General features: G+C 66.8%; 51 protein-coding genes and 1 pseudogene (1 of these 52 cut by a window edge). 22 read left to right on the forward strand and 30 right to left on the reverse strand.

The window, feature by feature from the left end; genetic code table 11:
* The 4 genes from J2T21_RS16990 to J2T21_RS17005 all read right to left on the reverse strand — a co-directional run.
* Positions 1-728 carry the 5' portion of a 1,4-dihydroxy-2-naphthoate polyprenyltransferase gene (locus J2T21_RS16990; protein WP_307582973.1) on the reverse strand. Its footprint begins 160 nt before the window's first position, so 728 of the gene's 888 nt are visible here — the first part of the coding sequence; it begins with the start codon at positions 726-728; the stop codon falls past the left edge of the window.
* Between the two features lie 94 nt (positions 729-822).
* The gene (locus tag J2T21_RS16995; protein WP_307582975.1) at positions 823-2,190 is read right to left on the reverse strand and encodes a short-chain fatty acid transporter; all 1,368 of its coding nucleotides are present in this window, start codon (positions 2,188-2,190) and stop codon (positions 823-825) included.
* Between the two features lie 170 nt (positions 2,191-2,360).
* Positions 2,361-3,488 carry an AMP-binding protein gene (locus tag J2T21_RS17000; protein WP_307582977.1) on the reverse strand — a complete coding sequence of 376 codons (1,128 nt, stop codon included), beginning with the start codon at positions 3,486-3,488 and terminating at the stop codon, positions 2,361-2,363.
* 21 nt (positions 3,489-3,509) lie between these two features.
* Positions 3,510-4,475, reverse strand: a complete 966-nt coding sequence (locus J2T21_RS17005) for a 1,4-dihydroxy-2-naphthoyl-CoA synthase (protein WP_307582978.1) — start codon at positions 4,473-4,475, stop codon at positions 3,510-3,512.
* Between the two features lie 401 nt (positions 4,476-4,876).
* Between J2T21_RS17005 and J2T21_RS17010 the strand changes: the two genes are divergently transcribed.
* Positions 4,877-6,328 carry an amino acid permease gene (locus J2T21_RS17010; protein ID WP_307582980.1) on the forward strand — a complete coding sequence of 484 codons (1,452 nt, stop codon included), beginning with the start codon at positions 4,877-4,879 and terminating at the stop codon, positions 6,326-6,328.
* Between the two features lie 127 nt (positions 6,329-6,455).
* On the opposite strand, the gene J2T21_RS17015 is transcribed toward J2T21_RS17010, so the two are convergent.
* Positions 6,456-7,904, reverse strand: a complete 1,449-nt coding sequence (locus J2T21_RS17015) for an MFS transporter (protein WP_307582982.1) — start codon at positions 7,902-7,904, stop codon at positions 6,456-6,458.
* A gap of 345 nt (positions 7,905-8,249) precedes the next feature.
* Here J2T21_RS17015 and J2T21_RS17020 point away from each other — a divergent pair, with 345 nt between their 5' ends.
* The 5 genes from J2T21_RS17020 (at position 8,250) to J2T21_RS17040 (ending at position 12,375) form a co-directional block, all read left to right on the forward strand.
* Positions 8,250-9,473 carry a thiolase family protein gene (locus J2T21_RS17020; protein ID WP_307582984.1) on the forward strand — a complete coding sequence of 408 codons (1,224 nt, stop codon included), beginning with the start codon at positions 8,250-8,252 and terminating at the stop codon, positions 9,471-9,473.
* 2 nt (positions 9,474-9,475) lie between these two features.
* Positions 9,476-10,264 carry an enoyl-CoA hydratase/isomerase family protein gene (locus J2T21_RS17025; RefSeq protein ID WP_307582986.1) on the forward strand — a complete coding sequence of 263 codons (789 nt, stop codon included), beginning with the start codon at positions 9,476-9,478 and terminating at the stop codon, positions 10,262-10,264.
* Positions 10,261-11,133: a 3-hydroxyacyl-CoA dehydrogenase family protein gene (locus J2T21_RS17030; protein ID WP_307582987.1), complete on the forward strand. Its 873-nt coding sequence runs from the start codon at positions 10,261-10,263 to the stop codon at positions 11,131-11,133. The genes J2T21_RS17025 and J2T21_RS17030 overlap by 4 nt, the downstream gene beginning before the upstream one ends.
* Before the next feature lie 172 nt (positions 11,134-11,305).
* Positions 11,306-11,662: an antibiotic biosynthesis monooxygenase family protein gene (locus J2T21_RS17035; RefSeq protein ID WP_307582989.1), complete on the forward strand. Its 357-nt coding sequence runs from the start codon at positions 11,306-11,308 to the stop codon at positions 11,660-11,662.
* Between the two features lie 29 nt (positions 11,663-11,691).
* Entirely contained in the window at positions 11,692-12,375 is a 684-nt protein-coding gene (locus J2T21_RS17040) for a tyrosine-protein phosphatase (RefSeq protein WP_307582991.1), read from the forward strand.
* Positions 12,376-12,416: 41 nt separating this feature from the next.
* Here the strand turns inward: J2T21_RS17040 and J2T21_RS17045 are convergent, their stop codons facing one another.
* The 9 genes from J2T21_RS17045 to J2T21_RS17085 form a co-directional block, all read right to left on the reverse strand.
* Entirely contained in the window at positions 12,417-13,010 is a 594-nt protein-coding gene (locus tag J2T21_RS17045; protein WP_307582992.1) for a hypothetical protein, read from the reverse strand.
* 123 nt (positions 13,011-13,133) lie between these two features.
* A complete protein-coding gene (locus tag J2T21_RS17050; RefSeq protein ID WP_307582994.1) occupies positions 13,134-13,622 on the reverse strand; it encodes a hypothetical protein in 489 nt (162 codons plus the stop codon).
* Between the two features lie 282 nt (positions 13,623-13,904).
* Positions 13,905-14,522, reverse strand: coding sequence for a hypothetical protein (locus J2T21_RS17055; protein WP_307582996.1), 618 nt, complete (start codon positions 14,520-14,522; stop codon positions 13,905-13,907).
* A gap of 9 nt (positions 14,523-14,531) precedes the next feature.
* On the reverse strand, positions 14,532-15,104 hold the full coding sequence (locus J2T21_RS17060) for a hypothetical protein (protein WP_307582998.1): 573 nt from the start codon (positions 15,102-15,104) through the stop codon (positions 14,532-14,534).
* A gap of 167 nt (positions 15,105-15,271) precedes the next feature.
* Positions 15,272-17,686: a GNAT family N-acetyltransferase gene (locus tag J2T21_RS17065; RefSeq protein ID WP_307583000.1), complete on the reverse strand. Its 2,415-nt coding sequence runs from the start codon at positions 17,684-17,686 to the stop codon at positions 15,272-15,274.
* Positions 17,683-19,017 (reverse strand): lysine N(6)-hydroxylase/L-ornithine N(5)-oxygenase family protein, encoded by a 1,335-nt coding sequence (locus tag J2T21_RS17070; protein ID WP_307583002.1) that lies wholly within the window; start codon positions 19,015-19,017, stop codon positions 17,683-17,685. Before J2T21_RS17070 ends, J2T21_RS17065 begins: the two co-directional genes overlap by 4 nt.
* A complete protein-coding gene (locus tag J2T21_RS17075) occupies positions 19,014-20,534 on the reverse strand; it encodes a pyridoxal phosphate-dependent decarboxylase family protein (RefSeq protein ID WP_307583004.1) in 1,521 nt (506 codons plus the stop codon). The genes J2T21_RS17070 and J2T21_RS17075 overlap by 4 nt, the downstream gene beginning before the upstream one ends.
* A 346-nt stretch (positions 20,535-20,880) precedes the next feature.
* The gene (locus tag J2T21_RS17080; RefSeq protein ID WP_307583006.1) at positions 20,881-21,474 is read right to left on the reverse strand and encodes a hypothetical protein; all 594 of its coding nucleotides are present in this window, start codon (positions 21,472-21,474) and stop codon (positions 20,881-20,883) included.
* Between the two features lie 69 nt (positions 21,475-21,543).
* Positions 21,544-22,137, reverse strand: coding sequence for a hypothetical protein (locus J2T21_RS17085; RefSeq protein WP_307583007.1), 594 nt, complete (start codon positions 22,135-22,137; stop codon positions 21,544-21,546).
* 140 nt (positions 22,138-22,277) lie between these two features.
* On the opposite strand from J2T21_RS17085, the gene J2T21_RS17090 reads away from it, so the two are divergent.
* Positions 22,278-23,321: an NAD-dependent epimerase/dehydratase family protein gene (locus J2T21_RS17090; protein WP_307583009.1), complete on the forward strand. Its 1,044-nt coding sequence runs from the start codon at positions 22,278-22,280 to the stop codon at positions 23,319-23,321.
* A 194-nt stretch (positions 23,322-23,515) separates the two neighbouring features.
* On the forward strand, positions 23,516-25,180 hold the full coding sequence (locus J2T21_RS17095) for an ATP-binding cassette domain-containing protein (RefSeq protein WP_307583010.1): 1,665 nt from the start codon (positions 23,516-23,518) through the stop codon (positions 25,178-25,180).
* Here J2T21_RS17095 and J2T21_RS17100 read toward each other — a convergent pair.
* A complete protein-coding gene (locus J2T21_RS17100; RefSeq protein WP_307583011.1) occupies positions 25,161-25,589 on the reverse strand; it encodes a hypothetical protein in 429 nt (142 codons plus the stop codon). The genes J2T21_RS17095 and J2T21_RS17100 overlap by 20 nt on opposite strands.
* 234 nt (positions 25,590-25,823) lie before the next feature.
* Positions 25,824-26,711 (reverse strand): serine protein kinase RIO, encoded by an 888-nt coding sequence (locus J2T21_RS17105; RefSeq protein ID WP_307583012.1) that lies wholly within the window; start codon positions 26,709-26,711, stop codon positions 25,824-25,826.
* 233 nt (positions 26,712-26,944) lie between these two features.
* Between J2T21_RS17105 and J2T21_RS17110 the strand changes: the two genes are divergently transcribed.
* Entirely contained in the window at positions 26,945-27,109 is a 165-nt protein-coding gene (locus J2T21_RS17110) for a hypothetical protein (RefSeq protein ID WP_307583014.1), read from the forward strand.
* A pseudogene (locus tag J2T21_RS17115) lies at positions 27,109-27,309 on the forward strand (helix-turn-helix domain-containing protein); the annotation flags it as partial. The gene J2T21_RS17110 and the pseudogene J2T21_RS17115, both read left to right, overlap by 1 nt.
* 81 nt (positions 27,310-27,390) lie before the next feature.
* Here J2T21_RS17115 and J2T21_RS17120 read toward each other — a convergent pair.
* Complete coding sequence (locus J2T21_RS17120) at positions 27,391-27,831, reverse strand: PaaI family thioesterase (protein ID WP_307583016.1); 441 nt, start codon at positions 27,829-27,831, stop codon at positions 27,391-27,393.
* 113 nt (positions 27,832-27,944) lie between these two features.
* On the opposite strand from J2T21_RS17120, the gene paaZ reads away from it, so the two are divergent.
* The 4 genes from paaZ (at position 27,945) to J2T21_RS17140 (ending at position 32,809) form a co-directional block, all read left to right on the forward strand.
* Positions 27,945-30,074, forward strand: a complete 2,130-nt coding sequence (paaZ, locus tag J2T21_RS17125) for a phenylacetic acid degradation bifunctional protein PaaZ (RefSeq protein WP_307583018.1) — start codon at positions 27,945-27,947, stop codon at positions 30,072-30,074.
* Between the two features lie 223 nt (positions 30,075-30,297).
* The gene (locus J2T21_RS17130) at positions 30,298-31,515 is read left to right on the forward strand and encodes a phosphotransferase (RefSeq protein ID WP_307583019.1); all 1,218 of its coding nucleotides are present in this window, start codon (positions 30,298-30,300) and stop codon (positions 31,513-31,515) included.
* A 114-nt stretch (positions 31,516-31,629) separates the two neighbouring features.
* A complete protein-coding gene (locus J2T21_RS17135) occupies positions 31,630-32,061 on the forward strand; it encodes a hypothetical protein (RefSeq protein WP_307583021.1) in 432 nt (143 codons plus the stop codon).
* A 181-nt stretch (positions 32,062-32,242) separates the two neighbouring features.
* The gene (locus tag J2T21_RS17140) at positions 32,243-32,809 is read left to right on the forward strand and encodes an ASCH domain-containing protein (protein WP_373458065.1); all 567 of its coding nucleotides are present in this window, start codon (positions 32,243-32,245) and stop codon (positions 32,807-32,809) included.
* 219 nt (positions 32,810-33,028) lie between these two features.
* Here J2T21_RS17140 and J2T21_RS17145 read toward each other — a convergent pair whose 3' ends face one another.
* From J2T21_RS17145 to J2T21_RS17155, 3 genes are read right to left on the reverse strand one after another with little or no spacing between them, the layout of a single operon-like run.
* Positions 33,029-33,697 carry a response regulator transcription factor gene (locus tag J2T21_RS17145; protein WP_307583022.1) on the reverse strand — a complete coding sequence of 223 codons (669 nt, stop codon included), beginning with the start codon at positions 33,695-33,697 and terminating at the stop codon, positions 33,029-33,031.
* Positions 33,675-35,189, reverse strand: a complete 1,515-nt coding sequence (locus tag J2T21_RS17150) for a sensor histidine kinase (protein WP_307583024.1) — start codon at positions 35,187-35,189, stop codon at positions 33,675-33,677. The genes J2T21_RS17145 and J2T21_RS17150 overlap by 23 nt, the downstream gene beginning before the upstream one ends.
* Positions 35,182-35,562 (reverse strand): hypothetical protein, encoded by a 381-nt coding sequence (locus tag J2T21_RS17155; RefSeq protein ID WP_307583025.1) that lies wholly within the window; start codon positions 35,560-35,562, stop codon positions 35,182-35,184. Before J2T21_RS17155 ends, J2T21_RS17150 begins: the two co-directional genes overlap by 8 nt.
* A 244-nt stretch (positions 35,563-35,806) precedes the next feature.
* Between J2T21_RS17155 and J2T21_RS17160 the strand changes: the two genes are divergently transcribed.
* Complete coding sequence (locus tag J2T21_RS17160; RefSeq protein ID WP_307583027.1) at positions 35,807-36,571, forward strand: SGNH/GDSL hydrolase family protein; 765 nt, start codon at positions 35,807-35,809, stop codon at positions 36,569-36,571.
* A gap of 92 nt (positions 36,572-36,663) precedes the next feature.
* Here J2T21_RS17160 and J2T21_RS17165 read toward each other — a convergent pair whose 3' ends face one another.
* A complete protein-coding gene (locus tag J2T21_RS17165) occupies positions 36,664-38,340 on the reverse strand; it encodes a thiamine pyrophosphate-dependent enzyme (protein ID WP_307583029.1) in 1,677 nt (558 codons plus the stop codon).
* Positions 38,341-38,622: 282 nt separating this feature from the next.
* Between J2T21_RS17165 and J2T21_RS17170 the strand changes: the two genes are divergently transcribed.
* Positions 38,623-39,213, forward strand: coding sequence for a GNAT family N-acetyltransferase (locus J2T21_RS17170; protein ID WP_307583031.1), 591 nt, complete (start codon positions 38,623-38,625; stop codon positions 39,211-39,213).
* A 90-nt stretch (positions 39,214-39,303) separates the two neighbouring features.
* Here the strand turns inward: J2T21_RS17170 and J2T21_RS17175 are convergent, their stop codons facing one another.
* From J2T21_RS17175 to paaI, 4 genes are all read right to left on the reverse strand, one after another.
* The gene (locus J2T21_RS17175; protein WP_307583034.1) at positions 39,304-40,005 is read right to left on the reverse strand and encodes a nicotinamide mononucleotide transporter; all 702 of its coding nucleotides are present in this window, start codon (positions 40,003-40,005) and stop codon (positions 39,304-39,306) included.
* A gap of 88 nt (positions 40,006-40,093) precedes the next feature.
* Positions 40,094-40,711, reverse strand: a complete 618-nt coding sequence (locus J2T21_RS17180; protein ID WP_307583036.1) for a TetR/AcrR family transcriptional regulator — start codon at positions 40,709-40,711, stop codon at positions 40,094-40,096.
* A gap of 110 nt (positions 40,712-40,821) precedes the next feature.
* The gene (locus tag J2T21_RS17185; RefSeq protein WP_307583038.1) at positions 40,822-42,144 is read right to left on the reverse strand and encodes a phenylacetate--CoA ligase family protein; all 1,323 of its coding nucleotides are present in this window, start codon (positions 42,142-42,144) and stop codon (positions 40,822-40,824) included.
* 47 nt (positions 42,145-42,191) lie between these two features.
* Positions 42,192-42,632: a hydroxyphenylacetyl-CoA thioesterase PaaI gene (paaI, locus tag J2T21_RS17190; RefSeq protein WP_307583040.1), complete on the reverse strand. Its 441-nt coding sequence runs from the start codon at positions 42,630-42,632 to the stop codon at positions 42,192-42,194.
* Positions 42,633-42,889: 257 nt separating this feature from the next.
* Here paaI and J2T21_RS17195 point away from each other — a divergent pair, with 257 nt between their 5' ends.
* Positions 42,890-43,249 carry an SPW repeat domain-containing protein gene (locus J2T21_RS17195; protein WP_307583041.1) on the forward strand — a complete coding sequence of 120 codons (360 nt, stop codon included), beginning with the start codon at positions 42,890-42,892 and terminating at the stop codon, positions 43,247-43,249.
* Positions 43,250-43,310: 61 nt separating this feature from the next.
* On the opposite strand, the gene J2T21_RS17200 is transcribed toward J2T21_RS17195, so the two are convergent.
* On the reverse strand, positions 43,311-43,643 hold the full coding sequence (locus J2T21_RS17200) for a hypothetical protein (RefSeq protein ID WP_307583043.1): 333 nt from the start codon (positions 43,641-43,643) through the stop codon (positions 43,311-43,313).
* On the opposite strand from J2T21_RS17200, the gene J2T21_RS17205 reads away from it, so the two are divergent.
* Positions 43,642-43,872 (forward strand): hypothetical protein, encoded by a 231-nt coding sequence (locus J2T21_RS17205; protein ID WP_307583045.1) that lies wholly within the window; start codon positions 43,642-43,644, stop codon positions 43,870-43,872. The genes J2T21_RS17200 and J2T21_RS17205 overlap by 2 nt on opposite strands.
* A 217-nt stretch (positions 43,873-44,089) precedes the next feature.
* Here the strand turns inward: J2T21_RS17205 and J2T21_RS17210 are convergent, their stop codons facing one another.
* From J2T21_RS17210 to J2T21_RS17220, 3 genes are all read right to left on the reverse strand, one after another.
* Complete coding sequence (locus tag J2T21_RS17210) at positions 44,090-45,136, reverse strand: GNAT family N-acetyltransferase (protein WP_307583046.1); 1,047 nt, start codon at positions 45,134-45,136, stop codon at positions 44,090-44,092.
* Positions 45,133-47,295: a S9 family peptidase gene (locus tag J2T21_RS17215; RefSeq protein WP_307583048.1), complete on the reverse strand. Its 2,163-nt coding sequence runs from the start codon at positions 47,293-47,295 to the stop codon at positions 45,133-45,135. The genes J2T21_RS17210 and J2T21_RS17215 overlap by 4 nt, the downstream gene beginning before the upstream one ends.
* 138 nt (positions 47,296-47,433) lie before the next feature.
* Positions 47,434-49,062 (reverse strand): alkaline phosphatase D family protein, encoded by a 1,629-nt coding sequence (locus tag J2T21_RS17220; protein ID WP_307583049.1) that lies wholly within the window; start codon positions 49,060-49,062, stop codon positions 47,434-47,436.
* 140 nt (positions 49,063-49,202) lie between these two features.
* Here J2T21_RS17220 and J2T21_RS17225 point away from each other — a divergent pair, with 140 nt between their 5' ends.
* The 3 genes from J2T21_RS17225 to J2T21_RS17235 all read left to right on the forward strand — a co-directional run bounded on the left by J2T21_RS17225 (position 49,203) and on the right by J2T21_RS17235 (position 53,032).
* The gene (locus tag J2T21_RS17225; RefSeq protein ID WP_307583050.1) at positions 49,203-50,636 is read left to right on the forward strand and encodes a serine hydrolase domain-containing protein; all 1,434 of its coding nucleotides are present in this window, start codon (positions 49,203-49,205) and stop codon (positions 50,634-50,636) included.
* Between the two features lie 234 nt (positions 50,637-50,870).
* Positions 50,871-52,277, forward strand: a complete 1,407-nt coding sequence (locus tag J2T21_RS17230; protein WP_373458066.1) for an amino acid ABC transporter substrate-binding protein/permease — start codon at positions 50,871-50,873, stop codon at positions 52,275-52,277.
* Positions 52,274-53,032 carry an amino acid ABC transporter ATP-binding protein gene (locus J2T21_RS17235; protein ID WP_307583051.1) on the forward strand — a complete coding sequence of 253 codons (759 nt, stop codon included), beginning with the start codon at positions 52,274-52,276 and terminating at the stop codon, positions 53,030-53,032. The genes J2T21_RS17230 and J2T21_RS17235 overlap by 4 nt, the downstream gene beginning before the upstream one ends.
* 117 nt (positions 53,033-53,149) lie before the next feature.
* Here J2T21_RS17235 and J2T21_RS17240 read toward each other — a convergent pair whose 3' ends face one another.
* The gene (locus J2T21_RS17240) at positions 53,150-53,944 is read right to left on the reverse strand and encodes a polysaccharide deacetylase family protein (RefSeq protein WP_307583053.1); all 795 of its coding nucleotides are present in this window, start codon (positions 53,942-53,944) and stop codon (positions 53,150-53,152) included.
* A 259-nt stretch (positions 53,945-54,203) separates the two neighbouring features.
* Between J2T21_RS17240 and J2T21_RS17245 the strand changes: the two genes are divergently transcribed.
* Positions 54,204-54,632 carry a DoxX family protein gene (locus tag J2T21_RS17245; protein ID WP_307583056.1) on the forward strand — a complete coding sequence of 143 codons (429 nt, stop codon included), beginning with the start codon at positions 54,204-54,206 and terminating at the stop codon, positions 54,630-54,632.
* The last annotated feature ends 159 nt before the right edge of the window (positions 54,633-54,791 follow it).

Below are 54,791 nucleotides of genomic sequence, written 5' to 3' on the forward strand. Positions count from 1 at the left end.
ATCAGCCACATCCACGGATGGGTCGACACCAGCACCAGCGGCAGCAGGATGGCCACGGCCAGCATCATCACGTAGCTGATGCGTGCGGCCTCGTCGCCCAGCCGCACGGCCAGGGTCATCTTGCCGACGTCCTTGTCGGTGGGGATGTCGCGGATGTTGTTGGCCATCAGCAGGGCGGTGGCGATGAGTCCGGTGCCCACGGCACCGATGTAGGCCGGCAGGGTGAGCTGGTGGGCCTGGGTGTAGGTGGTGCCCAAGGTGGCCACGAGGCCGAAGAAGATGAAGACGAACACCTCGCCGAGACCACGGTAGCCGTAGGGGTTCTTGCCGCCGGTGTAGCCCCACGCCGCGATGATGGCCGCGACGCCAACCAGCAGCAGCGGCCAGGATCCGGTGTACACCACGAGGAAGGCGCCGACGATACCGGCCGCACCGAAGCAGGCGAAGGCTGCGTTGCGGACCGTGGCCGGTGCGGCCAGCCCCGAGCCGGTCAGCCGCAGCGGGCCCACACGCACGTCATCGGTGCCGCGGATCCCGTCGGAGTAGTCGTTGGAGTAGTTCACCCCGACCTGCAGCAACAGTCCCACCACCAGGGCCAGGACGGCTTCGAACCAAGCCAGCTTCCCCGTGGTGTCCACGGCGGCCGCGGTTCCGATGACCACCGGGGCAATCACAATGGGCAGGGTACGCAGGCGTGCCCCCGCCACCCACTGGGCAATCGTAGCCACCATCAATCCTCTCGCTGCTTGGACAAGACATGCAGCCCTCATTCTCCCTTGCCCGCGGGCAAGGGAGAAATTCCGGACCCGCCGCCGCGGGTGCCTAGAGCGAAACGATCAGCAGCGTAGCGGCAAAGACAACGCCCGAGGCGATCAGCACGATCGTGGTGTAGCCCAGGATGTCACGCATCTTCAATCCTGCGATCGCCAGCAGCGGCAGGGCCCAGAAGGGCTGGATCATGTTGGTCCACTGGTCGCCGTAGGCAACGGCCATGATCGGGATGGAAGGGTCCACTCCCAGTTCCGCGGCGGCCGTGAGCATGATCGGCGCTTGCACGGCGAACTGCCCGCCGCCGGAGGGGACGAAGAAGTTCACCAGCCCAGCCGAGAGGAATGCCAGCACGCCGAAGGTCTGCGGCGTGGAGATCGACACGAACACGTCCGAGAGCACCTGGATCAGGCCGCTGCCGGTCATGATGCCCAGGATCCCGGCGTAGAGCGGGAACTGCAGCAGGATCTCGCCGACGTTCGACGCCGCGTGCTTGGTCAGCGCCATCAGCTCGAAGGGGCTGCGCACCAGCAAGAGGATCAGGGCCAGGAATGACCAGTTCACGATGTCCAGGGTCAGTGTGCCGCCGGTGGAGAAGTGGATGACCAGATAGGCCAGCAACATCACGCCCAGCAGCAACGTGGGCAGCCGGCTCGCATCCAGGCGGTCGGCGGGGGTGCTGACCTCGTCGTCAACGGCCACGAGTTCCTCGCGGGCGTCCTGGGCCAATTCCACGATCTTGTCGTTCCCGCGCGGGGCCACCAGGTACAGCGAAGCTGCGACCAGGATGATGGTGGCCACCGTGGCGATCATGTTCCAGGAGGAGAAGGTGGTCTCCGAGATCGAGAGCGGCCCGCCGAGCTGCTTGGCGATGAACGAGTCGGGAGTGGCGGCGGTCAGCGGCCCGGAGCCGGAGTAGCCCATGTGCCAGACCACGAACCCGGCGAATCCCGCGGCCACGAGCATCGGGAAGTGGAAGCGGATGCCGCGTTCGCGTCCCTGGGCGGCGACTTCCCTGGCCAGCAGGCCGCCGACCACAAGTCCCAGGCCCCACGTGATCAGGGAGGCCACGGCGGCCACGAGGAACACGAACACGTAGCCCTGGAGCGGGGTCTTGGGGATGCGCCCCAGGAACCGCAGGAGCCTTCGCACGGGGCGGGTGTTGGCCAGGATGAATCCGAGCATCAGCACCAGGGCCATTTGGGTGATGAAGGCCAGCAGCCCGGCCAGCCCGTCGCCCCAGCTTTGCACGATGAGCAGCGGGCTGGACCCGGTGACCAGCAGCGCGAGGATGGCGACGATGAAGGTCAGGACGATGGCGAAGACCAAGGCCGAGGGGATGAATCGTTCAACAAGGTTGTTGATGGGCCGCATGGCCCGTGAGATCGCTGTTCCACCTTGCGGTGTGGCGGTTTTGCTCATGAACTGACACCTCTTTGTGCAGGTCCGACAGGGGGGGGCTTGGCCAGGAAATACGTGCTGACCAGTGATGATGCCCACATTACGCCAGGGGGTGTTGGTTTGGGTGCCGGCAGCCGGCCGGGCGGGGATCGTGTCGTCCGAGCAGAGTCCGGGCAGGGCCCGGGTGGCGGTCAGTCCGAGGAAGCGGCCAGGTCGGAGGCGAGCAGCATCCGGTCGACCTTGCCGTTGGGCAGCAGCGGCAACGCCGGCAGGTTGAGCATCCGCCGGGGCACTGCCGCGGCTCCGAGCGCTTGGCGCACCGCGGAGGCCAAGGATTCCGGGGCGGCGTTGCCCGCGTAGGCGGCACCGATCTGCTGGCCCCACTGGGCATCGGGCACCGGCACCACGGCCACCGCCGAAACGCCGGGCACGGATTCCAGGACGTGCTGGACCTCGGCGGCGGAGACCTTCACCCCGCCGGTGATGATCACGTCGTCCGCGCGTCCGGTCACCGACAGCACGCCGTCGGTGTAGCTGCCCAGGTCTTCAGTCGTGTACCAGCGCACGCCGGAACCATCGACGCTGAAGTGCCTGGCCGTCAATTCCGGGTTCCCGAGGTAGCCGGAGGCAATGGTGGCCCCGCCCAGCCAGATCCGTCCGTCGACGGTCTTCACCTCGACCCCGGGCAGGGCGCGGGCGTCGTAGACGCAGCCGCCGGCGGTCTCGCTGGACCCGTAGGTGAGGTGGAGCTTCAGCGAGTGCTTGGCCGCCGCGTCCAGGACGGCCCGCGGCGCGCGCGCCCCGCCGAGCAGGATCGCGTCGAAGCGCCGCAGCGTAGCCACGGTTTCATCCGTCGGCTCGGTGAGCAGGCGCTGCAGCTGCGTGGGTACCAGGGAAACAAGCCGCCTGGCGTCGGTCAGGGCGGAAGCCGCCTCGTTGAATCCGGCGGCGTCGAAGCTGGTGTCCAGGTCCATGGCCCAGGGGCGGGTTCCGGCGTAGAGGCTGCGGGTGAGCACCGCGAGCCCGGCAACGTAGTGCAGCGGCAGGGCCAGGAGCCACTGGCCCTCGAACCCCAGGTATTCGGCCGTGGCCATGGATGAGGTGGCCAGGGCCTGGACCGACAGCGCGGTGCGCTTCGGTGTTCCGGTGGAACCGGAGGTGCGCACCACCGCCGCGATGTCTTGCAGGCCTTCCAGTTCGGCCTCGTCCACGGGGTTCACCAGGTATTCGTTGTTCGTGGTGCCGGGCAGGATTTCCACCGCGGGACCGTCCTCGTTGAGCGAGGCGGACAAGGCAGCGAGCGCGGAATCTGGATTCATGGGTGGTTGGAGTCCTTGGCCTTAGAAGTAGTACGGGTGGCCGGACCAGTCGGGGTCGCGCTTTTGCAGGAAGGCGTCCCGTCCCTCGACGGCCTCGTCGGTCATATAGGCCATGCGGGTGGCCTCGCCGGCGAAGACCTGCTGGCCGGCCAGCCCGTCGTCGGCCAGGTTGAAGGCGAACTTGAGCATGCGGATCGCTTGCGGGGACTGGCGTGCGATGTCGGCCGCGTATTCCAGGGCGACTTCCTCGAGGCGTTCGTGGTCCACGGCCTCGTTGACCGCTCCCATGGCCACCATGTCCTCCGCGGAGTGCTCGCGGGCCAGGAAGAAGATCGATCGGGCGTTTTTCTGGCCGACCTGGCGGGCCAGCAATGCCGAGCCGTAGCCGGCGTCGAAGGAACCGACGGTGGCGTCGGTCTGCTTGAACTTGCCGTGCTGCCGGGAGGCAATGGTCAGGTCCGAGACGACGTGAAGCGAGTGCCCGCCGCCGGCGGCCCAGCCGTTGACCACGGCGATGACCACCTTGGGCATGGTGCGCATCAGGCGCTGGACCTCGAGGATGTGCAGGCGCCCGGCGCGTGCCGGGTCGATCGAGTCGGCCGTCTCGCCCTCGGCGTAGCGGTAGCCGTCGCGGCCGCGGATGCGCTGGTCGCCGCCGGAGCAGAACGAATGCCCGCCGTCCTTGGGGGAGGGGCCGTTGCCGGTCAGCAGCACCGTTGCCACATCAGAGCTCATGCGGGCGTGGTCCATGATGCGGTAGAGCTCGTCGACCGTGCCGGGGCGGAACGCGTTGCGGACCTCCGGGCGGTTGAAGGCGATGCGCACGGTCGGCAGGTCGCGGACGATGGTGCCCTCGGCGTCGCGTTCGACCTGCCGGTGGTAGGTCATGTCTTCAAGGTCGAAGCCCTCGACAACGCGCCAGCGCACGGGGTCGAAGATGTCGGAAACCTTGGCTGGAAACGGGGGGGTGGATTCAACGGTGCTCACAACCATGAATGCTATCCGCTGGGCAGCCCCGGGGCGAAAGGGCGGTGATGGGCGTGGCTTTGGGGTGTCGGGTGCACCCCGGCAATGCCGTCGCGGCAAGGTACCGGCCGCGGAGGTGCGGCAATACTGTTCAACAATTAATATTGGTGTTTTCCTTGACAGCGCGGCCTTCATCAAAGTGTGCTCCCACTTGCATGCTTGTGTTAATCGGGATGGTGTGCATCACGTTGCGCCGTTGTGCTCCACTCCACATTCGACTTCATGTTGTGATGAAAAATACGGTAAGTTTGCCATTTGCACCCCCGCTTAAGTGTGTGATTGGGCGCCCTGAAACGGGTCTCACCGGGTGTACTCCCCGTGTTGCCCATGCGGGTTGATTGAGTCACCAAAGGAGTTACACGTTGGAACCACACAACGTACGAGAGCACCAGCACCCCGTGTCCACCAAGGTCGCGGAACTGTCTTCCGAAGGCTACAAGAAGACGCTGACCCGTCGCCACGTCCAGATGATCGCCATGGGCGGCGCCATTGGCGTGGGCCTGTTCATGGGTGCCGGTGGCCGTCTGGCCTCGACCGGCCCGGCCCTGATCTTCTCCTACGCGCTGGCCGGCCTGATCGCCTACTTCCTGATGCGTGCCCTGGGCGAGCTGATCATGTACCGCCAGTCCTCGGGTTCCTTCGTTTCCTACGCCGGTGAGCTGTTCGGCGCCAAGGGTGCCTTCCTCGCGGGTTGGATGTACGTGCTGAACTGGGTCATGACCGGCATTGCAGAGCTGATCGCCATTGGCCTGTACTTCACCTACTTCTTCCCCGGCGTCCCGGTGGAAGCCGCGGCGCTGTGCGCCCTTGGCCTGCTGGTGGCCGTGAACCTCTTCAGCGCCAAGGCCTTTGCCGAGTTCGAATTCTGGGCGTCCTTCCTGAAGGTTGCCGCGATCGTGCTCTTCCTGCTGATCGGCATCTACCTGGTGGTCACCAATGCACAGGTCGGCGACGGACACGCAGCGGTGGGCAACCTCTTCGCCTCCGAGGGCGGCATGTTCCCGCGTGGCGTGCTGATCTCCATCCTGGTCCTGAACGCAGTGATCTTTGCCTACAACGGCATCGAGCTGGTGGGCATCACCGCCGGCGAAATGGAGGATCCCGAAAAGGAAGTCCCCGCGGCCATCCGCGCCGTGGTGGTGCGCATCGTGGTCTTCTACGTCGGCTCGGTCACCCTGCTGGCGATGATCCTTCCGTGGAACCACTACAAGGCAGGCGAGAGCCCGTTCGTGACGGTCTTCGACCAGCTGGGCTGGGGCTGGATCGGCAGCGTCATGAACTTCATCGTCATCACCGCCGCGCTGAGCTCCTGCAACTCGGGCATCTACTCGATCGGCCGCGTCTTCCGCGCGATGGCCAACAACGGCCATGCGCCGCAGTGGCTGACCAAGATGAACAAGCGCTATGTTCCCTACGCCGCCATTTGGGCGATTGCCGCTGTCTACTTCGTTGGCGTGATGCTGAACATCTGGCTCGGTGGATCCTACGCGTTCGACCTCGCCTTGAACACCGCCTCGATCGGCGTGCTGTTCACCTGGGCCTCGATCTTTGCCTGCCAGATCATGCTGCGCAGGAAGAAGGGCAAGGTCTCCAAGCTCCCGATGTCCGGTTCCCCGTACACCAGCTGGGCAGGATTGGTGGCGCTTGCCATCATCACGGTGCTGATCGGCTTTGACACCATGGTCGGCAAGGACGGCGAGGTCTTCCACCTGGGCCGCTATACCATCGGCTGCATCCCGCTGATCGCGGTCGGTCTGTGGATCGGTTGGCGCAAGGTGCGCCACAACAAGCCCAAGAGCGAGCTCTATTCGTAGGGAATCGTCCGCGCCGGAGCGCGCAAGCGGCGAAACGGTGGGTGGGTGGTTCCCAGGGAAATCTTGGGAACCACCCACCCACCGTTGTTTCCGGCGCCGTTGCCCCGGGGGAAAGGGCCGGGCCAGGCTAGGACCGGGGAGCGAGGGCCTCCGCGTCCGTGTCGGCCAGGATGCCCGTCTGGTGGGCATCCGGAAGCTCGGTTCCGCGCAGCGAGGCACCGGCGGTCTCGGGCAGGTACCGCGTGGCGACCAGGCCGATGGCGCAGGCCGCCATCATGTAGACGGCCGGGAACAGCAGGAAGTCGGTCTCGTTGATGACTGCCTCGTTGACTATGGCCGCGGTGCCGCCGAAGATCGCGGTTGCCACGTTGTAGGTCACGGCAAAGCCGGCAAACCTGACATGGGACGGGAACATGGCGGGGAAGGTGGCCGTGATGGTGGCCAGTTGCGGGATGTAGAGCAGGCCCAGGATGGCGAAGCCGAGGATCGCGAGCGGAAAACTCCTGCCCATCAGCCAGAACAGCGGCAGGGCCAGCACAAAGAGGCCGATCAGCGACGCAAACCACAGGGGTTTTCGACCCACCTTGTCCGAGAGTGATCCGGCAAAGGGGATGACGGCCATCATTGCAACCTCGCCGACCAGGATCACCATCAGGGACGCCTTCGGATCCAGGCCCAGCTGGCCCTCGAGATAGGTCGGCATGTAGCTCAACAACGTGTAGTTCACGACGTTCAGGGCGATGACCAGGCCGCTCATGATGAGCATCGGGCGCCAGTAGCCGCGGATGAGCGTGCGCAGGGAGCTTGATTCCTGGACCTCGCCGCGCTCCTCGAGTTCCTGGAAGACCGGGGTGTCTTCCAGCTTGTTTCGCAGGTAGAGGCCGATCAGGCCCATGGGCAGGGCCATCATGAACGGTACGCGCCAGCCCCAGTCCATCATGGCCTCGTCGCCCAGCGCGACCTGGAAGCCCAGCATCACGGCCGTACCCAGGGCGAAGCCGCCGAGGGTGCCGAACTCCAGGAACGACCCGAAGAAGCCGCGCTTCTTGTCGGGGGAGTATTCGGCCATGAATGTTGCGGCGCCGCCGTATTCCCCGCCGGTGGAGAAGCCCTGGATCATGCGCAGGAGCACCAGCAGAACCGGTGCCAGGATGCCGACCTGTTCAAAGGTCGGCAGGATGCCGATGAAGAAGGTTGCCAGGGACATCATCAGGATGGTGAGGGCCAGGATGTGCTTGCGGCCCAGCTTGTCGCCCAGCGGTCCCCAGACCAGGCCGCCGAGCGGCCTGACCAGGAAAGAGAGTGCGAAGGTCCCCAACGCCATGAGGGTTCCGCCCTCGGTGGGGAAAAAGTGGAAGGTGATGTAGGTCACTGCCACGGCGTAGACGCCGTAATCGAACCATTCGGTGAGGTTTCCCATGGCCGAGGCGGCAGTTGCCTTGCGGATTTCGCTGCGGCCGGCGGTGGTGGACAGGTCCGGGCCGATGTCTTCGCCGAAATCCACCGGGTTGGTGGCCTGGGATGCCACCGGTGTGGTGTTGTTTAGTTGGTTGGGTTGGCTGTTTTCCGGCTGCATTGCTGCTCCGTTTGCTATTCAGCTTTCCGTCGACCGGATGCCCGCCCAAATCCATGTGCAAGGCCTGGACGGTGACGGTCCACGATCCAGGCAGGGCCCGGAGTCGGTCAAGTGGAAGACGATACGGCAGTGAATTGGAGTGGTCAACCCGAAAAGTTTGTTTGCCGGGAGGTTGACCCCGCTTGTGGCAAGATGGGATTGTATTAGTGAACGAATGGTCGGTTATTCGGTCGTTCCCGCTCAGGGAGCGGCAAGCGGGGCCAAAACACGGTGCACGAACGGTTCCTTCCGCTGGGCAAACCACGGGACGGACCGGGGCATGCACCGAATGACAAAGGAGTTGGTATGACCGAGGCATTCTTGGTGGGCGGAGCCCGCACCCCGGTGGGACGTTACGGCGGGGCGCTGTCCAGCGTGCGCCCCGACGACCTGGCGGCCATCGCCATCAAGGCCGCCGTCGAGCGCGCCGGCATCGACCCGGCCGACGTCGACGAGGTCATCTTCGGCAACGCCAACGGCGCCGGCGAGGAAAACCGCAACGTCGCCCGCATGGCCTGGCTGCTGGCCGGTTTCGAGGATTCCGTCCCGGGCATCACCGTGAACCGCTTGTGCGCTTCCGGCATGAGCGCCATCACCATGGCCAGCCACATGATCAAGGCCGGTGCCGCGGACATCGTCGTCGCCGGCGGCGTCGAGTCCATGTCCCGCGCCCCCTGGGTCATGGAGAAGCCCGACAAGGCCTTCGCCAAGCCGGGCGCCAGCTACGACACCTCCATCGGCTGGCGCTTCCCGAACCCCGAATTCCTCTCCGGCGAGCTGTCCCGCGAGGGTAAGGCCACCTTCTCGATGCCCGAAACGGCCGAGGAAGTCGCCCGCGTCTATGGCACCTCCCGCGAGGATTGCGACGCCTTTGCCGTGCGCTCCCACGAACGCGCGCTTGCCGCCATCGCGGCGGGCCGCTTCAAGGACGAGATCGTCCCGGTGACAGTGAAGACCCGCAAGGGCGAAACGATTGTGGACACCGACGAGGGGCCGCGCCCCGGGACCACCATGGAGGTGCTGGGCAAGCTGCGCCCGGTCGTCAAGGGCGGCACCGTGGTCACCGCCGGCAACGCCTCCACCCTCAACGACGGCGCCTCGGCCATCATCGTTGCGTCCGAGGCCGCCATCAAGAAGTACGGACTTGTCCCGCGCGCACGCATCATCGACGGCGCCTCCGCCGGCCTGGCCCCGGAGATCATGGGTGTCGGCCCGGTCCCGGCCACCCGCAAGATCATGGAACGCTCCGGGCGCAAGATCGAGGACCTGGCGGCGGTGGAACTGAACGAGGCCTTCTCCTCGCAGTCGCTGGCCTCCATGCGCGAACTGGGGCTGGATCCGGAAATCGTGAACCGCGACGGCGGCGCCATTGCGCTGGGCCACCCGCTGGGCTCCTCCGGCTCCCGCATCGTGATCACCCTGCTGGGACGCCTGGAGCGCGAGGCCCGGGAAGGCGGATCCAAGCTGGGCCTGGCCACCATGTGCGTGGGCGTCGGCCAGGGCGCCGCGCTGCTCATTGAGGGGGTCTAGGCATGGCGGAGCGCTTGGAGCCTTCCGGTTTCACGACCCTGAAGCTCACCGAGTTCGACGACCGGCTCTATGTCCGGCTTGACCGCCCGGAGGTCAAAAACGCCATCGACCAGCTGATGGTAGACGAGTTGCACGCGGTGTGCGCCTACCTGGAGGCCACCCAGAAGATCCTGGTGCTCTCCGGAACCCCCGCGGACCCGGACACCGGCACCAAGGGCATCTTCGCTTCCGGCGCCGATATCGCCCAGCTGCGGATGCGCCGGCGCGATGATGCGCTGGCCGGGATCAACTCGGGCATCTTCGACAGGCTCGCCAAGCTGCCGATGCCGGTCATCGCGGCCCTGGACGGGTTCGCGCTGGGCGGCGGGGCGGAACTGGCGTACGCGGCCGACTTCCGCATCGGCACCCCCGAATTGCGCATGGGAAACCCCGAAACCGGGCTCGGCATCATGGCCGCCGCCGGAGCCACCTGGCGGCTGAAGGAACTTGTGGGCGAACCCGTTGCCAAGGAGATCTTGCTGGCCGGGAAGGTGCTCACCGGCGAGGAGTGCCTGCGTGTCGGGCTCATCACCGAACTCGTCGAGGGCAAGGACCTGCTGGAGGCTGCCTCCGCACTGGCCGACCGCATCGGCAAGCAGGACGCGCTGGCCGTGCGCATCACCAAGTCGGTGTTCCATGCCCCGCGCGAGGCGCACCCCGTCATCGACACCCTGGCCCAGGGGATGCTCTTCGAGTCCCAGGCCAAGTTTGACCGCATGCAGGAATTCCTGGACAGGAAGAAGAAGCAATGACAACCCTTCCCAATTCACTCCCCGCCAAGGTCGGTGTGCTCGGCGGCGGACGCATGGGCGCAGGCATCGCCCACGCGTTCCTCATCAACGGGTGCGATGTGCTGGTCGTCGAGCGCGACGAGGCTTCGGCCGTCGCGGCGCGCGAGCGGGTCGAATCGGCCGCGGCGAAGTCAATCGAGCGCGGCGCCACCGATGCGAACCTCGGCGAGATGGCTTCGCGCCTGCGTGTCTCGGTCGACTACGCCGACTTCGCCGACCGCGGCCTCGTGGTCGAGGCGGTCCCGGAAATCTGGGACCTGAAGGTCTCCTCGCTGCAGAGGGTCGAGGAAAACCTCGCGCCCGATGCGATCCTGGCCTCGAACACCTCCTCGCTGTCGATGAGCGGGCTGGCCGCGGAACTGCAGCGCCCGGAAAACTTCCTGGGCCTGCACTTCTTCAACCCGGTGCCGGCCTCCACGCTCATCGAGGTGGTCATCGCCAAGCAAAGCTCCGAGGCACTGATCGAGCGCTCCCGCGGCTGGGTGGCCGGGCTGGGCAAGACCGCGGTCGTGGTCAACGACGCCCCCGGCTTCGCCTCCTCCCGCCTGGGCGTGGCGATCGCGCTGGAGGCCATGCGCATGGTCGAGGAGGGCGTGGCGTCCGCCGAGGACATCGACAACGCCATGGTGCTGGGCTACAAGCACCCGACCGGCCCGCTGAAGACCACCGACATCGTGGGCCTGGACGTGCGCCTGGGGATCGCCGAGTACCTGCACGAGACCCTGGGCGAGCGCTTCGCCCCGCCGCAGATCCTGCGCGACCTGGTTCGTGCAGGGCACCTGGGCCGCAAGACCGGCAAGGGCTTCTACGACTGGAACGATTCCAAGTAGCAGGCCAAGCCACATGCGCCGGTGCCGCGTCGATGGAACTTTCCATCGGCGCGGCACCGGCTTTTTGTTGGTTCACGGGGCGACGGAAACGAATGGGGACGACGCCACGGAAAGTGGGTAGCGTGGGAAGCAGGCGGCCGGGGATGCCGGCACCACCACCGGAAGGACCCCCATGTACGTCGTCACGAACCGCATCACCGTCCCGGCCGAACGCGCGCAGGCCTTTGAGGAGCGCTTCATCGGGAACATGCGCAACAACCTGCCCAACGTGGCGGGCCTCGCGCGGGCCACGCTGGACCGCCCCGTCGACCCGGCGGCCCCGTACAAGGTGACCATGGAGTTCGCCACAGAGGCCAAATTCGAGAGCTGGCGCGATTCGGAGGCGTTCCGCGCCTCGCACGGCAAGCCCGGCGCGGCCGGCGGACCTGCCGCAGAGGCACCCGCGTCGGCACAGCCGGCAAACCCGGTCCAAGCCACCGGGCCGGAACACCACATCCGCATCGAGACCTTCGACGGCGCGCGCGAGTAGGGGACGGGAGGATATCGGTGAAGGATTCGATGCAGACACCGCACTGGGAAGGTGCGGTCAACGCGCGGCTCGTGCTGGGGAAGATCTACCGGATGGGCCGCAGCGAATGGCTCACCGACGCCGGTTGGGCGCAGGCCCATGCCGACGGGGTGCGCACCGTGATCGACCTGCGCAACCCCGACGAGCGCCGGCGCCGGCACACCGACCCGCAGGTGGATGACGCCGCCAGGGCCGGCATCACCATGGTCAATTCCCCCACTGAGGAGCCCGGGCACCCGGAGTTCGAGGCCCTCGCGGTGCCCTACATGAACCACCCGCGGATGTACCCGGAGAACCTGGCGTTCTTCCCCGAACGGATTGCCGAGGTGTTCCACCGGATCGCCGCGGCCGAGGGCAAGATCGTGCTGCATTGCTCGGCGGGGCGGGACCGCACCGGGCTGATCGTCTCGATGCTGCTGGAACTGGTGGGCCGGAACGACCTGCTCGAGCCGCAGTACGAGGCTGCGATGCGCGGGATCAACGACTGGCACAGGATCAGCAGCTACAAGCACCCCCACGAGTCCTACATCGAGGAACCTGACCTCATCGGGCCGCTGCGCGAACGCCTGGCGGCACTGGAGGAATTCGTCGGGGCACTGCGCGTCGAGGACTTCCTGCGCGAGCACGGGCTCAGCGACGCGGAGCTGGACCAGATCCGGGAGAAGCTGGCGTAGGAAACCTCCTGACCCGGGGCAACCGGCCCGGATAGCGCGGATCAGCCGTCGTACGGCACTGCCGTGTAGCTGAACACGACGACTTCCGTCGGCACCTCGGCGGCGGGGTCAAAGTCGAGGTAGATGGATTCCACCCCGTCGGGCAGTCCGCTGCCCCCTCCGGAGGAGCCGCTGGCTTCGCAGGAACTCCCGGAGCTGCTGAAGTCCCGTCCTGTGTTGCCGTCCGAGAGGTCCAAGGAGAACCGCGTTTCCTCGGCGCACCGGACGTAGTATCCGATGCCGGTTTCCTGTCCGCCCGTGGGGATGACGGCTTGCTGCCCGCCAACCGATTTTTCGGCATAGAGCAGGCGCACGGAACCGGGAACCGCGGAGTCGTGGGTGAAGGTGCCGGCAAGGATCTTGCGGGCCGGGGAGTTTTTTGACAGGCCCGACACCCGTTCCTCGATTCCCTTGCTTGAGTAGGGCTTCAGGTCCGGGACCGGGGTGCTTGGCATCGGCTCGAACACCGGGGCCTCGGGCACCGGCGGATCCGCTGCGGGCGGGGAAACGGGGGCCACGTGGTCCAGCGGGACGCACCCGGCCAGCGCCGCAACCAGGAAGGAAGCCGCCAAAGCAGTGGCCAGGTGTCGTTTCATGGTTGGAGTCTAGCCGCCGGGAGTTGCGAAACAGGCGGGGCGCAATATCGTTTGGGTATCGCAAGGGAAACAGCCGCATGGTGCGGAGACTTGGAATCCCGCACCGGTACAGCTGCACCCGGATCATCCCGACCACTGCCGGGCCTCGAGGTCCTTGTAGGTGACCAGGCTGAGCCGGACCTCGGACCCCGGGGCACAGAGAAGCTGGAGCTGGCCCAGCACGGGATACTCCTGCAAGCCGATGTTGAAGTAGCCCGGGACACCGGGCAAGCATTCCGTGGACATGGCACCACCGATCACCATGCCCTTCCCGTCGAAGAGCGTGACCCCGATATCGATGTTTTCCGTGCAGCTCGCCACAATGAGGACCACGTTGGCCGTGCTTTTTCCGGGCAGGGCCAGGCGGCTGCTTCCGGTTAAGCGCTCCGCCAGGAGCACTTCCTCGCCTCCCGGTTCGGCATAGGGGGCGGGGCTCGATCCCTGCAGGGTCCGGTGGGCTGCCATGGAGCCGGGCAACGCGGCGATGCGTTTGTCCAAACCCGCAGCGGAGTATTTCCGCAGCGGCAGGTCGGCGCGCGGGACCACGACGGCTTCAGCGTCCAGGGTGGGCATCGGCCCGAGATGGTGGCCTGCTTCACCCGATTCAGCCACCGACGCGGAGGTAGAGGGGAGTGCGGGGACCTCGTCAAGCGGCACTCAGGCCGTCAGCGCCAGCGCAAGGCCGGCTGCGACGCATAGCGGTCCCGAAAAGCGGTTCATGGCCCGAACCTATCCAATGCGCAAGCCGCGGGGCACGGCCGGCATGCCACCTCTTGTGCCGCCGGCGGATCGGGAGATTGCTGCGTCGAGCGCGAATTGGCCAGGCACCTGGGGTCGGCCAGGTAACGGGCCCTGTCATCGATGGGGACTGTCCTTCTGGGCGCGCATCTCCGAGGAAATAATGGTCAACTCGTACGACACCTGCGGATCGGTCCAGATCTCCACCACGGTGGAGGTGCCGTCCTCGGTCCCTCCGCCGCCCTCGGCGGCACGGCAAGGTTCCAGATCGTAGCGGGCCACCTCGATGCCGCGGAGGTTCAGCGAGCGGATTGTCAGCGGCGCCTCGCTCTGGCACCCCACCAAGATCCACAGCAATGCACCGGATCGTTGGGCCGGCAACTCGATCCAGGCGTCGCCCTTGCCACTGTAGTGCATCAGGACCTTTTCGCTGCCGGGCCGGGCCCCGGGCAAAGGGCTCTTGCCCTTGGCGATGAGCTGGGCATGGGTCGGGCGCTTGTCGCCCACTCCGTGCTCATGCGGGGAAGGGGTGATCGGAAAGACCTGTGTTTCCGGGATGAAGGACGGCCCGGAAGCCGTGGTGGCCGGGCCGGGGAGGGGTGCTGGGTCATCCACGAGCGGGGTGCAGGCGGTGGCCAGGGACACCAGGAAAAGCCGGGCCGCCAAGGTGAGCCACGGATGCCGCACGGGACCGGAATGCCGGGTCGGGCCGGATGCGAGTGGGAAATTTTTCATGGCCGTTCCTCACCGCAGGAATTTTCGTGGCCAGCGGGTGCCGGGGCTGTCGTTCGGAATCGCGGAATCCCCTGCCACCAGCGTGAAGTGCATCCGGACACCGTCCGGGAAAGCCAGGACGCCGCTGGTTTCCGTCGTGTCAAGGGGGCCGGCCACCAGGTCGGTCGCCGGGCATTGGCCCAACGAGTACACCGTGGTGTTGCGGCCCGAGGCATCGAAGGTACGCAGCGACAGCGGAACCGGACGCCTGCAGCGCACCGCGATCCACAGCTTCACGTCCTTGGTCCGGGCCGGGAGCGCAAACGTGAAACCGCGGCTTCGCTCCACGCTGAGCAGCACCTGCTCGGAACCCGGAACCGCCTGCTCGATCGGGTGTTCGCCGGAGGCCAGCCGCTGTTCGATGCCGTGCGGGTCATCGGGTCTTTCCGGGACCATGGCTGGCGTGGCATCAGGTGACAGGAGCGCGGGACGGGAGGACGGCTGGGTGGTGGCCAGTCCCAGATCTTCGACCACCGAGGAGCACCCCGGAAGGTCGGAAGCCATATTGAAGGCGACTATGAGATTAATCGCCCAGTGCTTCATGTCCGAAGGGTAGATGCCTGACATGGATCGCGCCAGATCGGCCCGGCCCAGAAACGGGGAATCAATTGTGTGGGATGGTCCAGTAGCAAGCCGTTCACAAGGTTCGCTGAAAAACGGTGTGCCCCGTGGCCGGCGGGAGACCGCGAACCGGCGGCCTCCCGCAGGTGCTAGATGCCGTGCCCGGCCAGCGGGTTGGCCAGGATTCCGGCGTGGATCAGCCCGCCGGACTGGTCGGTGAGATCCAGCATCTGGCGGTTGTTGCGCAGCTGCAACCGGTTCAGGCAGGAAAGCTCGAAGTCCTCGGCAAAGAGGTCCAGCGCATCGAACACCGCGGCCGTCTCCGGGTTCCGGTTGCGGTAGGCGAGCAACCGGTCCGCGGCGGTCTCCCAGAACTCCTCCTCGCTGCAGATCCCCTCGCGCGCCAGCAACGGCGCCAGGAAGCGCAGGAAGCAGTCGACGATGTCGGTGAAGACCACCAGCCGGCGCTCGGCGTCCGGGACCGCGGCACGGATCCGCTCGACCTCGGGCGGCAACGCCAGCCGGTCCCCGAGCACCGCGATCTCCTCGGCCAGGTCCTTGTGCAGCACCTTCACCGGGACCGAATCCTGAAGCACCAGGATGACGTTTTCCCCGTGCGGCATGAACGCCAGGTCGTATCGGCACAGGACATGCACCAGCGGAACCAGGTACGCGTCGAAGTAGCGGGCCAGCCAGTCGGTGGCCGCGAGCCCCGAGCGGCGGATGTGCGCGGCGGCCAGCGAGGCGCCGGCTGAATCCACGTGCAGCAGCGAGGCCATGGTGGCCAGCTGCTGCCCGGGCGCGATCGACCCGGCGGGGGACTCGCGCCAGAGCGCGGCCAGCATCTTGCGCTGCGGGGCATCGGGACCGGCGGCCTCGTAGAGCGGGTTGGCGTAGCCGACCGCGGCGATCTCGCGCAGCAGCCCTACATTGCTCCGCTGCAGCTCCTCGTCGTCCTCGAAGATCGAGGTGAGCCACGCGTTGATGGCCGGGGTGCCTTCCATGTAGGCCGCCGAGAGCCCGCGCATGAAGCCCATGTTCAGCACCGACAGAGCGGTCTTCACGTAGTGGCGGGTCGGTGCACTGCGGTTGAAGAAGGTGCGGATCGACTGCTGCGGCTGGTAGAGGTCCGCCCCGGCGCCCAGGTGCACCAGGTGCCCGCTGGCGACATCCCCGGCGAAACCGACGGAGAGCTTGTGCTCCCACTGCCAGGGATGGACCGGGATGAGCACGAAGTCCTCCGGATCCAGGCCGCTTGATGCGCAGGCCTCGGCGATCCGTGCCCGGAAGCACGCCAGCTGCCGGGGACCGAGCTCGCCCTGCAGCAGGGTCTCGATATCCAGCCCGGGCAGCGTGCTGTAGCGGGCGCGGGAGCCGTGCGCGGCAAGCCATTGCAGGGCCAGGGCCGCCCCGGTCTCCGGGGCGTGGTCGAGGTAGTCGGTGGCGCCCAGGCCCAGGTGGCCGTTGTTGGCCACGAAGCACGGGTGCCCCTCGGTCATCGCGGCCTCGGTGCGCTGGAAGTCGGCGACGGCGTCCCCGGTCCCGGCGGCCAGCTCTGCCGCGCTCGCCGTGGAGTGCAGCTGCTTGTAGCAGTGCCCGGCCAGGGTGCTGGTGATTTCCTCGAGGTACACCGGCAGCTGGGCGTCGGGCATCCCCAGGGTGTCGCGGAAGGCCAGCACGAAGCCGGCGGCGTCGGGGGCCGCCGCTTCCCCGTTGACGGTGGCTTCCAGCGAATCCGGGTCGATGACCCAGTGCTCCAGGGCATGAACGGTCGCGGAAAAGCGGTATTCGTGGGTTCCGGTGCCCACCGACCAGCCGCCTTCCACGGGCACGGGGGCCAGCAGCCGCTCGTGGGTGAACTCGGCGATCGCCTTGGCCAGCAGGTGGCGGTTGGCGTTCTCCCAGCGGCCGGGGGACAGGTGCACGGCGGCGCTCGCGGGGCGGCCAGTCGCCGCGGCGAAGTCCGCCCGGGTGCAGATCGAGAGCAGCGCGGTCTTGGCCGGGGTGTCGTCCCCGGCCGGCAGTTCGATCCGGCCGGCGGGGCGGAAACCCAGCCGGGAGTTCAGCGAGTGGATCGCGGTGTTCGCGGCGTCGGGCTCGACCACGATCCGCAGCACCGCCGGATCCGCGAAGAGGTGGGCGAGCGCGGCCTCCATGGCCGCGGCGCTGAAGCCCGGCAGGGCCCTGCCGTCCCCGGGACCGGCGAGCAGCAGGTGCATGCCGGTGTCGCCGTGCCGGTGGGCGTAGCGGCCGGCCAGCGCCGAGTGCTCCGGGGCGTAGTGCTCGAGCAGGAACATCGGTTCCGGGTCGGCCGCACCGCGCGGGGCGGGCAGCAGGCCCAGCAGCACGTGGTGGTGCGCCGAGGCATCGAGCTGCCCATAGGCGGCGCGGACCTCGGGGACGGTCGTGCCGATCATGTCCCAGTAGCGGGCCCGCTCGGTGTTCACCCATCCGTGCAGCAGCCCGGCGTCGGTTCCCGGGTCGAAGCGGCGGAAGGTGAAGTCGGCGGCGGCCGGCGCGGTGCGGCGGGCCGGGGGAAGGACGATGGCGGGCGTGAAAATCATGCGTGGGCTCCTTCGAGCGTGGGGGATGGCGATGTGGGGGCGGCGGCGGGGCTGCCGAAGGACTGGAACCCGATGCGTTTTTCCACCGCGTAGTGCTCGTACCCCAGGATCCGGTTGATGATCACGGAGTTGCGGTACGCGCCCATGCCCAGGTCGGGCGCGGTGAAGCCGTGGGTGTGCAGTTCGGCGTTCTGCACCAGCACGTCGCCGTCGTTGCTGACCGCGTAGCTCCGGTCAACATCCAGCCGGCCGTCGGCCAATCGGTTGATGCGTTCCCCGAGCCCGGCCAGGAACCCCGGCTCGCGGTAGGCGTAGCCGGTGGCCAGCACCAGGGTGTCGGCCACCGCGGAGAACTCCCCGCCGTCGTCCTGGTTGCGCAGGCGCAGCTCCAGGGCTCCCTCGCGGTGCTCGATGCCCTGCAGGGCGGTGGCCGCGCGCAGGGTGACCGGGGCGTGCCCGGAGACCTGGCGCCGGTAGAGCAGCTCGTGGATCTCGTCGATCAAATCGGCGTTGATGCCCTTGTACAGGCCCTTCTGGCTGGCCGAGAGCGCGTCGCGGGTGCCCTGCGGCAACCCGTGGAAGTGGTCGATGTATTCCGGTGAGGTCATCTCCAGGGTCAGCTTCGTGTATTCGAGCGGGAAGAAGCGCGCTGAGCGGGTCACCCATTCAAGGTGTTGGTCGGGGCGCAGCGAAGCGAGCAGGTCGGCGAAGACTTCCGCGGCGCTCTGTCCGCTGCCCACCACCGCGATGCGGGAGCCCGCGGCGATCGCTGCGCGGGCGGGGCGGTAGCCGCTGCTGTGCACCGCGGCCCCGGTTCCCAGCACGCATTCGGGGACGGAATCGGGCACGTGCGGGGTGGTGCCGGTGCCGAGCACCAGGCGGCGGGTGCGCACGGTGGACACGCCGTCGCCTGTGTGCACGGCGAGCTCGTACAGGCCGTTCACGTGGCGCGCCGCGGCAACGTGCGCACCGAAGCGGACCGAGTCCAGCCGCTTGGCCGCCCAGCGCAGGTAGTTGTTGTACTCCTCGCGCAGCGGGTAGAAGTTCTCGCGGATGTAGAACGGGTAGAGGCGTCCGGTGTCCTTGAGGTGGTTCAGGAACGAGAGCGGGTGGGCGGGATCGGCCATGGTGACCAGGTCGGCCATGAAGGGAACCTGCAGGTGGGTGCCCTCGAGCATCATCCCCGGGTGCCAGGCGAATTCCTCTGCGCGCTCAAGCACCAGCACCTCGAGTCCCGGCGCGGTCTCCGCCAGCGCGGCGAAGCCGAGGTTGAACGGGCCGGCGCCGATGCCCACGGCATCCCAGATGCGATCGTGAAGCGGCGCACTCACGCTGCAGCCATCCCGGTGCGCATCTGGCAGATCGCCCGGCCGTGGGACACCACGGCATCGAGGATTCCCGCGACGTCCCCGTGCGTGGTGTTCGGGTTCAGAAGTGTCAGTTTCAGGTGGCGCACCCCGTCGACGGTGGTGGCGGCGACCATGGCCGCCCCGGAGTCGTAGAGCGCGGTGCGGATGGCGTTGGCCAGTGGCTCGGTCGCGGTGTCCGTGGCGGGTTCGGGGCCCGGCGGCACATAGCGGAAGACCACTGTGCTCAATTGCACCTCGGCGGTGAGCTCGAGCTCGGGGTGCGCATGGACCATCGCGGCGGCGGCGGCCGCGAGGTCCATGACCGAGTCAAACATCTGCCCGATCGCCTCGGTGCCTAGCGCGCGCAGCGTCACCCAGAGCTTGAGGGCGTCGAAGCGGCGGGTGGTGGCCAGGGACTTGTCGACCTGGTTGGGGGTGCGCCCGACCTCGGCGGCGGGGTTCAGGTACTCGGCGTGGTGCGAAACCAGCGCGAGGGCGGCCCGGTTGCGGACCAGGATTGCGCTGGAGCCGATGGGCTGGAAGAAGGACTTGTGGAAGTCGACTGTCACCGAATCGGCTGCCTCGATCCCGGCGAGCATCCCGCGGTGGCGCGCCGAGGCCAGCAGCCCGCAACCGTAGGCGGCGTCGACGTGGAACCAGGCCCCGTGCTCGGAGGCCAGGGAGCCGACGGACCCCAGTGGGTCGATGGAGCCGAAGTCGGTGGTCCCCGCGGTGGCCACGATGGCCATGGCGCGCAGCCCGGCCGCACGGTCCTTCTCCAGCGAGTGCCGCAGGGCGGAGACATCCATCCGGTGGAGCGCGTCGCACTCGATGGCAACGACGGCCTCGGCGCCCAGCCCCAGCAGGGACGCGGAGGTGGAGATGCTGAAGTGGCTGTCGGCGGAGGCGTAGATGCGCAGACCCGCCAGGCGTTCGGGCAGCGAGCCGGTGGCCCCTGCCACCGCGGTGTTGCGGGCCAGCAGCAGGGCCTGGAGGTTCGAGGCGGTGCCGCCGCTGGTGAACACGCCGTCGGCTTCCGGACCCAGCCCGGCCATGCCGGCGGCCCAATCGATGAGCCGTTGTTCGATGAGCGTGGCGCCGGCGCTCTGGTCCCAGGTGTCCATCGAGGTGTTGACCGTGGTGACCAGGGCCTCGGCGGCAATTGCGGGCAGGGCGACCGGGCAGTTCAGGTGGGCGGCGTAGCGCGGATGGTGGAAGTAGACCGCATCTCGCAGGTACAGCTCGGTGGCCTCCGCCAGGGCGGCGGCCGTGCTGCCCAGCGGTGTGCGCAGGTCCACGGCGTCGAGCCGGGCGCGCAGGGCTTCCGGGCGGGGCCCGGTGGTGGGGCCCGTCGCGGCGGCAATCGATCGGGCAGCGAGCCGGGCTGCGGAGGCGAATTCCTCGGCCATTCTTTCGGCGGTTTCGCTGGTGAGCAATTGCCCGGCAGCAAGGTCGGCAGGGGAGGACAGTGGTTGCGCCAGTTGACGTTGGGGCGTCATGAGGCTCCTTCAATATTGGGGACTGCCACGATGCGAGATGGAAAGGTTATGCTTACCTAACTCGTGACCAGATATTAAAGACACAGGCGCGGGGGCTAATACAACTTAAGTTCAACGAACAACCAAAAAGCCCATGTCGGACGGCGCAAAGTGGCCGCCGTGTTTTTGCGTGCCCGGAAATGACCGGAGGACGCCGATTGCCGGGTGTAACAATTCGCAAGGATCCATGGAAGATGCCGGGTGTGGACAGCGCGGGCGGCGTCGGGCAGCGGCCCCTTCAAGGGTTGCGCGTGTCCACCATGGTTGGAAGGCGCGCCCGGAGATCGGATGCGGTCTTGGGGGTTCTTCAGTCCTCGTGCGTTCCGGTGTAGGCAACCACGCTGAGCACCATGTCGGATTCACCCTCGAAGCGGACCTGTATCTGCCCGGCTTCCTGGGTTTCCCGCAGGCCGGTACGCATGCCGCTGGGACCCCCGGAACCGCATGAGCCCATGCTGCTGCCGCCTGTTTCCCGCCCATTGCCGTCGATGACCGAGAAAGCGTGCGGTACGGACCTTGAACAGGTCAATTCAACGCTTATGCGGTCGCTGGTGAGATTGCGGGGCAGTTCAAAGTCCATGCTGGATGAGAAGCGTTCGGCCAGCACCACGTGCTCGCTGCCCGGTTCGCCATCGTCGAGCGGGTGCAGGCCCTGCTGGATCTGGTGGGCGGCCATGGAAGGCGGCAGCTGCGAGATTCGCTTTTTCAGTCCGTCCGCGGAATACGGCTGCAGGGGCACTGGTGTTTCGGTCAGTTGGATGGGCAGCGGGTGGGCATCGTGGCTTCCTCCGCTCGAGGAGGAAGGTTCCGGGGCATCGTTGTTCCCGTCAATCGGCACGCAGGCCGTCAACAGCAGCGCCAGCCCGGCCAGAGTCGCAACCACCACCGAAAAACGGTTCATGACCTGACCCTATACGCATGCCTCGGCGTGCGGACGGTTTATCGGGTTCGATCCCGCATCATTCGGGGTTCACTGCCCTTCAATGCGCGTGAAGGTCACGACGCTGAGTTCCATCCCGGATTCCCGGTCAAAGGCGAGTTGCACCTGGCCCAGCTGGGGGTTGCCCCTGATGCCGAACCCAAAGCCGTTGGGCCCGCCGGGCGAACATTCCGATGACGAGCCGCCGCCCAGCGGGGCCCCGTCGATGTCGAAGAGCATGACCTCGAAGCCGATGCCCTTTGAGCAGGCCACCTCGATGAGGACCATGTCGCCCGAGTTTTCCCGGGGCAGTGCAAAACGGCTGCTTGCGGTCAATTGCTCCGCCAGGAGCACCAGTTCGCTGCCCGGCACTCCATGGTCGATGGGGTGCGAGCCCTGTTGGATCTGGGGTGCGGCCATCGAGTGCGGCAGCTTGGAGATCCGCTGGTCGAGGTCGATGGTGCTGTATTCCTGCAGCGGCAGATCCCCACGCGGCGCTTCAACGGACGGCACATGGGTGTCGCCGGTGGAGCGCGTGGATTCGTCGGGTGTCGGGACGGAGGTGTTCCCATCAATCGGCACGCAGGCCGCCAGCAAGAGGCCAAGGCCGGCCAATGCTGCGATCAATCCCGAAAAACGCTTCATGGCCTCACCTTATCTGCGCCGCCCGGTACCCGCTCGTTTCGGCAACCGAAGCTTGCAATGTGTCGGATTCCGTCGGGGCGTTCCTACGCCAAGAACGAAGTGGCCTTGCCGCTGGACCGGGCACGATGTTGGCTCGAGGCATGAAACAAATACTGTTGCTGGGCGGGACCGGGTGGCTGGGACAAACGCTTTCCCGCCAAGTGCTGGATCGCGGACATGCGGTGACCGCGCTGGCCCGCGGCACCAAGCCTTTTGCCCCTGGTGTCAGCACCGTGATCGCCGATCGCCAAGCACCTGACGCCTACGGACAGGTGGCGGGCCGGGACTGGGACCTGGTCATCGAGCTCACCGACAGGCCGCGTTTCGCCCGGGAGGCGGTGCAGCGCCTGGGCGGCGTCGCCGGGAACTGGGTCTTCGTATCCTCGTGTTCGGCCTATGCCCTGCAGTCCGAGCCCGGCGCCGACGAAACGGCGGCGATCCTGGAACCGCTTCCCGAGTCCGAGGACGGGGTGAGCGCGGATTTCGGGCGGGCCAAGGCGGCCTGCGAGCTGGTGACCATTCAATCGCGCCAGGGGAAGGCGCTGGTGGTACGTCCGGGGCTGATCGGCGGTCCGGGGGACCCGAGCGGCCGCAGCAGCTACTGGCCGCTGCGCTTTGCCGATCCCCGGGAACCGGTTTTGGTTCCGTGGGCCCCCGAGGGGCAGGCCCATGTGCAGGTCATCGATGTGAGAGACCTTGCCGCATTCATCATGGAGGCGGGAATCGCCGGTGAACACGGCCCCGTCAATGCCGTGGGGCGGGTGCACGAGCTGGGGGAAGCCTTGCATCTCGCGCAATGGGCGGCACAACGGGTCGATCTTTCGCGAGCGGCACCCGTGCGGGAGGCCACTTGCGTGCGCTACGGGGTGGAGCACATGGGCCTGGACGGCGTGAATCCCTGGGCCGGCCCCAAATCGCTTCCGCTGGTCCTTCCCGAGGGCAGCGGGTACGCGGGTTTCGCCCGGCGCTCCGACGCCCGTGCAACGGCTGCCGGGTTGCACCGCAGGAGCCTGGGCGAGACTTTCGAAGACATCGTGCGGCACGCTGGCGTCAGCGGAACCGGGATGCTGCCCTCCGGGCTCAGCGCCGCGGAGGAAACCGCCGTGCTGGAGGCCGTGCGGAAGCGCGGCGGTGCCTCCGGTTGACATCCGGCATCCGCGGCCCGCAGGATTGAAGGGTCCCATTGCCTACGAACGGACCTGACGTGCTCCTGGTTCTCGCCTTCGCCTAATCCGCGCCAAGGGAAACCCGCCTGCCCGCTCCGCCCCCGCATTCCGGGGAAGCCTGGAGCCGCCAGTGCGGAAGTTTCGGCGCACCCTTCGTCGAAACGAGCACCACCATGCAGCACCAAACACCCATCGTCATTGACCGCCTCGGCTTTTCCTGGCCCGATGGCGGCACGGTTTTCGACGGCCTTTCCACCGTATTCTCCCGCGGCACCACCGGCCTGATCGGGCCCAACGGGTCGGGAAAATCCACGCTGTTGCGGCTCATCGCCGGGGAACTGGCCCCCGTGCACGGAACCATCCACGTGGACTCCCGGCCCGCCTACCTGGCCCAAAACATCGTCCTGGACTCCCACCTCAGCGTGGCGGAGCTGATGGGGATATCCCGTGCACGTGCGGCGCTGCACCGTGTCCTGGGCAACAGTTCCGAGGACCTGGAGCTCGACCTGGAGACCATCGGGGACGATTGGGACCTGGAGGAACGTTCCGCGGCCCTGCTGAACGGCTACCTCGAAGCGGACATCAGCCCTCAATTCCTTGGACGGACCGTGGGCACGCTCTCGGGCGGCGAGACCATGGCCGTGGGGCTGGCCGGCCTTGAGATCCGTGGCGACGCGATCATGCTGCTGGACGAGCCAACGAACAACCTCGACCGGGCGGCCCGGCACCGCCTGTACGAGATGGTGCAGCGCCACCCCGGGACCCTGGTCGTCTCCACGCATGACAAGACGCTGCTGGGCCTGGTTGGTTCGCTGGCCGAGCTGCGCCCGGTGAACGTGCGTGCACTGCGGGCCGAGAAGATCGAGGTGGTGCGCTTTGGGGACTGGGAATCCAGGGCCGAAGCCATGGGCCATGAGGGGGACAGTGCCGAGCGCCGTCTGAGCGATGCCCGCCGAAAACTGGCCATCGAGAAGCGCCAGGCCCGGGAGGCCGAAACCAAGATCGCCAGGCGCTCCAAGCAGGGGCAGAAGGCTGCCGAGTCCATGCCCAAGATCCTGGCCAACACGTTGCGCAACAAGGCCGAGGTCTCCGCGGCCAGGAGCCGCGGCATCATGAAAACGCACGCGGCGGATGCCGCTGCGGAGCTGGCAGCAGCACGCGACGCCTTGCCGGTGAACCTGCGCATATCCATCGAGCTGCCCGGCACCCGGGTGCCGGCCGGGCGCAGCATCGTCGAGCTGCCAGGCGGGTCAATCGCCCGTGGGGTCTTGCACGAGGACTCGGAACCCATCGACCAGGAAGCGGTGCTCGGGATCATGGGGCCCGAGCGCATCGGGCTGGTGGGCGGGAACGGGGTCGGCAAGTCCACGCTCCTGGACCAGATCAACGATCAGGCCAAGGTACCCACGGGTTTCCTGCGCCAGCGCCTTGACGCCGGGGAACCCGGAAGCTGGGCCGGACTCCGGGATGAAGTGAGCATGCTGGAGAACCTGCGCCTTGCCGCGCCGGGCGTGGCTCCGGGGGTGCTGAGGGACCAGTTGGCGGCGTTCCATTTCCGGGCGGGTCGGGTTGATGAACCGGTGTCTCAGCTTTCCGGTGGCGAGCGGTTCAGGGTGGCGTTGGCGATGATCCTGTTGGCAGACCCGGCCCCGCAATTGCTGCTGCTCGACGAGCCGACGAACAACTTGGACATGGCCACCGTTGAACAACTGCTCTCGGCGCTCGAGTCCTTTGGGGGTGCCATGGTGGTGGCCAGCCACGACGAGGAATTCCTCGCCGCGCTGGCCACCGACCGCGAATGGGAAATGCGGCGCCCGGCTAAACTGCCGGTCGCATGACGTGTTTGGTGCCCGGCACGTGTTCGGGTGCATGGGCAACCGCCCGGACCCCGAGCTCGGCCAACGCAATGATGGTGAACGCGTTGAGGCCGTGCAGGGCGCCAACCCAGGCGGTTTCGAACGCCGCGAAGGCCAGCGAGATCTGTACCAGCACGGCCAGCAGGAGCCACAGGGCCCATCTCAGGCCGGCATGGGCGAAGATCGATATGACCAGCAATGCCAGCACGAGCACCGGGATCGCGAACATCCCGACCTCGCCGTGCATGATGGCTGTCAGGGGCGGTTCTGATGGGAGAACCCCGGATTCGAAGGACGGGATCAGCCCGAACATCGTCCAGGCAATGAGGGCCGCCTGAACGACAACGGCGGCAGCGATGATGTGGGCAACAACCTTGTATGCGGTACGCACCTTGGATGGCCTTTCTTGCGAGTGCGGAGGTGCTTCTCAAGGATGGCCAACAGTGGCCCCGTGGCCGCGAAGTCATCTCAATGAGGTGCGAGTAATTCGGTTGTGTTTGGGCGGCCCAAGCAGATTGATGGGCCTACGGTAGTCCCCGTCCTGCGCCATTACCAGCACAGCGGAGGTATCAATTTGCACAGGATTCGCGGGGCCCTCCGCCGAGCCCTCCGCCGAGCCCAGCGCTTACCACGCCTCGGCAATGATTTCCGCCAACAAGGCATCGCCGTCGACCGCCAGACCCCGCGTAGAGAACCACGCGCACACGTTGTGGCAGTCGCGCTGCAGCAACCCGACCCCGCGTTCGTTGCCCGCCAAATCGACGAACTGGGGCAGGTCGATGACCACGAGGCGCTCGCCGGCGGCCAGGACGTTGTAGGGCGAAAGGTCCCCGTGGGCAAAGCCCAGCCGGGCAAAGGTCTTCATGGCCTCGACAAGCTGTATCCAGTAGCTCTCCAGCCGCTCCGGGCCGGGACGCACATGCTGCAGCCGCGGCGCCGCGGCGCCCGGGGCTTCAGGATCCTCGATGAACTCCATCAGGATTTCCGTGCCCATGATCTGTACCGGATAGGGAACCGGGGCGCCCGCCTCGAAACAGAGCCTGAGGTATTGCCACTCGGAATTGGCCCAACGTGAGGCCTCGACGATTCGCCCGTAGGTGCTGCCGTTTTTCAGGGCTCGGGCATCGCGTGAACGCTTGACGTTGCGCCCCTCGGTGTAGGTCGAGGACCGGGTGAAGGACCTCTGCTCCGGTGACCGATAGCGCTTGGCAGCCAACAGCACGTGCTGGTCCGAGGTGGCCCGCTCGATCAAGAAGACGTCGGCTTCCTTGCCGGTCTTGAGCACACCGAGCTCGGTGTCGATTGCACCGGCATCCTCGATGACGAACTCGGGGTACGGCAAGGGCCCCCGCATGAGCTTCTCGGTGGCCGGCCAGGTAGACCAGCGCTGGGATTCCGAGAGCTGGTCGTCAAGATAATTCCAGTCATCCGCACGATCGGTGTGCCTGGAGTCGGCGCCGGCGGCTCGCCGTTCAAAGGTGTCTGGAAAGTTGTTTTCTACGTAATTCTGCATTGCTGGAGTAACTCCTGTGGGAAGGAAAACATGGATCCGGGGTCACGGCTGGGACACTCATTGGTTTCCTCCTCAGGTAGTTACTGTCGCTGGTGCTTCAAGGACACCACAACTCATTGATGTATGTCAATCACTTGAGGCTGTGGGTTTGTGGCGGGGGTGGGTGCCATGGTCGGGCATCGCGATAAGCATCATGGTTGCATCAGGATGGGGGGCACCGGGATACGGCCAACATGGGCCGTGAAAGCCTGAGCGACATCATTGGCCGGTTGGAGCCAGGCGGGTTCGAGCTTGAGGTGAATTTCTGGCCGCCCTGGGCCGGTCTTGGCCTGTTCACCACTGTGCAGATATTCAAGCGCGGACTCGAAATGCAAAAAGACACGGCAGGACTGATTTAGTGGCTCGCGGAGAGCCCGGGAACCACACCGAGATCAGCTGCCACTTGGGGGAGTTGCCGGAAGCGAGGTCGATGACGCTGGTGGAACTGAGTGAGCGAGTGGACCTCAGCGTGGCGAATCTGTTGATACTCAAGAACAACCGTGCCCAGGCAATGCGGTTCTCCACGCTGCAGGCGATCTGCAAGGCCCTGGACTGCGACGTCGGGGAACTGCCCAGCTGCGCTCCGGTGCGGTGGCAAGCCAACGGTCGCCTGCCGACTTTGAGCCGGTGGCGTTGCGCGCTACTTCTTGATGTCGATGATCAGATTGGTGATCCGCAGGGTGCACAGGCGCTCGCCGGCCTCGTTCTCTATGAGGACCTGGTGGCTGGCCATGCGGCGTCCCAGGCTGATCGGTGTGGCGGTGATCGTGATGATCCCCTCGCGGGCGCCCTTGTGGTGGGTGGCCGAGACGTCCACTCCCACCGCGGACTTTCCCATGGTCGAGGCGTGCTTCACCGCGGCCCAGGAGCCAACCGCCTCGCCAACGGCCAGCGAGGCGCCGCCGTGCAGCAGCCCGAAGGACTGGCGGTTTCCCTCCACCGGCATGGTCGCCACGACCCGCTGCACCGATTCCTCGATGATCTTGACGCCCATCTTGATATCAAGCTCGCCCAGGGCAATCTGCCATACTCCGTCGACGGAGGTTTCCGGGGTGGGCGCGGTGGGGCGCTCTGCGCTCATGCTGCATTTCTCCTGAATTTCGAGTCTGTGTGACGCCGGGGGCTCGAGGCGTTCTTCCCCATACTGTACTGTGGTTGCTAATACTGACCGATCGTTCAGGAAGGATTTCGTCGATGACGACAACTCCCATGGCTCCACTTGTTCCCAGCTTCGTCCAAAACTCCTGGTGGATCCCCTCCGATCCGGACGGCGGCACCCCCGTGCTGGATGCCAACACCGGTGAGCCCCTGGCCACGGTCAACAGTGACGGCCTGGACCTGGCTGCCGTCGTCGAGTACGGCCGTACCGTCGGCCAGCGCGAACTGGGCAAGCTGTCCCTGCACGAACGCGCCCTCAAGCTCAAGGAACTTGCCACATTCCTCAACGAACGCCGTGAGGAACTCTACGAGATCTCCTACCGCACCGGCGCCACCAAGATCGACTCGATGGTGGACATCGACGGCGGCATCGGCGTGCTGTTCACCTTCTCCTCCAAGGGCCGGCGCGAACTGCCCAACTCCAACGTCATCCTTGACGGTCCCATGGAGGTGCTCTCGCGCGACGGTTCCTTCGCCGGCGAGCACATCTACACCCGCATCCCGGGTGTTGCCGCGCAGATCAACGCCTTCAACTTCCCGGTCTGGGGCATGCTCGAAAAGTTTGCACCCGCCTTCATCGCCGGGGTGCCGACCATTGCCAAGCCAGCCACCCCCACCGGCTACGTCGCCGAGGCGATGGTGCGCCTGATGGTCGAATCCGGCATCCTGCCGGCCGGTTCCATCCAGCTGATCTCCGGCTCCGCACGGACCCTGCTGGATGTGCTGGACTACCGCGACATGCTTTCCTTCACCGGATCCGCCTCCACCGCCTCGGCGCTGAAGTCCCACACGAACGTCATCGACGGCGGCGTGCGCTTCACCGCGGAGACCGACTCGCTCAACGCGGCCATCCTGGGCCCGGACGCGGTGACCGGCACCCCGGAATTCGAGGCCTTCGTCAAGGCCGTCACCACGGAGATGACCTCCAAGGCCGGGCAGAAGTGCACCGCCATCCGCCGCAACATCGTCCCGGCCGCGCTGGTCGACGATGTGGTCAAGGCCGTGGGCGAGCGCCTCGATGCGCGCGTGGTCATTGGCGATCCGCGTGCCGAGGGCGTCACCATGGGTGCCTTGGCCTCCCTGGAACAGCTGCGCGATGTGCGAGGCGCCGTCGAGGACATGATCGCCGCCGGCGGCGAGATCGCCTACGGCACCCTTGACGCACCGGTGGTCCGCACCACCGGCGGTGAGGAAAAGATCGTCGATGCCGGGGCCTTCATGTCCCCGCTGATCCTCACCTGGGATGACGTGGAAAACCAGGCCGTGCACAGCCGCGAGGCCTTCGGCCCGGTCTCCTCGGTGATCGGCTACACCGACCTGGACGATGCCATTCGCCTGGCGGCCATGGGCTCGGGCTCGCTGGTGGCCACGGTCTGCACCAACGACGCGGACACGGCACGGGTACTGACCACCGGCATCGCCTCGCACCACGGTCGCGTGCACATGCTCAACCGCGAAACCGCACGGTCGTCCACCGGCCACGGTTCCCCCGTTCCGCACCTGGTCCACGGCGGCCCGGGCCGCGCCGGCGGCGGCGAGGAACTCGGTGGCATCCGCTCGGTCAAGCACCACATGCAGCGCACCGCCATCCAGGGCTCGCCCAACATGCTCACCGCGGTCACCGGCGTCTGGCACACCGGTGCCGACCGCGTGATTGCCGGGGATCCGGAATTCGGTGCCGTCGCCGGTGCCATCCACCCGTTCCGCAAGTCGCTGGCCGAGTTGGAGATCGGCGACGCCTTCGCCTCGCCGCTGCGCAAGGTGTCCCTGGAGGAGATCACCGCGTTCGCCAACGAAACCGGCGACACCTTCTACGCGCACACCGACCGCGCCGCGGCCGAGGCCAACCCGTTCTTCCCCGGCATCGTCGCCCACGGGTACCTGTTGGTCTCCTGGGCCGCGGGACTCTTCGTCCAGCCCGCCCCGGGACCGGTGCTGGCCAACTATGGCCTGGAGAACCTGCGCTTCATCACCCCGGTGCCGGACGGGGACTCGATCCGGGTCACGCTGACCGCCAAGAAGATCACCCCGCGCGTCACCGACGAGTACGGCGAGGTCGCCTGGGATGCGGTCATCAACAACCAGGACGGCGAGATCGTGGCCACCTACGATGTGCTGACCCTGGTGGAGAAGGAAGACACCACCTACGCCAGCTGGGGCAAGTAGCCCCGGGCCGCGCACCGGCGCGGACACTTTCATTGGCCGGACGCCTGGCTCCCTTCGCGGGTGCAGGCGGCCGGCCATTGCCGTTGGCCGGGAATGCGGGCGGGGCGCGTGGCCGGCCGCGCCCGGGATGTGAGAAGGTAGCGGGCAGGGGAAGGAACCCCCCACTTCCGCATGGCCCCGGCGCCGGGTTGCCCCCCGAGCGCACACGAGGAACGAGGATTCGATGAATGCACCGGTCATCCAGGATGCCAACGCCTGGACCGAACGCGAACAACTTGAATTCTTTGGGTCGCCGCAGTTCGCCGGGATCCTGGCCGATGTCGTTCGGCCCATGGGGCTGGCAGATGCCAGGATCACCGTGGCCGAGTTGCACCACCGGCCCGGCGCCGGGGTCTCCGGGGTCTTCGAGGCCACCGATGGATCCTCCACGCTGTACCTGGGAGCCACGGCCGAAAAGCTCGAGACGGTTCCCGAGGGGACCGTGCAGCTGGACAGCGGACAGGGAAGCGTTGTCGTCTGGCTTCACCCTGCCGACCCGCTGCTGCCCGGACTTCCGCTGGCAACCACCCCGGCGCTGGTCGAGGAACACTGGGGCGGGGGCCGGGCGATCGAGGAACTGCGCACCCTGGCCTATCGACCGTTGCGCCGGGCAGTGATGCTGGCGAGATTCGGCGACGGGCAGCAATTGTTTCTCAAGGTGCTGCGCAAGGACGCCGAGCTGCTTCACGAGAAGCACCTGGCGCTGTTGTCCGCCGGAATCCCGGCACCGATACCGGCGGGGCCGCCGATCGACGGGGTCCTGGCCTTTCACCGCGCCCACGGGGTGCCCCTGGCCGAGGACCTCATGCACGCCCCGGAACTGCCGCTGGCACCGCAACACATCATCGGGTTGCTCGACGCGTTGCCGCAAGCACTTCTGGAGGTCCCGGCGCGGCCGGCTTGGTCCGACCGCCTGGGCTGGTATGGGCATGCCGCGCAAACCGCCATCCCCGACCAGGCCGGAACTATCGGTGAGCTGCTCACACGCTTGGCCCGCATCCTGGAAACCGCGCAACGCGGTGAGCTGGTGCCCAGTCACGGGGACTTCTACGAGGCGAACATCTTCGTCGAGAACGGGAGCATCACCGGGCTGCTCGACATTGATTCGGCCGGCCCAGGGTACCTGGTCGACGACCTGGCTTGCTTCCTGGGGCACCTGGCGGTCCTGCCGGACCTGGACGCGCGCTACGGGCGCGTCAACGGCTACTTCGAGGATTATGCCGCCGCATTCGAGACCGAACTCGGGAACCGCGGGGTCTGCGCCAAGGGACTGTATGCCCGGGCGGCGTGCGTGGTCCTGTCGCTCGTGGCAGGAGCCCGCGACGAGGCGAATCCCGACTGGCATGCCGTGGCCCTGGCCCGGTTGGCGTTGGTGGAACAGTTGTTGGCCCGCGCCGAATAGGCCCAGGGCGGCGAAGATGAGAGCTTTCTCATCCGGCTCTCCTCTTCGGCTCACATTCATTGGCCATGCTTGAAGCAGATCAAGAGCAAGACAATGAACGAGAGGTTAGCAGCCATGAAGAAGTCACGTACGTTTTGGTCCATCACCGGTGCGCTGGGCGTAGTCGCCATCGGCGCGGGCGTTGCGGTCGCCCAGCCAATCGTCCCGGTCAACGAGACCGTGGTCGTGCAGGAAAGCGCGGCGCAGCAAGGATTCTCCTCCGTGGAGCGGGTCGCCGAAAAGGCCGATGCCTCGGCCGCGGTGGCCGACTCGGCACAGTCCGCAGTCTCTGCCGTGTCGGCGAAGTCGGCTGTCTCCCCGGTATCCGCGAAGTCGGCCGTCTCCCCGGTGTCGGCGAAGTCCGCTGTCTCGCCGGTTTCCGCGAAGTCCGCCGTCTCCCCGGTCTCGGCGAAGTCCGCTGTCTCGCCGGTCTCGGCGAAGTCCGCTGTCTCGACGGTGTCCCCGATGTCGCCGCAGTCCGCTCCCTCGGCTGCCAGCGCCATCTAACGGACAGAAGCCAAAACATGCGGCGGGTGCCGGATCCGTTTCAGGAACCGGCACCCGCCGCATTCATGCGACCATCGGCGCAAGGCCCGTCTTCGCGCCCACTCGCTGTCATGCCTGATCAGTGCGGGATCAGCGTGGCATACTGTGGTTTGTGAAACCGGAAGATGCCAAGGCAAGCCGCTTGGACATTGAAGCCGCCGCACGGATGTGGGACGCGTACGCATCAGCCCAGCCGGATGCCGTGCGCCTGTGCCCGGAGTATTCGGTCGAACGCTTTGGTGATTCGGCCGAGCTGGCCGATGCCCTGCTGCATGAAGTGATCCAGGGCAGCAAGCGCGCCACCTCGACCCTGGCCCGGGAATTCCTTGACGACGGGGCGTCCCTGCCCCGCGTGGGCTCGCACTGGATTGCCTGCGACGGCGCGGGCACCCCGAGGGTCATTTTGCGCAGCATTGAACTGAGATTGGGAACCTTCAACGACGCCGACGCCGATTTTGCCAGGGACGAGGGCGAGGATGACCTGTCCCTGGAAAGCTGGCGGCGTGAACACCGCAAGTACTGGCAGCGCACCGAGGCCGCCCGCGGACGGAGCTGGAGCGAGGACGACTCGATCGTTTTCGAACGTTTCCGGATTGCCTGGCCGCCGGGCAGACAGGAACCTGATTCCGTGGGGCATTGGTTCCCGATGGGGGCTTGCGGTGGTCGCGGCTACCGGGATCCAACATGGATGCCCGTGCCAGGGAGCTGAAGGCCCGAAATGGCGCGCCAGGCAGGGTGAATTGAGCCCGAGCGGGGTGCACTACCACGGGCATTTGGCGGGTGCCCCTGGCCTCGCCCCCGTACCGCCGGCGCGGCCTTCGTCCAGCTGGAACGCAGCCGCGGCCCGGTGCCGTGGCACGGAACACCTGTGGAGCTTGTACGTGCCGGAAATGCCAGCGACCTGCTGCCGGCCGGGTGCGGTTTTGGGTCAGCCCGGTTCCTCAAAGCGGTAACCCATGCCGCGGACCGTGGTGAACCATTCGGCGCCCAGCTTGTTGCGCAGGTAGCGCACGTACACGTCCACGACGTTGGAACCCGGGTCGAAGTCATAGCCCCAGACCCGGGAGAGCAGCTGCTCGCGGCTGAGGACCTGCCCGGGGTTGCGCATGAAGGCCTCGGCCAACCCGAATTCCCTGGCCGAGAGGTCGATCTCGCGCCCGTGCAGGCGGGTGCGGCGGCTGCCGACGTCAAGCTCCAACGGCCCCACGCGGATCACCTGGTCCTCGGGAACCGCGGCCTGCGGACGCAGCCGCAGGCGCACCCGGGCCAGCAACTCCTCGAAGCGGAAGGGCTTGGCCATGTAGTCGTCCGCACCGCCCTCGAGCCCGGCAACGGTGTCGTCGATGCTTGAGCGCGCGGTCAGGATGATGACCGGGGTGTCGACATTCGTGGAGCGGATCCGCGACAGCACCGAGAACCCGTCCTCGTCGGGCAACCCGAGGTCAAGGATGATCAGCTCGAAGTCCCCGGTCTGGGCCAGGTAGCCGCCCTCCTTGCCGGTGTCGGCGACGGTCGGCTGGAAGCCGGAGGACTTCAGTCCCTTGGCAACGAAGGAGCTGATGCGCTCCTCGTCCTCAATGATCAGTATCCGGCTCATCTTCTTCCCTTTCCAGGCTTGTGGGGATCTCAATGACGAAGGTGGACCCGACGCCCACGTCGGAGCTGACCCCGACGGACCCGTGGTGCGCCTCGGCGATGGCCGAGACGATGTTCAGCCCCAGGCCCGATCCCTCCGTGCGCTTGGAGTTGCGGCCACGCCCGAAACGCTCGAAGATCCGCGATTGGTCCTCGTCCCCGATGCCGACCCCCTCGTCGCGCACCCAGAGGCGCAGCACCGATTCCTCGTTGGTGCCACGGGTGACATTGGTTCCCATGGTAATCGTGGACCCGTCGGCGGAGAACTTCACCGCGTTGGAACACAGCTGCAGCATGGCCTGGGTGATCCGCTGGGGATCGACGTTGGCGACGGCCTCCACGCGGTGCCCGATCCGCCAGGACCTTTCGCCCAGCGGGCGGGCCCGGTCCAGCAAATCGTCCAGCAGCGTGCCGATGTTCGTGGGCACGGGTTGGACGAAATCGACGCTGTTGGAGGTGGCCAGGGTGACCAGGTCGTTGATCAGCAGGGACACCCGGTCCAGTTCGGCCAGGGCGATGTCCCGCGACTGGTCCACGTCCACCGGATCGTTGACGTCCATGAGTTCGAGGTGCCCCTGGATGATGGTCACCGGGGTGCGCAGTTCGTGGCCCACGTCATCCAGCAGCTGCCGCTGGGAGACCATGGCGTTTTCCACGCGGTCCAGCATGGCGTTGACGGTGATCGTCAACTCGGCCAGGTCGTCGCGCCCGACGACCTCGATGCGCTGGGACAAGTCGGATTCGGAGATCTTCCGGGCCGTGTCGCGCAGCAACGCCACCGGGCGCAGGAACCTGCCCACCAGCAGCCATCCGGCGGTTCCCGCGGCCAGCAGGATGGCCATCCCGACCACCATGTACATCAGGAAGCCGCGGTTCAGTGCCTGCTTCTCGGCGGTGTAGTCGTAGGCGAACACCAGGTGGGCCGGGGTCCGGGGCTGGGTGACGGTCAGCGGGATGCTCACCGCGCGGTAGGTGGACTGGCTGGTCGGCACGGTCTGCAGCATGATCTTCTCGTCCGGTGCGTCGTGCACCGCCCAGGCGACGAATCCCGGGTCGTTTTCCAGCCGGGTCTGCACGACCTCGGGGGCGGTCCAACGCACCTTCTGGTTGACCAGGCTCAACATCCCCTCGTGCCGTGCCGGCAGGGTTTGCTGCATCGCGGCGTACAGCAGCACCTCGGCCGTGAGCGGTTCGGCGGCGGTCGCCAGCTCGGAACTGCGCGCGGTGAGCACCTGGAACTCCTGGACGCTGCGCTTGAGCGAGTCGTCGATGCGGGCGTCCATGGTCTTGACCTGCAAGAGGTAGACCACGGTTCCGGTGACGGCGAAGGCCAGCGTCATCAGCCCGAGCATCCCGGCCAGCACCCGGGTGCGAACGGAGAACCCACGGCGGGCAAAACGGGTGCCTTCGGGCGCGGAGGCAAGTTGTTGGGCGAGCTCGGGGATCCTAATCATCGTCGTCGTCCCCGTCGTCCCCGTCGTCGTCATCATCATCGTCGTCGTCGTAGGCCTTGGAGGGCGGCAGCGGCTTGACCGGTGCCGACTTGCTGGGCAGGACGGTGGGCTTCTTGGACGGGGGGCTGGTCGTGGGCCTGGGCATGGTCGACTTCGTGGGCTTGGGCGTTGGCGTGGGCACGGCCGAGGGGCTGGGCGTCGCCGGTGTCGGTGACTCAGTGGCCGGTGCGGTGCCTTGCTCGATCGTGATTCCCGGGCCCAGATTCACCGCCGGCGGAGCCGAAAGTTCCAGGGCAACCACGTAGGCGCCGAAACCCAGTGCCAAGAGCGCCACCAGCGCGGCCACGATCTTGCCGATCTTTCCCAATCCCATGACCCCAAGTATGGCCGAGATTGATGAGACCCAAATGAGAAGGAGCCCATGTCGGCGTTGGTTCCCGCAGCAAGTCCCCGGCAACCGGCCAGCCCGGGCAACGAGGGGGATGCGGATTCCCCGCATCCGGCACATTGACAGGGGACCGGGGAAGGTCGACCCTGAGGACTGGGACGGCACGGGAAACCGTGGCGGCGGGGAGCGTTGGCTGGTTCAGGGGAAGGGCTATGCGAAGGGAACCACGATGAGCGGCTTCGTCGGTATCGAACGAATCCGGCGTGTTTGGCTGGATGCCGTCCAGGCAGGGCCTTCCCTGCTGCAGGGACACCGGATCGCCAGGAACATCCCGAGGCTCGAGGAAGCGGCCGGACCCAACCTGGGCCTGGTCGATGCGGCCGGAAGCGGCGGGGTGCCGCTGCGGTTGCTGGTCATCGGGGATTCCAACGTTGCCGGGGCCGGGGCTCCCACGCACTCCGTGGCGTTGACCGGCCAGTTGGCGGTGCGCCTTTCGGCGCGGCGGCACCGCCCGGTGGCGTGGGAAGCCGATGGGGCCAACGGCGCCACCATGGAACGCATCCGGCACGAAGTGCTCGGACTCATCCAGGAACACGACCCGGACATCGTCGTGCTGGTCGCCGGGGCCAACGACGCGATGTCCGGACGGAGCCCCGTGCATTGGGGCAGTGACCTGCGGGCGGTGCTGGGGGCCTTCCTGGATCCGGGCAGGGACCGGGAAATCGTGGTGGCAGGGGTCCCGCCGTTTCGGTACTTCCCGGCACTTCCGGCACCGCTGAACGAGTTCCTGGAACGCCGGGCCAGCCGCCTGGATGCGGTTTCGGCGGGAGTGTGCGCGGAATTGGGACTGGACTTCGTCTCCTTTGCCGATGGTCCGCCGCTGGGGGAGGCCTTCTTTGCCACCGACCGCTTTCATGCCTCGGTGGCCGGTTACGGGTATTGGGCAGGGTTCCTGCTAGAGGTCTTGCAGGATCGCCGTTCGAGCGACGGCTGAAGTGGCCGGTCCTGCAGCAAAAGGCAGGTGCCTGTCGCTTCCCCGCAGGCGGGAATGCGACAGGCACCGGTGGTTTTCGATGTGGGGCCGGGTTAGTAGGCCTTGACGCGCTGCTCCACGATCAGGTGGACGAGGGCGAACTGGCCCTTTCCGTCGATGGCCTCCAGCGCGGCTTCGAGGGCGGCGGGAACATCGGCGTCCTTCTCCACGCGGATGCCGAAGCCGCCGAAGGCCCGGGCCATCAGTGCGAAGTCCGGGTTCTTCAGCTGGGTGCCCGAGATCCGCTGCGGGTAGTGGCGTTCCTGGTGGGTGCGGATGGTTCCGTACTCCTGGTTGTCCATCACGATGACCAGCGGGGTGGCACCGTACTGCGCCGCGGTGGCCAGTTCCTGGCCGTTCATCAGGAACTCGCCGTCGCCGGCGATGGTCACCACGCGGCGGCCCGGGAAGTTCAGCGAGGCCGCGATGGCGGAGGGCACCGAATACCCCATGGACCCGTTGCGGGCCGAAATCATCGAGGCGTATTCCTCGGTCGGGAAGTAGCGGTGCGCCCAGTTGGTGTGCTCGCCGGCGCCCAGGGTGATGATGGCGTCCTGGGGCAGGGACGGGACCAGGTTGGCCATGAGCGTGTCCATGCGTGCGGGACCCGCCGAGGGCGTGGCCGGGGGCAGGGCCGCGAACTTTTCCTGTTCGCCGCGCATGCGTTCGGTGAAGGACTTCCACTCGGGCTTGCCGGAGAAGTCCATCATGACCAGGTCGCGCACGAAGACATCGGGCTTGGAGACGATCTGGTGGGAGACCGGGCCTGAGCGTCCACGCAGCGACGGGTCGATGGTGACCAGGAAGTTCTTCTTGGACCAGTCCTGGCGCACCAGGAAGCCGTCGGTGATGACGTCGCCCGGGACGGTGCCGACGAAGATCAGCAGGTCGGTTTCCTCGAGCAGGTCGTAGGTGGGCTTCGGGCGGCCGTAGCCGATGGGACCCACATAGGACGGGGAGCTGAAGGGGATGTTGCCCTCGCAGCGCCATTCGACGGCTGCCGGCAGGTGGTGTTCCTCGAGCCAGGAGGTCAGCTGGGTGGTCCCTTCCTGGGTCCAGTCGTTGCCGCCCAGGACGAACAGGGGCTTGGAGGATTGCTCGAGTGCGTTCTTGAGTTCCTTCCAGTCGGTCACCGTCATGCCGCCGGTGGCCACCGGGATGACCGGGTGCAGGGAGGGGTCGACCATTTCCCGGATGACGTCCTCGGGCAGTCCGACGACCACGGGGCCGGGGCGACCGCTCATGGCGGCGAACATGGCTTCGGCCACGATTTCCGAGGCCCGCTCCGCGTGGTCCAGGACCATCACGCGTTTGGCGCCGGTGTCGAACCATCCCTTGATGTCGAATTCCTGGAAGGCCTCGCGGTCGCGGTGGGCAAAGGGGATCAGGCCGACGAAGAGCACCATCGGGGTGGAATCCTGCCATGCGGTGTGCAGCCCGACGTGCGCGTTGGCGGCACCCGGTCCGCGGGTCACCATGGCAATGCCCGGGCGCTGGTGCATCTTGCCGTCGGCCTCGGCCAGGTAGGCGGCGCCGCCTTCGTGCCGGCAGACGACGGTCTCGATGGGGGAGTGGTGCAGCCCGTCCAGGACGTCCAGGTAGCTTTCCCCGGGAATCACGTAGGTGCGCTCGACACCGTGGGCCACCAGGGTGTCAACGATGACGTGTCCGGCCGACTTCATGGTTGGCACCTGGACCTCGGCGGGTTCTTGCAGTACTTGGGTGCTCATGCGTCATTGCTCCTTGCTGTCACCGCGGCGAACGGGGACATCTGTTGCCCGGCGGTCACGTCATTGTGCCGCGTCGGGTCGAACTAATTCTGAAGTTCCAGCAAATGTACATGATGTCGGCAACTTGCCCGCAGTATGCATCGAAACGCTTCTGTAATATTGGGTCGTTGATCACAATGTCTTGTTTTTCGCGCAAACACCGGCAGCGACCATCGCCACCCAACCCTGGGGTGGAGATGCCGGGCGGGCGGGGGTGGACACCTTCGGACCTAGGGTGGGATCATGACTCTCGGCAAAAATTCCGCTCCCGGACCATATCTGCGCCCCTGGAGTGACTCCGTCACTGACATCGCTGCCATCCTCGATGCCTTCGACAGCGATGACATGGCGGCACAATCCGGGGAACCGATCGGCACCGAGGCAGCCGCACGGCGTTGGGTGGCACAGTGGATCGACCCCCGGAACGATGGGGCCGCGGCCTTCGCCATCGACGTGGCGGGCAGGGCCGTCGGGCACGTGATGGCCGGCGCCATCGACCGCCGCCACGACACGGCATGGGTGTCGTACTGGGTCGCACCCGAAGCCCGCGGTGCGGGGCTGGCGTCGCGGGCGACCGCCGCCCTGGCCAAGCACTGCTTCGGGGCCCTGGGACTCTTCCGCCTCGAACTGGCCTACCGGGTGAACAATCCAGGCTCCGCGGGCGTGGCCAGGAACGCCGGGTTCCGCATCGAGGGCCTGGAACGCGCAAAGCTGCGCTACCTGGACGAACGCGGGAACGCGGTGCGGTACGACGTGCAAACCTGCGCCCGGCTGCGCAACGACGGCCCCGCACCGGTTTCTCCGCTGCCGCTCGCCCCTGCGGGAGCCGCATAAACCGGGAATCGACATTGGACGGCAATGGCCCGGAACCACAAGGTTCCGGGCCATTGCCGTGACGGATAAACGCGTCTGTGCCGATGCGGCCTATGCGCTGTACGGGCTTGGCGGGTACTTCGCGCCGGGTGCCGCATCGGCTTCCATCGAGGCCCGGGTGGGCAGGTTGCGCCAGGCGAACCATCCGTAGATTCCGGCCAGTGCCTGGAAGACCGTGACGCCGAGCAGGGCCAGGGCGGGGTTGGTGTCAAAGAGCAGGGCGACATAGACGATGGCCGATGCGGTGCTGGCCAGCCAGGCCCAGCGGTAACCGCACGCGATGCCGACCAGGGATACGATCAGTGCGGCCTCGGCCGCAAAGGAGATCCACAAGGATGCGGTCCCCTCGGTGAAGATGAACCCGGACGTCAGCATGCGGCCCATGCGCAGGGCCGTGAACACCAGCACCAGCAGCACGCCGACCAGCAGGGACTTGACGCTGAACCCGCGCTGGATGACCTTGCGTCCGAACTTCCCGGAGATCTCGAACTTGGAGAAGCGCCACAGGCCGAAGGCCGCCGCCAGCAGGGCCGGCACGGCATAGGCGAGCAGTGATGCCTCGAATTGCAGGGCGATGACCAACGGGCCGGCAAAGACGGCCAGGATCTGTGCCCACCAGCCCAGGTCGTTGCGCCGGGCGAGCACCACCATGGCGATGCAGCTGAGCAGTGCCGAAAGGGCAAAGAGTGCCACCTGGGTTCCGGAATCGGTTCCGGGGGCCTGGGTGAAGAGATTGTAGAAAAGTTCGTCCACGAAGAATGCTGCCTATTCACAAAGAAAATCGGTGGGGGCGGTGCGGTGCCTCAGCTATTGATCGTAGCGCGACTTGACGTGGTGAACCCTATTGGCCGTTCCGGTGTAATCCATCGAACATCATGGTGATGGCGTGCTCCTCGACCTGTTCGGCCGTGACGTTTCCATCTTCCCTGAACCATTCGACCAGGGAGTTGATGGTGCCGAAAAGCAACCGGGTGGTGGTTCGCGGGTCGATGTCGCTGCGCAGCGAGCCTTCCCGCTGGGCCTCGACCACCAGGTCAGAGACCTTGCGGTCCACGGCGCGGCGGCGCTGGAGCGCGTCGCGCTCGATCTCGGTGTTGCCGCGCAGCCGCAGCAGCAGCGTCACGTATTGCTGGCGCTTGACCAGGACCCGGATCGTGGAGCGGAGGAAGAACTTCAGGCGTTCCTCGGCGGTGCCCACGCTGGCACGCTCGTCCTCGGCGATGGCCTCGAGTGGCACCAACGCCTCGTCAAGGGCCAGGCGCAGCAAGTCGCCCTTGGAGGGAACATGGTGGTAGATCGCGGACTTGCTGATGCCCAGGTTCTCGGCGAGCTTGCCCATGGAAGTGGCGTCGTAGCCGTGCTTGTTGAAGACCCCCACGGCAATCGAGAGGACGGATTCCTGGTCGTATCCGGGGCGACCGCGCTTGGTCGGTGAGGAGTTCGTAACGCTGGCAGTCATAATTCCTCATTCTCTCACGAACGGTTTGTCCGTGGATTCGGGCCGGGATGCCGCCTTGGGGGCGGGCGGTGGCGTGTCCACCGCCCACCCCTTCAATCGGCGGGTGCTACCTACTTCTTCTCGCGCAGGTCGTGGATGCGGCGCAGCTTGCCCGAGGAACGTTCCAGTGATCCCGGGTCAACGATTTCGATGGCGCAGGAGGACCCCACATGGATCTTGATCTGCTTGGCGAGTTCCTTGGCGGCGGCGTCGGCGCGGTCAGAGGTGCAGTCCTCGCGGCGCTCGATGCGCACCGCCAGCTGGTCCATGCGCCCGGGGCGGGTGATCTCCAGCTGGAAGTGCGGTGAGAGCCCGTCGACGCGCAGGGCGATCTCCTCGATCTGGGAGGGGAAGAGATTGACTCCGCGCAGGATGATCATGTCGTCGCTGCGCCCGGTGATCCGGCCCATGCGGCGGTGGCCGGGGCGTGCGGTGCCCGGGAGCAGGCGGGTGAGGTCGTGGGTGCGGTAGCGGATGATCGGCAGGGCCTGCTTGGTCAGCGAGGTGAACACCAGCTCGCCGTGCTGTCCGTCGCCGAGGACCCGGGTTTCGTCGAAGGCGTCGATGATCTCCGGGCGGAAGTGGTCCTCCCAGATGTGGCTGCCGTCCTTGGTCTGGTTGGACTCGCCGGCCACGCCCGGGCCCATGACCTCGGACAGTCCGTAGATGTCGCAGGCGTCCAGGTCGAACATGACCTCGAGCTCGTGGCGCATTTCCTCGGTCCACGGCTCGGCACCCAGCACCGCGGTCTTCAGCGAGGTCTTGCGCGGGTCCAGGCCCGCGCGCTGCATGGCGTCGCCGATGGTCAACAGGTAGGTGGGCGTGCACAGGATGGCGTCGGGCTCGAAGTCCTGGATCAGCGTGATCTGCTTTTCGGTCTGGCCGCCGGACATCGGGATGACGGTGGTGCCCAGGCGCTCGGCCGCGGCGTGGGCTCCCAGGCCGCCGGTGAACAGGCCGTAGCCGTAGGCGTTGTGGACCTTCCAGCCGGGCTTGACGCCCGAGAGGCGCAGGCAGCGCGCGCCCAGCTTGGCCCAGTCGTCCAGGTCCTGCTGGGTGTAGCCGACCACGGTGGCCCGGCCTGTGGTGCCGGAGGAGGCGTGGATGCGGGCGACCTCGTGCTGCGGGACTGCGAACATCCCGAACGGGTAGGTCTTGCGCAGGTCCTCTTTTTCGGTGAAGGGGAACTTGGCAAGGTCTGCCAGTTCCTTCATGTCGCTGGGGTGGACCCCGGCGGCGTCGTACTTTTCCTTGTACAGCGGAACCCTGTCGTACGCGTAGGCCAGGGTGTCCTGCAGCCGCGTGAGCTGGATCGATTCGATCTGGTCCCGGCTCATGCTTTCTTCCGGATCCAGCGGGTTGGGCAGTTCGATCCGGGTGGAGGTCTGGGTCATGATGTGGCCTTACGTGCGTTGTTGGGGGAGGTGGGGGAATGGTGGTGTCAGGGACGCTTGGGAATGGTGCGGGAACGGCCGCGGAATTCGGCCAACACCTCGTCGTCGGCACCCGGGACGCTCTGCAGGACCTGGATGTCGTAGATCCCGCTGCGCCCGGATTGCTGGCGGCGGTTGGCCACGGCGGTGAGGGTCCGGCCGGGGATGCCGGGCTTGAGGAAGTTGATGTCGACGCCGGAGGCCACCGTGATGGTGTCGGCCGAGCCGGTGTGCGGGTTGCAGGACATGGCGAACGCGGTGTCGGCGAGGGCGAAGACCATCCCGCCGTGGGCGATGCCGAAGCCGTTGAGCATTTCCCGGCGCAGCTCCATGGAAATGGTTGCGTGCCCGTCTGCCACCTTCAGCACCTCGATGCCCAACCACTTGGCAGCATAGTCGTTTTCCAGGATGGGATGCATCAGCGGTGCATCGACGCCAGTGTCGCTCATGGGAGCCTCTCAGTTATTTACCGAACGATCATTAGGTAATCCTGAAATGTGAGATAAGTCAAGACGGGAGGCGCCGAAGCCCGGGTTTTCGGGCGACATCCATTCGTCATCAAGGACCCAACCGAGCCGGATGCCCAAGGTGCCCGCCGGGTCGGGTCCCCATGCAGCGGTGGGACGAAAGCCCCTACCCGCCACGGCACACCCGGCCCAGACTGAAGGCAGGATCAAGTGCGTGACAGCAAAGGAGTTGAAGTCCAATGCGCAGATTCAGGCGTTGGGAAGATTGGGTCGTCGTGGTCGTCGGGCTCGTGATGGTGCTGACTCCCATCTGGTCGGAAGGCATGGGCAACTCGGTGTCGATGCTGATCATCTCCGGGGTGCTGTTGCTGGCCGTAGGGCTGGTCAACCTGGCCGGGCCGAACCTGTACGGGATCGAGATCGGGCAGGTCCTGGCATCCATCCTGGCCATCATCCTGCCATGGCTGGGCCACTTCAACGGGACAAATGTCCCGGCGCTCACCGCATGGATCGGTGGGGGATTGGCTCTGCTGGCAACCTTCCTGGCCATGAAGCCCAGCATCGACGTCTCGGAAAAACTGCACCACCAGGAGGGGTAGGCGCGGCCTTGGCCGCCTGTGCAACCGCCGGCGCAAGCGTGCGTCGGCGGATGCCTGCATCTTAGGCGTTGGTTCCACGCGGTTCGGGGCCCAGGTGCCAGTTGCGCAGCGGGGAGAAAAGGACAGGCACGGCAGATAGCCCTGCCAGCAGCGCCCAAGCCCACAGCACCGGTTGGATCCCGAAGGCGGACGCCGCAATGCCTCCGGCGATGCTGGCCATCGGCATGACCCCCAGCGTGAAGAAGCGGTTGCCGGCCATGACGGTGCCAAGCCGGGATTCCTCGCACAGTTGCGGGATGACCCCGGCGCCGGCCACGGTCGCCAGCACCAGCATGAATGCCCACAAAAACGACTGTGCGGCCGGCGGGGTCGCCTCCGAACCGTGGCTTGACATGACCCAGGAGCAGGTGCTGGAACTGCTGTCCCAGATTTCCGCGGTGGCCGCGCAGGTCGAGCAACGCCTGGCCGCGTGGGTGGGCGTCGCCCGGGACAAGGGTGCCAGTTGGGCGCGCGTGGGCGATGCCCTGGCCATGACCCGGCAATCGGCCTGGGAACGGTTCAAGCAGCCAGGCAGCAACCGGGCCAAGGTCCATGAACCGTCGGAGGCGGATGCCGGGGGCTGATCGCCGGCGATCCACCGCGGCCGAGCCAGTGGTTTCAGTGGGTATCTGGCCGTGGGCGCAGGCATGCTCCCGGCCGCTGTCTTTCCACCGTGTTCGCGCCGGGGCCGTCGTGGGCTCCGTGCTTCGCCATCCGCGCCGCGGTGCGCAACGGCATGCCGCTGGCCCGCGCCAAGGAAACCGCCCCGGATCGGTCCCGGACGCCGGGCGAAGACGCCGGCTAGCCTTCCTCCGGCCCCTGGGAACCTTGCAGGATCCGTGCGTAGAGATCCTGGATGAACGGTTCCTTGGCCCGGTTGTAGTCCATCACCAGCCCGGCACCGGCGCCGCGTTCGTTGATCCGCTGGGCGGACGCCCGCTTGATGCGCGCATAGGCATCGAGGTCCGCCGGATGCGTGCGCAGCCACTGGCGGAGCGCGAGCATGCGAGCGGTCTCGGGACAGCCCGGCGCAAAGACATGGACGTTGGCTGCCGGCAGCCCGGAGCCCGGGCCGGAAACCAGCAGCCGGTGGCCATACCAGTCGCGCTCGCGCAGGCGGAAGACGAATCCCGCCTCCTCAAGTAGGGGCACGTAGTGATCCTCAAGGCCTGGATCCTCGACCGTCAACACCACGTCAATGATCGGCTTGGCCCAAAGTCCCGGCACCGAGGTGGATCCCAGGTGCTCGAGGGCCAGGGCGCGGGAACCCAGCGCGTCGCGCAGGGCCCCGGCGAGTGCGTCGAAGTCGCCGGTCCAGTGCGGCGAGGCGGGCACCACGTTCACGGGAGCCGGGACCGGTTCCCCATGGATCCACTCGACACCACCGTCGTCGGACTGCGGGTCGCGCAGCAGCGGCAGGTGGGGCAGCACGCAGAGGTAGCGGCGGCGACCGGGCCAGCGGGAATCGGGCGGGGAATCGCCGGCGTGGAACCCTGCGGCCCGGTAGAAGCCGATGGCGTCGTCATCGGTGCGGGCGACAACCATGGCGGCTTCGTCTGCCTGGATCCGGCGCACCAGCGCGGTGGCAAGCCCCTGGTTTTGCAGTTCCGGGGCCACGGCGAGGTATTCGATCTCGACCGCGAAACCGTCGATGCGCCGGTACGCGGCCAGCGCCGCAGGTTCCCCGCCCGCATCGGGTGCCAGCAGCAGCTCCAGGTCCTTGATTTCCCCAACCAGGGCGTCGAGGTCGGCGCCGGTGGCTCCGGAAGCCGCGGTGAGCAGCGCCCGGAACGCGGGGTTCGTGGCGAACCCCGCGCCGGACGTGCCGGTTGTTTCCGGTGTGCTCATGCGCCTTCGGGGTTCAGGCCCAGGGTGTCCAGGGCGAAGGCGTAGTCCCAGGCGCGGGTCTTCCAGCCCTCGTAGCGCCCCGAGGCCCCGCCGTGCCCGCCGTCCATCTCGATCTTCATCACGATCGGGGCACTCCCGGTGGTTTTCTCGCGCAGCTTCGCCACCCACTTGGCCGGCTCCACGTACAGCACGCGGGTGTCGTTCAGCGAGGTGACCGCCGCGATCCTCGGGTAGGGCAGGGCCGCGACGTTTTCGTACGGACTGTAGGACTTCATGTAGTCGTACACGTCCCGGTCCTCGATGGGGTTGCCCCATTCCTCCCATTCCAGGGCCGAGAGCGGCAGGTCCGGGTCCAGGATGGAGGTCAGCGCGTCCACGAAGGGGACCTGGGCGATGATGCCGGTGTAGAGCTGCGGGGCGAGGTTGGCCACCGCGCCCATGAGCAGCCCGCCGGCCGATCCGCCCAGGGCCACGATGCGGGACGGGTCGGCCCAGCCGGACTCCAACAGGTGCCTGGTGGCATCCACGAAGTCGGTGAAGGTGTTCTTCTTGTTCAGCTTCTTGCCGTCCAGGTACCACGCCCGGCCCAGCTCGCCGCCGCCGCGCACGTGGGCGATGACGAACACGACTCCGCGGTCCAGCAGCGAGAGCCGCGGGATGCCGAAGCCCGGGTCCATGGACATCTCATAGCTGCCGTATCCGTACACGAGCACCGGGTGGGGGGACGAGTTGGTGATGTCCGCCCGGCGCAGGATGGTCAGCGGGATCCTGGTGCCGTCGGCAGCGGTGGCCCATTCGCGGGTGGCGCGGTAGTTGGCCGGGTCGTAGTTGTTGACCTGGGTCTGCTTGCGCAGGGTCAGGGTGCCGTCGGCCAGCGTGTAGTCGTAGACGCGGGCCGGGGTGAAGTCCGAGGTGTAGGACAGCCGGATCATCGGCGCCTCGAGTTCCGCGTTGGCCAGCGAGCAGGTGTAGAGCTCCTCGTCGAACGCCGGTTCCACGGCCGGGAGCTGGGCTGCTGTGCCCAGGCCATCAAGCGGGAGCACCTGGATGCGTTCGGTGGTGTCCTGGCGCACGGAGATGACCAGGTGGGTGGCCGTGGCGGCGGTGCCCTCGACCTTGACGGTGTCGCGGTGCTCGATCACCGTGTCCCAGCGCTGCTGCGCGTAGGGCAGGGCAAGCTGGTCGGCGCGCAGCAGCGAGACCATGTTGTTCAGCGCCCGGCGGTCGTGGGTGATGACGTAGGCGCGCTGCCCCTCCAGGGTGACGGGGTCCGCGGTGTGCAGGATGCGGTGCTCGCGGGAGACCAGCATGGCCGGGACCGCCCGCTCGTCGAGCAGGTCCAGGGTGCGGGTCTCGGAGTATTCGGAGTTGCCGATGGAGATCAGCAGCTCGGTGCGGTCCGCGGAGAGGTCGAAGCCCAGCCACATGCCCGGGTCGTCCTCCTGGAAGACCACGACGTCGTCGGCGGGGTCGGTGCCCAGGGTGTGTGCCTTGATCTGGTGCGGGCGCCAGGACTCGTCGACCATCGTGTAGAAGACCCGTCGCCCGTCGGGGGAGAACACCAGCCCGTAGAACACGTTTTCGATGGTGTCCGGGAGCAGCTGCCCGGTGGACAGGTCCTTGAGGCGCAGGGTGAAGCGTTCGTCCCCGGCATTGTCCTGGGCGTAGGCCAGCAGCGTGCCGTCCTCGCTGACGGCCATCCCGCCCAGCGAGAAGAAGGGCTTGCCCTCGGCCTCCTTGTTGCCGTCCAGCAGCACCTGTTCGCCGGCGATCGCCACGCCCGCCTCGATGGCCGGCGGCGTCCAGTCCGCGGCCAGGTCCCCGGAGTCGGTGGCTGCCACGCGGCAGTGGATGGCGTACTGGGAGCCTTCGGCGGTGCGGGTGAAGTACCACCAGCCGCGCTTGCGGGCGGGAACCGAGAGGTCGGTTTCCACGGTGCGCGCCTTGATCTCGTTGAAGATCGCCTCGCGCAGCGGCGCCTGGTTGGCGGTGACCGCCTCGGCGTAGGCGTTCTCATCCTGAAGGTGGGCCCGGACCGCGGGGCTGTCCTTGTCCCGCAACCATTCGTAGTCGTCGGTGAAGGCATCCCCGTGGTGGGTGCGAACGGTGGGGACCTTGGGGGTCTGCGGGGGGAGGGGTGCGTGCTCGGCGTGGCTCATGCTTCCATTCAATCCGACTTGCCGCCCATTGGGCCCATGGCTTCGCCCAACGCGGACAAATCCGCCTGCCCGGGCGGCAACGGCACGGGGAGCGGACCCGAGCCCCGTGCGGCCTCCGGACCGTGCGACGGCCATGGCTCAGCGTTCCCGGGTCAGCATCTTGGTGTACTGCACCTTCCCGTTGGCGTTGACCAGCTTCACCGTGAAGGCGGAGCCGTCGCCGGGAATCTCCACGTGGCCGAAGTACTGGTGCTCGCCCGAGCGCGGGGAGGCCATGGTGGGCCCCGCCTGCTGGAAGTCGACCCGCGGGCCGAAGGTTCCATCCAGCGCGTTGGGTCCGAAGGACCCGGCGTTGATGGGCCCGGCCACGAATTCCCAGAACCCGTTGAAGTCCGAGAAGGCGGCGCGTTCGGGGGAGTAGTGGTGGGCCGCGCAATAGTGCACGTCCCCGGTCAGGAACACCACGTTCTTGATGTCGTGCTTCTTGATCTCCGACAGCAGGCGCGCCAGTTCCAGCTCACGGCCCAGCGGGGCGCCGTGCTCGGCGTTGGAGATCGACTCCTGTCCCTTCCCGTCGGGGACGATGAGCCCCAGCGGCAGGTCGTTGCCGATGACCTTCCACGTCGCGTCCGAGTCGCGCAGCGAACGGATCAGCCACTGCAGCTGTTCCTCGCCCAGCAACGCGGTCTGCCGGGTTTCCAGCCCAGCGGTGTTGGGGCCCTTGTGCGAGCGCATGTCCAGTGCGAATACGTCCAGGTGCGGCCCTCGGCGGACCTGCCGGTAGATGCGGGCAGCCTCGAACCCGGTGCCCGGGCGCAGCGCACGGACATCGGCGATCGGCATGTATTCCTGCCAGGCCCGGCGTCCGCGGGCCGCCAGGGTGTCCACCTCGCGCACGGTGTAGCGCGGGTCCTCGAAGATCTCGCCGGGGTACCAGTTGTTCACCGTCTCGTGGTCGTCCCATTGGGCGATCACCGGGACCTGGGCGTACATGGCCCGCAGGTTGGCATCCATCATGTTGTAGCGGTGGCGGCCGCGGTACTCGTTGAGCGTCTCGGCAACCTTGGAGACCTCCTCCGTGAGCATGTTGCGCCAAATGTTCCCGTCCGGCTCCGTCATTTCCGCCGACATCGGCCCGTCCGCGTAGATGGTGTCGCCCGAGTGCAGGAAGAAGTCGGGCTTCGTCGCGGCCATGGCAGCGTAGCCGCGCATCCCGCCGATCTCCTCGTTGATGCCGTAGCCCTGTCCGGCGGTGTCGGCGGTCCAGACGAAGCTCTGCGCCGCAGACTCTCGGTTGCGCCCCTTGCCGGGGGCCGGGGCGGTGCTGAAGGACCCGGTGCCGGTTTCACTGCGCCGGCCGGACTCGTCCTCGAAGTACAGTTCCATGTTGAAGCGCGTGCCCGCGGGCAGCCCGCGCGCATTGATCTTGGCCGTGAAGTCGGTACCGGCGTGCGCCTGCGATCCGGAAAGCGTCACCGTGCGGGCGAAGCGCCCCGTGAGCCGATCGCCCTGCTCGTCGGCGGCGCGCAGGGTGGCGTGCAGGCGCCCCGGTCCGGAGGCGCGTGACCACAGGACAGCGGAATTCGTGGAGACATCCCCGGTGGAGATGCCCGAGGGCAGGGTCAGCCGGCGGACCCCCAGCGGCACTGCGGAGGGGCGCTGCGCCGCGAGGGCGGAAGGAGCAGCGAGGGAGGTTGCAGCGAGGGCGGAGAGCGCCGCGGCGCCCTTGAGCAGCGAGCGGCGATTCGGGAGCGGGGAGATATCCATGGATCCCAGCCAACAGCACCCCGGAAACCGGACCCTTGCGCCGCGGTTAACGACCGCCGAACCTTTGCCGGAACGGCCCACTGCCGTGCCGTGCGGAGCCAATACGTCGGCCACCTGCCACCCGGTGGCAGGATGGCTTCATGAGCACAGCGCACGGGCCCGTCGGGCAGCAATCCACCAAGGACCTCTGGAAGTCGGTGCTGGCCTATGCCCCTTCCAACCTCGAATACGACCGTGCGCTTTCGCGCCACCCCGGGCACCAGGCGGCAGTGGCCCTGGACGGGGAGATCCTCGGGGCCTTCAGCGGCGGGTACGCGCGGATCGACCCCGAAGAGGCCATGACCGACGGGCACCTGTTCCGGGTCGCCTCGCACTCCAAGACCTTCACCGCCACCGCCGTGATGCTGTTGCGCGAGGAAGGCCGGCTGAGCCTCGAGGACACCCTGGGCCACTGGCTGGCACCGCTGGCCGGCAGCCCGGTTCAGCACGTGAGCGTGCGCGAACTGCTCTCCCACTCCGCGGGGATCACCCGCGACGGGGCCGAGGCCGACTTCTGGGCCCTGGGCCGGGCGTTCCCCGGTGCCGGGGAACTGCTGGAGTGCGCGGCGGGCGGGAAGGTGATCGAACGCAACGAACACTTTAAATACTCGAACATCGGCTACGGGCTGCTCGGCCTGCTCGTCGAGGCCGCAGGAGGACTTCCCTTCGCCGAGTTCGTGGATGCGCGCATCCTGGCACCCCTGCAGCTGCGCGACACCGGCGTGGACCTCGACGAACGTGAGGGGGAGCTCGCCGCCGGGTACGGGACGCTCGCGCTCGCCGGAGACCACGGTGCCCTGACGGGACGCACCCGGATCGAACACATCCACACCCGGTCGCTGGGAGCAGCCACGGGCTTCTACTCCACAGCCTCGGACATGGCCAGGTTCTTCTCCTGCCACTTCGTGGGATCCGGCACCGGTGTTCTGGGCGATGACTCCAAGCGCCTGATGCAGCGCAAAGCCGAGGACTCCGGGGCGCCGGGGCGCGGCTACGGGCTGGGACTGATCATCCAGGACGTCGCGGGCCACAGGAGTTTCGGCCACAGCGGCGGCTACCCCGGGCACATCACCCGCACCTGGGCGGTGCCCAAGACCAAGGTGGTGCTCAGCGTGTTGACCAACGCCATCGACGGGCCGGCCACCGAATACGGCGAACGGCTCTTTGCCCTCGCGGCGCTCGCCGGGAAACCCACGCCCGATTCCTGCGCCGGGGTGGATGAAGAGGTCTTGCGGCGCTTCACGGGCCGGTTTGCCGCCCTGTGGGGCGTGGTGGACATCGCGGAGCTCGGCGGGAAGCTGTACTGGATCAATCCGGCGGCCCCCGTGGCCGTCGAGACCACCGTACCGCTGGAATTCGTGGACGAGTCCACCCTCAGGTCCGTCGATCCCAACGGATTCTCCGGGTACGGGGAAGTGATCCGCTTCGAGTTCGACGCGGCGGGCGCAGTGGCGATGCGCGGACCCGGCGGCATGCTCTTTGAACGCGCCTCGGACTTCCACGCCCCCGCGGTGCTGCGGGCCCCGGTCGGCTGAATCGGGCATGGAACCCGGCGCGGTGTCACGGTCGGGCAACAATGCCGGAGCAAACCGGCGCTCGTTCCGCGTGGATGGTGCCATGGGCCACCATCAGCATCTAGGCTATGACCCGTGTTAGCGCCCTCGCACCACGGAGGCGGAACCTGCAACCAAGGAGATGAACGACTTTTGAAGACGTCCAGAACGACTCGAGGTCCCAGGACCTGGCCCAGGGCGGTGATTGCCGCCATCATGGGCATGTTCCTGGTGTTCGGCGGTGCCGGCGCCGCCATGGCGGCCCCTGCCGACAACGGTGTCGAAGGCAAGACCTTTGTCATCGGCACAGACACCACCTTCGCCCCCTTTGAGTTCCGCGAGAACGGGGAACTGACCGGAATCGACATGGACCTGGTCCGCGCCATTGCCGAGGCGGGAGGCTTCAAGGTCGAGATCCGTTCCCTGGGATTCAACGCGGCACTGCAGGCACTGACCTCCAACCAGGTCGACGGCGTGATCGCCGGCATGTCGATCACCGACGAACGCAAGCAGGTCTACGACTTCTCGGAACCCTATTTCGAGTCAGGCATCCAGATGGCGGTCGCCAAGAACGACGACACCATCAAGGGCTATGAGGACCTCAAGGGCAAGACCGTGGTCGCCAAGACCGGATCCGAGGGCGAGGCATACGCCAAGTCGATTGCCGGGCAGTACGGTTTCACCGTCAAGTCCCTGGACCAGTCGGCAACCATGTACGAGTCCGTCAAGTCCGGTTCCGCCGTGGCCGTCTTCGACGACTACCCGGTGCTCGCCTACGGCGTGGCCCAGAACAACGGGCTGAAGACCGTCACCGACAAGGTCCCCGGCGGCTCCTACGGATTCGCCGTGAACAAGGGCAAGAACACCGCCCTGCTGGCCGCCTTCAACGACGGGCTGGCCAAGCTGAAGGCCGACGGCGACTACCAGAAGATCCTGGACAAGTACCTGGCCAATCCGACCGCCGCGCAACCCACCACCTTCCTGGACCTGCTGGGCAAGTCCTTCCCGGCCCTGATGAGCGGCCTGAAGAACACGCTGCTGGTGACGATCATTTCCTTCGCCGTGGCCATGGCGATCGGCCTGTTGGCCGGATTCATGAAGATCTCCCACAACATCGTGTTGCGCGGCATCGCCACAACCTTCGTCAACATCTTCCGCGGCACCCCGCTGCTGCTGTGGGCCTTCATGTTCTACTTCGGCCTCCCGCAGCTGACCGGGCAGCCGATCAACATCTGGGTTGCCGGCGTGCTGACGCTGTCGCTGAACTCCGGCGCCTACGTCGCGGAGATCGTGCGCGGCGGCATCCAGTCGGTGGACCCCGGGCAGCTTGAGGCCTCGCGTTCGCTGGGCCTGGGCTACGGCAAATCCATGCAGAAGGTCGTGGTCCCGCAGGCGTTCAAGATGATGACCCCGTCACTGATCAACCAGCTGATCATCATGCTCAAGGATTCCTCGCTGCTGTTGGCCATCGGCTTTGCCGAGCTCCTGTACCAGGGCCAGCAGATCTACGCGGCGAACTTCCGCGTCACCGAGACCCTGCTGATCGTGGGCGTCATCTACTTCGTGGCCGTCATGGCCCTGACCAAACTGGCAAACTACGCCGATCGGAGGTTCAACAAGTGAGTGCATCACCGGTTGAAACACAAAAGCCAGCCAAAATCACCGTCAAGGGACTGCGCAAGTCCTTCGGCGCCAACGAGGTGCTCAAGGGCATCGACGTGGAAATCGCCGAGGGCGAGGTGGTGTGCGTGATCGGTCCCTCGGGCTCGGGCAAGTCAACGCTGCTGCGCTGCCTGAACAAGCTGGAGGAGATCTCCGCCGGCCATGTCGTCGTCGACGGATTCGATGTCACCGACCCGAAGGTCGACATCAACGAGGTCCGCCGCCACGTGGGCATGGTCTTCCAGCACTTCAACCTCTTTCCGCACATGTCGGTGGCCGAGAACATCATGCTCGCCCCGGTGGAACTGAAGAAGGCAACCAAGGTCGAGGCCCGCGCCCAGGCCATGAAGCTGCTTGACCGCGTGGGCCTGAAGGAGAAGGCGGACGCCCGCCCGGCATCGCTTTCCGGCGGCCAGAAGCAGCGTGTGGCCATCGCCCGCGCACTGGCCATGAACCCCGGCATCATGCTCTTTGACGAGGCCACCAGCGCCCTGGACCCGGAAATGGTCGGCGAGGTGCTCCAGGTCATCCGCGACCTGGCTACCGAGGGCATGACCATGGTCCTGGTGACCCACGAAATGGGCTTCGCGAAGGAAATCGGGGACCGGGTGATCTTCATGGACGCGGGCGTGGTCTGCGAGTCGGGCCGGCCGGACGAACTGTTCGGCAACCCGCAGCAGGAGCGCACCAAGGAGTTCCTCTCCAAGGTCCTCTAAGGGCGGAAGCTTCCCCCGACAACAGCGAAAGCCCGTGTTACCCCAGCAGTTCCCTTTACGGAATCCTGCGAGGCGACGCGGGCTTTCGTGTATTCACCGGCGGTTGGCCGGACGGGATCAATCCTTTGTCGGCGGATGCTGGCCGGTCTTGTAGCCGACCCCAGGCTTGGGCTCGCCGATCAGCTGGCTGACGGTGACGAAATGGTAGCCCTGGGCCCCCAGGTCCTCGAGGATCTTCGGTACGGCAGCGATCGTGGACTTGTGGATGTCGTGCATCAAGACAATGGAGCCGGGTTTGATGTCCTCGGCCGCCTTGACGGTCTTCTTGGCATTACGTGTCTTCCAGTCCAGGGTATCGTCGCTCCACATCACCACGGGTACGGGCTGGGCCTTCGTCAGGCTTTCCGTGATCGTGCCGTAGGGGGGCCGCATCAACGTCGGGGCTGTGCCGGTCGCCTTCTTGATGGCCTCGTCCGCCTTGCTGAGTTCGCGTTCGGCGGCGGCCGGGGACAGTTTGGCGAGGTCCTGGTGCGACCAGGTGTGGTTTCCGATTTCATGCCCGCTGGCCAATTCCTCCCGCACGATGTCGGGATATTTGGCGACGTCCTTGCCGATGAGGAAGAACGATGCCTTGGCGTTGTGCTTGTCCAGGACATCGAGCAGCGACTCGGTGTAGGGACCAGGCCCATCGTCAAAAGTCAGTGCCACACACTTGACCTCGGCGCAGTCTGGCCCTTCCTGGGCGCCGGGCGCGTCTTGGGATTCCGCGGCTGCACCCGGTTCTGACGGCGCTTTCGCCGGAAGTCCTTGCCAGTGCGCGCTCAGCGGAACGCCGCAGCCTGCCAGGGGGAGGGCGAGTGCCGGGACAACAAGGAAGCGAAGAACCGTGGAGCGGGAAACCATGCTGGCCATCGTCTCAAGCCAACCTGCGAGAATCCTCAATGGCCGTAGCATCGGGCCGCAGTACATCGGCTTCCTGTGGGGGGGTCTGCGGCACCGGGAAAGTGGGGGGATGTTCCCTTCCATAACACGAGGCAAGGTTCACGGCGCTTGAAAACTCAACTAAATATGTGTCATGGCTAAAGGGAACTTGCGAAACGGATGCACCGGCCCGCCACGACACCGGCCCCAGCGGATGGGACATCGTGACGAAACGACCAAAGGATTTTTCATGGACAACGCAATTAAGAACCCGGCATTGGCAACAGCCGCACAGACCACGGTGCGCGTCGTCATCGGCTTCCTCTTCGCCGCCCACGGCTGGCAGAAGTTCCTCCAGTTCACGCTCGATGGCACCGCGCCAGCATTCGCCCAGATGGGCGTTCCGGCGGCTGGGCTGATGGCCCCCGTGATTGCAACGCTGGAAGTCGTTGGCGGCATCGCCTTGATCCTCGGTGTACTCACCCGAATCTTCGCCGTCCTGCTGACCGCAAACATGCTCGGCGCAAACTTCCTGGTGCACATCTCGGCCGGCGTCTTCGTTGAAGCCGGTGGCTTCGAGCTGGTGCTGGCACTGGCCGCAGGTGCCGCAGTCATTGCACTGCTCGGTGCCGGACGCATCTCCGTGGACCGCTTTATCCCGGCCCGTTTTGCCGCCTAGTCTCCAAGGCACAAGCGAAGCCCCCCGTGGGCACCGGTTGAAGCCGGTATCCACGGGGGGGGGGGGGGGGGGGGGTTGGGTTGGCCCGAAAGGCACGCAGGGCCACGGGGGTGCTCGCTGTTTCGGTGTGCGCGGGCGGGGTGGCACGGGTAATTGGTC

The sequence above is a fragment of the Paeniglutamicibacter psychrophenolicus genome, from assembly GCF_030812255.1.
Taxonomy (GTDB): Bacteria; Actinomycetota; Actinomycetes; order Actinomycetales; family Micrococcaceae; genus Paeniglutamicibacter; species Paeniglutamicibacter psychrophenolicus_A.

Bases quoted from the DNA above. Each gene is read 5' to 3' on its own strand.
- J2T21_RS16995 (WP_307582975.1), bottom strand. From the start codon at position 2,190: ATGAGCAAAACCGCCACACCGCAAGGTGGAACAGCGATCTCACGGGCC.
- J2T21_RS17000 (WP_307582977.1), bottom strand. From the start codon at position 3,488: ATGAATCCAGATTCCGCGCTCGCTGCCTTGTCCGCCTCGCTCAACGAG.
- J2T21_RS17015 (WP_307582982.1), bottom strand. From the start codon at position 7,904: ATGCAGCCGGAAAACAGCCAACCCAACCAACTAAACAACACCACACCG.
- J2T21_RS17020 (WP_307582984.1), top strand. From the start codon at position 8,250: ATGACCGAGGCATTCTTGGTGGGCGGAGCCCGCACCCCGGTGGGACGT.
- J2T21_RS17025 (WP_307582986.1), top strand. From the start codon at position 9,476: ATGGCGGAGCGCTTGGAGCCTTCCGGTTTCACGACCCTGAAGCTCACC.
- J2T21_RS17030 (WP_307582987.1), top strand. From the start codon at position 10,261: ATGACAACCCTTCCCAATTCACTCCCCGCCAAGGTCGGTGTGCTCGGC.
- J2T21_RS17035 (WP_307582989.1), top strand. From the start codon at position 11,306: ATGTACGTCGTCACGAACCGCATCACCGTCCCGGCCGAACGCGCGCAG.
- J2T21_RS17040 (WP_307582991.1), top strand. From the start codon at position 11,692: ATGCAGACACCGCACTGGGAAGGTGCGGTCAACGCGCGGCTCGTGCTG.
- J2T21_RS17045 (WP_307582992.1), bottom strand. From the start codon at position 13,010: ATGAAACGACACCTGGCCACTGCTTTGGCGGCTTCCTTCCTGGTTGCG.
- J2T21_RS17050 (WP_307582994.1), bottom strand. From the start codon at position 13,622: ATGCCCACCCTGGACGCTGAAGCCGTCGTGGTCCCGCGCGCCGACCTG.
- J2T21_RS17055 (WP_307582996.1), bottom strand. From the start codon at position 14,522: ATGAAAAATTTCCCACTCGCATCCGGCCCGACCCGGCATTCCGGTCCC.
- J2T21_RS17060 (WP_307582998.1), bottom strand. From the start codon at position 15,104: ATGAAGCACTGGGCGATTAATCTCATAGTCGCCTTCAATATGGCTTCC.
- J2T21_RS17065 (WP_307583000.1), bottom strand. From the start codon at position 17,686: ATGATTTTCACGCCCGCCATCGTCCTTCCCCCGGCCCGCCGCACCGCG.
- J2T21_RS17075 (WP_307583004.1), bottom strand. From the start codon at position 20,534: ATGACGCCCCAACGTCAACTGGCGCAACCACTGTCCTCCCCTGCCGAC.
- J2T21_RS17080 (WP_307583006.1), bottom strand. From the start codon at position 21,474: ATGAACCGTTTTTCGGTGGTGGTTGCGACTCTGGCCGGGCTGGCGCTG.
- J2T21_RS17085 (WP_307583007.1), bottom strand. From the start codon at position 22,137: ATGAAGCGTTTTTCGGGATTGATCGCAGCATTGGCCGGCCTTGGCCTC.
- J2T21_RS17090 (WP_307583009.1), top strand. From the start codon at position 22,278: ATGAAACAAATACTGTTGCTGGGCGGGACCGGGTGGCTGGGACAAACG.
- J2T21_RS17095 (WP_307583010.1), top strand. From the start codon at position 23,516: ATGCAGCACCAAACACCCATCGTCATTGACCGCCTCGGCTTTTCCTGG.
- J2T21_RS17105 (WP_307583012.1), bottom strand. From the start codon at position 26,711: ATGCAGAATTACGTAGAAAACAACTTTCCAGACACCTTTGAACGGCGA.
- J2T21_RS17110 (WP_307583014.1), top strand. From the start codon at position 26,945: ATGGGCCGTGAAAGCCTGAGCGACATCATTGGCCGGTTGGAGCCAGGC.
- J2T21_RS17120 (WP_307583016.1), bottom strand. From the start codon at position 27,831: ATGAGCGCAGAGCGCCCCACCGCGCCCACCCCGGAAACCTCCGTCGAC.
- paaZ (WP_307583018.1), top strand. From the start codon at position 27,945: ATGACGACAACTCCCATGGCTCCACTTGTTCCCAGCTTCGTCCAAAAC.
- J2T21_RS17130 (WP_307583019.1), top strand. From the start codon at position 30,298: ATGAATGCACCGGTCATCCAGGATGCCAACGCCTGGACCGAACGCGAA.
- J2T21_RS17135 (WP_307583021.1), top strand. From the start codon at position 31,630: ATGAAGAAGTCACGTACGTTTTGGTCCATCACCGGTGCGCTGGGCGTA.
- J2T21_RS17145 (WP_307583022.1), bottom strand. From the start codon at position 33,697: ATGAGCCGGATACTGATCATTGAGGACGAGGAGCGCATCAGCTCCTTC.
- J2T21_RS17150 (WP_307583024.1), bottom strand. From the start codon at position 35,189: ATGATTAGGATCCCCGAGCTCGCCCAACAACTTGCCTCCGCGCCCGAA.
- J2T21_RS17155 (WP_307583025.1), bottom strand. From the start codon at position 35,562: ATGGGATTGGGAAAGATCGGCAAGATCGTGGCCGCGCTGGTGGCGCTC.
- J2T21_RS17160 (WP_307583027.1), top strand. From the start codon at position 35,807: ATGAGCGGCTTCGTCGGTATCGAACGAATCCGGCGTGTTTGGCTGGAT.
- J2T21_RS17165 (WP_307583029.1), bottom strand. From the start codon at position 38,340: ATGAGCACCCAAGTACTGCAAGAACCCGCCGAGGTCCAGGTGCCAACC.
- J2T21_RS17170 (WP_307583031.1), top strand. From the start codon at position 38,623: ATGACTCTCGGCAAAAATTCCGCTCCCGGACCATATCTGCGCCCCTGG.
- J2T21_RS17180 (WP_307583036.1), bottom strand. From the start codon at position 40,711: ATGACTGCCAGCGTTACGAACTCCTCACCGACCAAGCGCGGTCGCCCC.
- J2T21_RS17185 (WP_307583038.1), bottom strand. From the start codon at position 42,144: ATGACCCAGACCTCCACCCGGATCGAACTGCCCAACCCGCTGGATCCG.
- paaI (WP_307583040.1), bottom strand. From the start codon at position 42,632: ATGAGCGACACTGGCGTCGATGCACCGCTGATGCATCCCATCCTGGAA.
- J2T21_RS17195 (WP_307583041.1), top strand. From the start codon at position 42,890: ATGCGCAGATTCAGGCGTTGGGAAGATTGGGTCGTCGTGGTCGTCGGG.
- J2T21_RS17205 (WP_307583045.1), top strand. From the start codon at position 43,642: ATGACCCAGGAGCAGGTGCTGGAACTGCTGTCCCAGATTTCCGCGGTG.
- J2T21_RS17200 (WP_307583043.1), bottom strand. From the start codon at position 43,643: ATGTCAAGCCACGGTTCGGAGGCGACCCCGCCGGCCGCACAGTCGTTT.
- J2T21_RS17210 (WP_307583046.1), bottom strand. From the start codon at position 45,136: ATGAGCACACCGGAAACAACCGGCACGTCCGGCGCGGGGTTCGCCACG.
- J2T21_RS17215 (WP_307583048.1), bottom strand. From the start codon at position 47,295: ATGAGCCACGCCGAGCACGCACCCCTCCCCCCGCAGACCCCCAAGGTC.
- J2T21_RS17220 (WP_307583049.1), bottom strand. From the start codon at position 49,062: ATGGATATCTCCCCGCTCCCGAATCGCCGCTCGCTGCTCAAGGGCGCC.
- J2T21_RS17225 (WP_307583050.1), top strand. From the start codon at position 49,203: ATGAGCACAGCGCACGGGCCCGTCGGGCAGCAATCCACCAAGGACCTC.
- J2T21_RS17230 (WP_373458066.1), top strand. From the start codon at position 50,871: ATGGGCATGTTCCTGGTGTTCGGCGGTGCCGGCGCCGCCATGGCGGCC.
- J2T21_RS17240 (WP_307583053.1), bottom strand. From the start codon at position 53,944: ATGGCCAGCATGGTTTCCCGCTCCACGGTTCTTCGCTTCCTTGTTGTC.
- J2T21_RS17245 (WP_307583056.1), top strand. From the start codon at position 54,204: ATGGACAACGCAATTAAGAACCCGGCATTGGCAACAGCCGCACAGACC.